This window comes from Actinoplanes sp. NPDC089786, assembly GCF_040684855.1.
In the GTDB taxonomy this organism is placed as follows: Bacteria; Actinomycetota; Actinomycetes; order Mycobacteriales; family Micromonosporaceae; genus Actinoplanes.
On sequence record NZ_JBFBGU010000010.1, the window covers coordinates 111051 to 167893 of the forward strand.

The following is a 56843-nucleotide window of genomic DNA, read 5'->3' on the forward strand; positions in this document are numbered from 1 at the left end:
CGACCTGATGATGGCGGTGCTGGAGGCCGGCGCCGAGGAGATCAACGACCTGGGCGAGTCGTTCGAGGTGGTCAGCGAGCCGACCGACCTGGTCGCGGTGCGCACGGCGCTGCAGGACGCGGGCATCGACTACGACTCGGCCGAATCCTCCCTGGTCCCGACCATGACGGTCGAGGTCGACGAGGACGCCGCCCGCAAGGTCCTCAAGCTGATCGACGTCCTGGAAGACTCCGACGACGTCCAGAACATCTACGCCAACTTCGACGTCTCCGACGAGGTCATGGCCAAGATCGACGCCTGACCGCTTTCCCGGTTCGGTCCCGCGACCCACCCACGGCGCGCGATAGTGCGTTCGTGGGCTGGTTCGCGAATCTGGGCGTCAATCTGAAGATCGTCCTGGCGGTCACCGTGGCGGTGGCCGTCACGGTCGTCGTGGGGATCGTCGGGCTGTTGCACTTGCGCGACGCCAGCCACTCGGCGCAGGTGATCTACACCAGCAACTTCGGCGGGCTCGAGAGCGTGTCCCGGGTCAAGGCGGCGATCGTGCATGCCCGGCTGGCCGCGGCGAACCAGGCGATCTCGCAGAACGATGCCGACATGCGGTCGTACGCCCAGGGCTTCGCCTCCCGTGTCGACGAGTACGAGCAGGCGCTGGCGCTGTACCGCGACAGCGAGCCGGCCGGCAACCCGGCCACCGTCGCGGCCCTGGACACCGCCTTCCGGTCCTACGTCACGATCGCCCAGAACGACCTGTTCCCGGCCGGCGCCCGCGACGACCTCGCCGCCTGGGCGAAGACCCGGGACGAGCGGGTCACGCCGCTGATGAAACAGGTCGACAGCTATCTCGAGGAATTGGATCGGTCGGAGCGCACGGTCGCGGCCGCGAACGCCGCCTCGGCCGCGAACGGCTACGACACCGGGCGGCTCACCTCGATCCTGGTCATGGTGCTCGGCTCGGTGCTGGCGCTGGTGCTCGGCCTGATGGTGGCCCGGCGGATCGTCGCGTCGCTGCGCCGGGTGCAGGGGGTCTGCGACGCGCTGGCGGCCGGCGACCTGACCCGGACCAGCGGGGTGGTCTCCCGGGACGAGCCCGGCCGGATGGCCCAGTCGCTGGACGCCGCGATCGAGAACCTGCGCGGCACGGTACGCACCATCGACGGCTCGGCCACCTCGCTGGCCGGGGCCGCCGAGGAGATGAGCAGCACCGCCGAGCAGATCGAAGCCTCCGCGCAGAACGCCTCCACCCAGGCCCGGGCCGCCTCCGCCGCGGCCGAGGAGGTGTCCCGCAGCGTCGAGACCGTCTCGGCCGGCGGCGAGGAGATGGGCGCCTCCATCCGGGAGATCTCGCAGAACGCCACCGAGGCCGCGCGGGTGGCGGCCGAGGCGGTCAGCGTCACCACCGCCACCTCGCAGACCATGAACAAGCTGGGCGAGTCGTCGGCCGAGGTCGGCAACGTGATCAAGGTGATCACCGCGATCGCCGAGCAGACCAACCTGCTGGCCCTGAACGCCACCATCGAGGCCGCCCGCGCCGGTGACGCCGGCAAGGGGTTCGCCGTGGTCGCGTCCGAGGTCAAGGACCTGGCGCAGGAGACCGCCCGGGCCACCGAGGACATCTCCCGCCGGATCGAGGCGATCCAGGCCGACACCTCCGGCGCGGTCAGCGCGATCGAGGAGATCTCGTCGGTGATCGCGCGGATCAGCGACTTCCAGACCACGATCGCCTCGGCCGTGGAGGAGCAGACCGCCACCACCAGCGAGATGAACCGCAGCGTGAGCGAGGCGGCGGCGGGCACCAACGAGATCGCCCGGAACATCATCGTGGTCGCCGACGCGACGATGGTGACCAGCCAGAGCGTGGCCGACACCCGGCAGGCGACCACCGAGCTGGCCCGGATGTCGGGCGACCTCAACGCGCTGGTGGCCGGCTTCCGCTACTAGTAGTAGTCCGGGTTGCTCGGGATCAGGCTGAGGAAGACGCCGATCGTCACCACGATGACGATGACCGTACGCACGATCTTGTGGATCTGGGCCCGGCGCCGGGCGTACGTCCACGCGATCGCGGCCTCGGCCATCGGCGCGGTCGACGAGCGGACCGTCGACGCCAGCACCTCGGCCTTACGGGCGGCGTAGCTCGCCGGGTAGTACGCCACCTGGTAAACCGGCCGCAGCACCCGCACCTCGACCTGGTAGATCTGGTCGTCCCGCCACTGCTTGCTCCGCAGCTGAAGCCGCCGGACGGTGAACGCGCGCGCCTCGTCGGCGTGGGAGAGGCGGGCGCGCAGGCCCAGCCGGCGCCAGTGCAAAGCCAAATCGCTGAGCACCAGGGCGGCGATGCCGGCGGCCTGGTCGGCCCCGTCGGTCAGACGATTCGCCTCCGCGGTCATCCACGGCAGACGGTCCGCGACGAACTCGACGAACTCCTGGGGAGGTTCGTCGGCCATCGGCGGGACGAGATACACGTCTCAGCTTGGAGGTGTGTCGCTGGTGCCGCAAGATGCGCCATCCACTACTGTCGTCGAACATACGTACAGGAGGTTGCCGCTGATGCGCGTGCTCGGCATCGACCCGGGGCTCACCCGCTGCGGCGTCGGCGTCGTCGAGGGTGTGCCGGGCCGGCAGTGCAAGCTGGTCGCCTACTACGTGGTCTACACCGAGCCCGACGACGACATCGCGCTGCGGCTGCTCCACCTCGACGAGTCGCTGGCCGAGCTGGTCACCGAACATCAGCCCGAGAGCGTGGCCGTCGAGCGGGTGTTCTCCCAGCACAACGTCCGGACGGTGATGGGCACGGCCCAGGCCAGCGCGGTCGCGATCCTGGCCGGGTCGCGCGCCCGGCTGCCCGTGCAGACCTACACGCCGAGCGAGGTCAAGGCGGCGGTCACCGGCTCCGGCACGGCGGGCAAGGCCCAGGTCACCTCGATGGTCACCCGGCTGCTCGGGCTCGACGAGCCACCCAAGCCGGCCGACGCCGCCGACGCCCTCGCCCTCGCCATCTGCCACATCTGGCGTGGCGGCACCCGGGCCCGCATCGAGGCGGCGGCGGCCAAGGCCAAGCAGATCGCGGCCGCGCAGCGTACGGCCCAGCGCCGGGTCAGGGGAGGGGTTCGATGATCGCCAGCGTACGGGGAGTGGTCGCGTCGATCGCGCCGGACAGCGCCGTGATCGAGGTCGGCGGGGTCGGGATGCAGCTGCAGTGCGCGCCCGGCACGCTGGCCGGGCTCAAGCCGGGCCATGAGACCCGGCTGGCGGCGAGCCTGGTGGTCCGGGAAGACTCGCTCACCCTCTACGGCTTCGCCGACGACGACGAGAAACAGCTCTTCGAGCTGCTCCAGACGGCGAGCGGGGTGGGACCACGTCTCGCTCAGGCGGTGCTCGCGGTCCATCACCCCGATGCCGTACGCCGGGCGATCAGCGGCGGCGACCTGACCGCGCTGACCAAGGTCCCGGGCATCGGCAAGAAGGGCGCCGAGCGGATGGTCCTCGAACTCCGCGACAAGATCGGCCCGGTCGGCGTGCTCGGCGCGGCGGCCACCGGCCCGCTCCGGCCCGGCGACTGGCAGGACCAGGTCCGGCAGGGTGTGCTCGCCCTGGGCTGGACGGCGTCGCAGGCCGACCAGGCGGTGGCCGCGGTCGCCGAGACCGTCGACGGTGAGGTGCCACCCGTGCCCGTGCTGCTCCGTCAGGCGATCCGCCTGCTCGGGCGTACCCGATGAACGACGATCTGGTCTCTCCCGAAGCCGACGAGAACGACCTCGACGCGGAAGCCAGCGTCCGGCCCCGCCGGCTCGCCGACTTCATCGCTCAACACCGGGTCCGCGACCAGCTCGACCTGCTGCTGCAGGGCGCCCTGAAACGCGGCACCCCACCCGACCACATCCTGCTCTCCGGCCCGCCCGGCCTCGGCAAGACCACCCTGGCCAACATCGTGGCGGCCGAACTGGGCAGCGGCATCCGCACCACCAGCGGCCCGGTGATCGAGCGGTCCGGCGACCTGGCCGCCATCCTGACCGGTCTGGCCGAAGGCGACGTGCTGTTCATCGACGAGATCCACCGCATCGCCAAGCCGGCCGAAGAACTGCTCTACAGCGCGATGGAAGACTTCCGGGTCGACGTGATCGTCGGCAAAGGACCGGGCGCCACCGCGATCCCGCTCGACGTGGAACCGTTCACCCTGGTCGGCGCGACCACCCGGGCCGGGCTGCTGTCCGGGCCGATGCGCGACCGGTTCGGCTTCGTCGCCCACCTCGACTTCTACTCGCCGGACGACCTCGACGCCCTGCTGCACCGCTCGGCACGGATCCTCGGCGTGCCGATCACGGCCGACGGCGCCCGCGAGATCGCCGGACGCTCCCGGGGCACGCCGCGCATCGCCAACCGGCTGCTCCGCCGGGTCCGTGACTACGCCGAGGTCCGGGGCGACGGCGTGGTCACCCACGACGCGGCGCGCGCGGCGCTCAAGGTCTACGACGTCGACGCGCTTGGGCTCGACCGGCTCGACCGGGCGGTGCTGCGGGCGCTGATCGAGTCGTTCCGGGGCGGGCCGGTGGGGCTGTCCACGCTGGCCGTGGCGGTCGGCGAGCAGTCCGACACGGTGGAAGAGGTGTGCGAGCCGTTCCTGGTGCGTGCGGGGCTGCTGGCGCGTACGCCGCGGGGCCGGGTCGCCACCGAGGCGGGCTGGCTGCACCTGGGCAAAACACCGCCGTCGGACGGGCGGGCCGTGCAGGCCGACCTCTTCGCCCGCGATGACACCCGTTAGGGGGATGGCGGAAAACCCGCTGTAATCGGACCGATACCAGTGCCGCGTAGGGACTTCCCAGCTAGAGGGATTAGACTCGCCGCCGATCGAGTGGGATGTGTATCCCCCAGGAAGGCTTTCTCGTGCCAAATTTCGCAGCGGCAGCACAGGGCGGCGGCAGCTTCATGCCGCTCGTGCTCATCGTCCTGCTCTTTGCCGTCATGTATTTCATGATGATCCGCCCGCAGCAGAAGCGGCGTCGTGAGGCCCAGGCGATGCAGTCGTCCCTCGGCCCCGGCGACGAGATCGTCACCATCGGCGGTCTGCACGCGACCGTGGTCTCGGTCGACGACGACGTGGTCACCGTGGAGATCTCGCCCGGCGTCCACGCCCGTTTCGCCCGGCCGGCCATCGCCCGTGTTCTGACCCAGAACTCGGTCGAGGAGCCCGAGCCCGAGCCCGAGCCCGAGGTTCCGGTCTCGGACGAGCCGGTCAGCCCGGTCGTCGAGACCCGCAAGAACGACTGACCCCTTCCGTCGGCTGCCCCAAGCGTGACGGGGCAGCCGACGATGTGAAAAATAGGCATAATCGTCGCGGCGCGGGCTGTCGGCGATGTCCGTCATGCCCACCCCACCTCGCCGGCCCATTCCGTACTAGGGAGATTCACAGCCGTGGCACGACCACCACAGGGGCAGCAACATCCCGGGCGGCAACTCGCCGTGCTCGGCCTGATCTTCATCATCCTCTATCTCGTGGCCTTCTTCGGCTTCGGCGCCAAGGGGCCGATCTCCGAACGCCTGCACCCCAAGCTCGGCCTCGACCTCATCGGTGGCACCCAGGCCACCTACGTGGCGTCGCTGGAATCCAACGGCCAGGCGCCCTCCCAGGCGAGCATGGAAGAGGCCCGGCGGATCATCGAGAGCCGGGTCAACGCGCTCGGCGTCTCCGAGGCCGAGGTGGTCATCGAGGGCAACCGCAACATCGTGGTGTCGCTCGCCGGTGAGGGCAACGACGAGCTGAAGAACGTGGGCCAGGCGGCGCAGATGCGCTTCCGCAAGGTCCTCCAGGCGACCGGCGACGTGGCCGCGCAGGCGATCAACCCGCCGCAGCCCAGCGCCGCGCCGTCCGCCCCGGCGCCCGGCGCCTCCGGCGGCGCGCCCAGCGCCCCCGCCCCGCCGACCCCGTCCGGTGGCAGCGGCGGCCAGGGTGGCGGCGAGCTCGAGAAGGCGCCCGCCCCCAGCACCCCGCCGAGCGCCCCCGCGTCGGCCGCGCCCGCTCCGGCGCCGTCGCCGTCCGGGTCCGCCGAGCCGGTGCCCGCCGACAAGAAGGCGCTGATCGCCCAGGTCGAGAAGAAGGTCGGCCCGGCCATCTACGCCGCCGCGGCCAAGCTCACGGCCCCGGTCGACCTGCAGACCAACCCCACCGCGGGCAAGCAGTTCGCGCCGTTCAACACGCTCAGCGGCCCCGAGGTCAACGCGCTCTCCCCGCAGATGCAGTACTTCGTCCCGACGATCAGCTGCGACCAGCTCAACGGGCGTCCCAACGGTGCCATCGACGACGCCAAGTCGCAGGTCACCACCTGCCAGAGCGGCGCCAAGATGCTGCTCGACGTGGCCAAGGTGGTCGGCACCGACATCGCCACCGCCAGCCCGCAGCTCGACCAGCAGCAGGGCCAGTGGGTCGTCTCGCTCGACTTCACCTCGGCCGGCCAGGCCAAGTGGACCGCGTTGACCCGTGAGGCGTTCACGCCGGCCAGCGGCGACACCTGCCTCACGGCCGCCCAGGCGGTCTCCTCCGGCGCGACCCACTGCCTCGTCGCCGTGGTGCTCGACAAGGAGATCATCTCGGCGCCGGAGATCCAGGGCGTCCTCTCCGGCCAGTCCCAGATCACCGGCCAGTTCACCCCGGTCTCGGCCCGCGAGCTGGCCAACCAGATCAAGTACGGCGCGCTGCCGGTCACCTTCGAACCGGCCACCGCCCAGACCGTCTCGGCCACGCTCGGCATCGAGCAGCTCGAGGCCGGCCTGCTCGCCGCCGGCATCGGCATGGCGCTGGTCGCGATCTACGCGTTCTTCTACTACCGCCTGCTCGGCACGGTGATCTTCCTCAGCCTGATCCTCTCGGGTCTGCTGACCTTCGCCGCGCTCGTCGCGCTCGGCCGCTCCACCGGGTTCACCCTGACCCTCGCCGGCATCGCCGGTTTCATCGTGTCGCTGGGTGTCGCCGCCGACTCGTTCGTCATCTACTTCGAACGACTCAAGGACGAGATCCACGAGGGTCGAAGTCCGCGAAGCGCGGTGCCCCGAGCCTGGGCCCGGGCGCGGCGTACCATCATCTCCGCGAACACCATCACGATCATGGCCGCCGTGGTGCTCTACGTCGTGTCGGTGGGCGTGGTCCAGGGCTTCGCGTTCGCGCTGGGCCTTTCCACGATCCTCGACCTCGTCGTGGTGTTCCTGTTCCGCCACCCGATCATGACGCTGTTCGCGAACACCAAGGCGTTCCTGTCGCCACGGGTCAGCGGCCTCGGCCGTGTCCTGAAAAACGCCACCACCGACGAGCCGGTCAAGGGCCGGCGCGTGAAGGAGGCCTGACATGGCCAAGCAGGGACTCGCCGATCGCCTCTACCGGGGCGAAGCGAACATCAACATCGTGGGCCGCCGCAACACCTGGTTCATCGCGGCCGCCGTCCTCGTCCTCATCGCGATCGGCAGCTTCGTGTTCCGGGGTTTCGAACTCGGCATCGAGTTCTCCGGCGGCACCCAGATCATCATGCCGGCCGACGTCGGCACCAAGGAGGAAGCGCAGACCGCCGTCGAGCGCGCCATCTCCACCGCCGGCGTCGCCGAGGAAGCCCAGGTCACCGCGGCCCAGCAGCTGGGCAACGGCCCCGACGCGACCTACTCGGTGCGCACCTCGGCCCTCACCCAGGAGGAGTCCACCGCGGTGAAGTCCGCGCTGGTCGCCGACCTGGGCGTGCCGGCCGGCGAGGTCAGCGACAACCGCGTCTCCGCGGCCTGGGGCGGCCAGGTCACCCGGCAGGCCCTCATCGGCCTCGCGGTGTTCCTGGTGCTCGTCATGGCGTACCTGGTCATCCGCTTCGAATGGCGCATGGCGGCCGCGGCCGTCTCGTCACTGCTGCTCGACCTGATCCTCACCGCCGGCGTCTACTCGCTGGTCGGCTTCGAGGTGACCCCGTCGACGGTGATCGGCTTCCTCACGATTCTGGGCTTCTCGCTCTACGACGTGGTCGTGGTGTTCGACAAGGTCCAGGAGAACACCCGGGGAATCACCGCCGGCAGCACCCGCACCTACTCCGAGGCGACCAACCTGGCGGTCAACCAGACCCTGATGCGTTCCATCAACACGGGCCTGGTCGCCCTGCTCCCGGTCGGTGGCCTCCTCTTCATCGGCGCCGGCCTGCTCGGGGCGGGCACCCTGAAAGACCTCGGCCTGGTCCTCTTCGTCGGCATGGGCCTCGGCGTCCTGTCGTCGATCATGTTCGCGGCGCCGCTGCTGACGGCCCTGAAGGACCAGGAGCCCCGCATCAAGTCCCACACGGCCCGAGTCCTGGCCCGCCGGGGATCGGCCCGCTCGGGCGACGTGGCCCCGAGGTCGGAGCGCAAGAAGAGCACCAAGTCGTCGGTCTCCGCCGCGTCCGACTCCCCGGGCGCCTCGGACTCCGCGGACGCCTCGGACGAAGAGGTGGCGCCGGTGCCGGACGACGCCCCGGTCAACTCGTCGGCCATGGCGGCTTCGGCGCCGCGGCCGGGTGCCCGTCCCACCTCGGGGCGGAACACCAACCGTGGCGGGCGTCCTGGGGCGTCCGGGAATCGGCCTGGGGGTAAGAAGCGTCGCTGACGTTTTTGGTTTCTTCGAACGGCCCGCCAGTTGGCGGGCCGTTCTGTTTGCCTGCGGTGGCGGCCTTTCGCCCGGCTCCGTTCTTTGGTCACCGTGGGGGCTGGGGCGGGGGCTTCAGGTTGCGGTTCGCCTGGCTTGAGGTGGCTGCATTTGTCGCTGAGCGTGATGTCGTGTGCGGTGCTCGCCTTGGCCTGCGTTGGCTTGGTGGTCGCGCTCTGGGAGGCCTTAGGTCGCGGCGGCCGATAGCGGTTTCCGGATGCCGTGTCAGTACTTCACGCTTCAGGTCGCCGACAGTCGTGCGCTTCCGTTGTGCCGTGGCGTTGAGCAGCGCACTCGTTGCCCTTTGCTCTGAGCGCGTATAGGCAACACGGCTCTCGCCGCCGTGCTTCTGCTCGCGTGTGTTGTCGCTAGGTCGCTTGCTGGCGCGGGTATGCGCGGCATTGCGGCGCGTTCGGTCGACCGGGGCTTCCTTGTTGCGCTCGCTGGTGCTCGTGTGAGGAGCGTTGGTTGATGTGGCGCCCGGAGCTGGGGCCTGGGCTTGTGTGAGCTAGAACTTGGCACGGCGGGGGCTGTGGATAGCGGGCGAATCGTCGTGGACGAGGCCTACGTTGAACGCCCACCCAGTGCTGGGGTGGGGGAGGCGGAGGATCGTCGATCAGCGCAACCCACCCCCCACCGAAGGGGGCGCACGGTTGGCGGTTGTGCGCGAGGAACGCTGGCGTAGTTCAGCTCGGCTTTCGCGCACTTGCGCTGGACGGACTTCTGCCTGTCGACTCTGCCTCGGCAGGCCAGTGCGGAGCCGCTCATTCCTCAGCAAGGGGGGACTCCGCTGGTCCGGCGGGGTTCCGGGGGCTCAGACGCCGCCGTCGCCTGAGGAGTATCCGCAGGCTCAAACTTCTGCTTCCCGCCTTGGCTGCTTGGTCTTGGCGCGGATGCCGGAGGATGCGCTGATCTCGAAGCTGCTCGCGGCCGGGCGTACGAGGACACCTGGATTGTCTCGTTCGTGGTGTTTTGCCGGGACGCCGCTTGCGCACTGCTCGGGCCGGGTTGGCGGTGTTGGCTTCGGCGCCTTCGCGGACGGGCTTCTGGCGCCGGGGTTGGTCGCGAGGTGCGCATCGGCCACTGACACAACGAGCCGCGCACCAGCCTGGCGTGTTCGATGAGCCATCGAGGAACGCTGGGGTGGCGGGCGCGACCCAGCTCCCACTGTTACCAGAGAACCAAAGCCGGGAGCCACCATCGTCGGTAAGCGGCACCACCGACAAACAACCCGGAAGCGGCGCACGGAGCGCGCGGGCCGCTCCACGACAGGGGCCGATAGGGTTGCCGGGTGAGTGAGACGGATCTGGCCGCCGTGGTGGCCGGCAGTGTGCTGGATGTGCCGGATTTCCCGCGGCCCGGGATCGTGTTCAAGGATCTGATGCCGTTGTTCGCCGACGCCGCGGCGTTTCGGCGGGTGGTTGACGGGATTGTTGAGTACTACGGGGCCGGGTCGTTCGATGTGGTGGCCGGGATCGAGGCTCGCGGGTTTGTTGTCGCCGCGGCCGTTGCCTATGCCTCTGGTACGGGGGTGGTGCCGGTGCGCAAGGCGGGGAAGCTGCCTCGGGCGGTGCACTCGGCTTCGTACGCGCTGGAGTATGGGGAAGCCACGCTCGAAGTGCATCAGGATGCGTTTGTGGGTGGGCAGCGGGTGCTGGTGGTGGATGATGTGTTCGCGACCGGCGGTACTGCCTCGGCGGCTCTTGATCTTGTTGAGCGGGCCGGCGGAGTGGTCGCGGGGTTCACGGTTCTGATGGAGCTGGGGTTCCTTGAGGGGCGGAAGCGGCTGGCACCGCGTGAGGTGCATGCGCTCCTGACCGTTTAGTCCGAGTATGCGCCTGTGAGGGGCACCCATTTCGGGTGTTCGTCGCTGGGTATGCGGGAAGAGCAGACGGGTAGGATGGCGTTCCCAAGCAGGTGAGCAGTGAGGTGAGGAGGCCGGTGTCCAGCGACGTCGCACCCTCGACGGAGGACACGGTGCAGCCGGGCGGCTCGAGCGCGGCGGCCGAGGCCGTGTCGCCCGCCGCGGTGGAGAAGCCGGCTGAGCCGCCCGCGACCACGCCGGCCGAGAAAGCCGAGCCCGAGGTCGCCTCGCCGATGCCTCCGGCCGAAGAGGCTGCCGCCACGTTCGGGCTGGCCAGCGCGCCGACCGGGCGCCGGGTTCGGGCCCGGCTCGCCCGGTTCAACGCGCCGTGGCAGAGCACGCAGGTCAGCGAGGTTCTCGAGCCGCTGATCGCGACCCATCGGGCCTCGCACCCGAAGGCCGACGGGCGGGCGTTGCAGCGGGCCTTCGACGTCGCCGCGCGGTGGCATTCGGGGCAGTACCGCAAGTCCGGCGACCCGTACATCACACATCCGCTGGCCGTGGCGACGATTCTGGCCAACCTCGGGATGGACACCACCACGCTGGTGGCGGCGCTGCTGCATGACACGATCGAGGACACCGACTACTCGCTCGACTCGATGAAGGAAGACTTCGGGCCCGAGGTGGCGCTGCTGGTCGACGGCGTGACGAAGCTCGACCGGGTGAAACTGGGCGACGCGGCCAAGGCCGAGACGATCCGCAAGATGGTCGTGGCGATGGCCAAGGACCCGCGGGTGCTCGTCATCAAGCTGGCCGACCGGCTGCACAACATGCGTACCCTCACCTTCCTGCCGCGGGCCAAGCAGGAGCAGAAGGCCAAGGAGACGCTGGAGATCCTCGCGCCGCTGGCCCACCGGCTCGGTATGAACACGATCAAGTGGGAGCTCGAGGACCTCGCGTTCGGCACGCTGTTCCCGAAGCGGTTCGAAGAGATCAACCGGCTCATCGGCGAGCACCAGCCGCAGCGTGAGGCGTTGTTGCGCCAGGTGACGAACCGGGTCTCGCTCGACCTCAAGTCGGCGAAGATCAAGGCCGAGACGACCGGCCGGCCCAAGCACCTGTACTCGATCTATCAGAAGATGATCGTGCGGGGCCGCGACTTCAACGACATCTACGACCTGGTCGGCGTGCGGATCCTGGTGGACACCGTGCGTGACTGCTATGCGGCGCTCGGGGTGATCCACGCGAACTGGCAGCCGGTGCCGGGCCGGTTCAAGGACTACATCGCGATGCCGAAGTTCAACATGTACCAGTCGTTGCACACGACGGTGATCGGCCCGACCGGCAAGCCGGTCGAGATGCAGATCCGTACGTTCGCGATGCACCGGACGGCGGAGTTCGGCATCGCCGCGCACTGGAAGTACAAGGAGCAGAAGGGCGCGACGATCGTCGGGCCGCCGGCGCACATCGACGAGATGACCTGGCTGCGGCAGCTTCTCGACTGGCAGCGGGAGGCGAGCGACCCGTCCGAGTTCCTGGACGCGTTGCGCTTCGACCTGTCCAGCCAGGAGGTGTACGTCTTCACGCCGAAGGGCGACGTGATCCCGCTGCCGACCGGGTCGACGCCGGTCGACTTCGCGTACGCGGTGCACACCGAGGTCGGCCACAAGTGCATCGGCGCCCGGGTGAACGGCAAGCTGGTGCCGCTGGAGTCCACGTTGTCCAACGGCGACGTGATCGAGATCTTCACGTCGAAGTCGGCGACGGCCGGCCCGACGCAGGACTGGCTCGGGTACGTGAAGAGCCCGCGGGCGCGTACGAAGATCAGGCAGTACTTCAACAAGGAACGCCGCGAGGAAGCGATCGAGATCGGCAAGGAGTCGATCGTCAAGGCGATGCGCAAGCAGGGTCTGCCCCTGCAGCGCATGATGACGAGCGAGAACCTGCAGACGATCGCCCGCGACCTGCACCTGGCCGACCTGGCGTCGCTCTACGCGGCGGTCGGTGACAGCACCGTCTCGGCCCAGTCCGTGGTGCAGAAGCTGGTGGCCGGCTTCGGTGGCGAGGAAGGCGCGGTCGAGGACATCGCCGAGACCGCCGTCGCGACCCGCCCGCCGCGCAACCGCGGCACCGCACAGGACCCGGGCGTGGTGGTCAAGGATGTCAGCGACGTCTGGGTGAAGCTGGCCCGCTGCTGCACGCCGGTGCCGGGCGACGCCGTCTTCGGCTTCGTCACCCGCTCCGGCGGCGTGAGCGTGCACCGCGAAGACTGCGCGAACGCGGAAGACCTGCGTGAGCAGAGCGAGCGTGTGGTCGAGGTGACCTGGAAGCCGACGTCGGCGTCCACGTTCCTGGTGGCGATCCAGGTCGAGGCGCTCGATCGGCACAAGTTGCTGGCCGACGTGACCCGGGTGCTGTCCGAGGAGCGGGTGAACATCCTGTCGGCCACGGTGACCACGACCCGCGATCGGGTGGCGGTCAGCCGGTTCACGTTCGAGATGGCCGACCCGAAGCACCTGGGCCACCTGGTCGCCGCGGTGCGCAAGGTGGACGGTGTGTTCGACGCATACCGCGTGACGTCCGGCGCATAAGCAAAAGCGGCTGGCCCCGGTAAGCAAAAGCGGCGGGCCCCGGTGAAGGAGCCCGCCGCGATCGAAGACGCGATCGACGAAGGTTAAGCAGACGAAGGTTAAGCAGCCGCCATCGCCAGGGACTTGATCTCGATCTCGACCTTGGGGTGCCCGTCACCGGGGCCGTTCGCATCGTCCACGCCGCCCTTGGCGACCTTCTGGATGATGTCCATGCCCTTGGTGATGCTGCCCAGCAGGGTGTAGTCGGGCGGGAGCGGCGTCTCGCCGTACACGATGAAGAACTGGCTGCCGGTCGAGCCCGGCTCCTGGGTCTTGGCCATCGCGATCGAGCCGACCGGGTACGCGCCCGCGTTGGCGCCACTGCCGTCGGCCGGCGGGGACGCGCCGCCACCGGCCGCGTTGGTCGGCAGGTTCTCCTCGGCGTACCGGAAGCTGGGGCCGCCGGTACCGTCGGTCTTGCGGTAGCCCTTGCCCTTGGCGGTCGGGTCACCACACTGGAGCACCTTGATGCCCTGGGTGGTCATCCGGTGGCACTTGGAGCCGTCCCAGAATTTCTTGCTGGCGAGGAACTCGAAGGCGGACGCGGTGCACGGCGTCTTCGACTTGTCCACAGTGGCCTCGACGACGCCCAGCGAGGTGGTCATCGTCAGGGTGTCCTTGCCGATGTTCGAGGCGCTGGCCGGCGGGGTGCCGACGTCGACCGGCTTGGCGCCGCCCTGGGCCTCGCCACCGGCCTCGGGCGTCCAGGTGCAGGCGACCGTGCCGGGCGGGGGCGCGCCGGCCTCGTTCTTCGGCTTGTCGTCGTTGCCGAGCGCGGTGACCAGCCAGATGGCTCCACCGGCGACGACCACGACGGCGATTGCCGCACCGATGATGGTCTGCCGCTGACGGCGCTTCCGGGCGGCCTCGGCGCGCTCGGCCATCTCCTTCTCGAGCCGGGCCCGCGCCGCCGCGCGCTGCCGGTCCTTTATCGACGACACGGTTGTCCTCCTGCTTTGCTGACTGACCTACTCAGGACTGGGTGCTCGCCGACGGAGCGGGCGCGGGTGCGTCGCCGGCCACGGCGTCGCCCACCGTCAGCGTCTGGATGAGAATCTTGTCCTTGGGCTTCACCTTGTCGCCCGCGGCGTTCGCCACGGTCGGCAGCTTGGCGATCTTGGTGAGCGTGTCCTGGCCACCGGTGACCTTGCCGATGATCGGGTACTGCGCCTGGTCCTTCGGCGCGTAGTCCTTGAAGAACACCAGGAACTGGCTGCCGTTGTTGCCCGGCGGGTCGCTGATCAGGGCGACGGTGCCGGCCGGGTACGCCGGCGGGGTGGCCGGCGAGGCCGGGGCCGACGGGGCGGCGGAGGGCAGGGTCGGGACGTCCTCGTTGTAGAACGTGTACGTCGGACCGCCGAGCCCGTCGCCGCCGGGGTCACCGCAGCGCAGCGCGCCGTACGCGGTGATCTCGGTGCATTCGGTGTTGTCGTAGAACTTCTTCGACGCCAGGTAGAACATGCTCTCGCCGCCGCACGGGGCGGTCGTGAGGTTCAGGTCGGCGGTGATCGGCGCGCCCTGGTTGGTGGTGATCGTCAGCGGCCGGGTGCCGGTGGTCGGGATGCCGTCGGCCGGCGGGGTGCCGACGTCCTTGAGGGAAGGAGTGTTGGCGGCGTTCTGCGGGGTCCACGCGCAGATGTCGTCGGCGGCGGGGTCGACCGGCGGTTTGCTGTCGAAGACGCCGCCCAGCCAGGCGATGCCGCCGGCGATCAGCAGGACCGCCAGGCCGGCGCCCGCACCGGCCCGCAGCCGCCGGGTGCGGCGCTGCTGGACGGCACGCTTCTCCAACTGGCGATCGAGCTTCGCCCGGGCGAGCTTGCGCTGCCGGTCCTTGCTGGGTGTCACCCGGTGTTCCCTTCCCGTTCGCACTGTGGCGGAGGCCTCACGCCACACCGCGAGAGAGTGTACGGGTATGGGCTGAGAAAGTGGTGTGCGGCTGTCCCGGATAGGCTCATAGGATTCCGACACCGGTAAAAACCGCGAGAGGAGCACCCCGCCGTGCTGGTCACCGGCTTCCCCGCGGAGGCGTTCGGCACGAACTGTTATGTCGTGGCGTCCGCGCCCGGCGAGCAGTGCCTGATCGTCGACCCGGGAATCGGGGTGCTCGACGACCTGGCCGAGGTGCTGGCCGAGCACCGGCTGCAACCGGCCGCCGTGCTGCTCACCCACGGGCACCTCGACCACACCTTCTCGGTGGCGCCGGTGTGTGGCGCCCGCGGCATCACGGCCTATCTCCACCCGGCCGACCGCGAGATGCTCGCCGACCCGCAGAAGGGTCTGAGCATGAACCTCGACCAGCTCTTCGGCGGGCGGCTGCCCTATGCCGAGCCCGACGATGTCGCCGAGCTGACCGACGGCGCCACGCTGAGCCTGGCCGGGCTCGAGGTGACCGTCGACCACGCGCCGGGCCATACCGGCGGGTCGGTGCTGTTCCGCCTGCCCGGCGCCGGCAGCCGGTGGGAGACCGAGCAGGTCTGCCTCTCCGGTGACGTGCTCTTCGCGGGTTCCATCGGACGCACCGACCTGCCGGGCGGCAGCACCGACACGATGCTGACCAGCTTGCGGGACAAGATCCTGCCGCTGTCCGACGACACCGTCGTCCTGCCCGGCCACGGCCCCGAGACGACCATCGGCCGTGAGCGCGCCAGTAACCCGTACCTCCAGGAACTGGTCGCTCGATGAAGAAAGCGAAACACCGTGCCTATTTCCGGCTTCCCTGAGTGGCTCCCGCCCCAGCGGATGATCGAGCAGTACGTCCTGGACCGCATCCGGACCACCTTCGAGCTGTACGGCTTCGCGCCCCTGGAGACGCGTGCCGTCGAGCCCGTCGACACCTTGCTGAGCAAGGGCGAGACGTCGAAGGAGGTCTACCTGCTGCGCCGGCTCCAGGAAGATCCCCGCGACCGGACCGATGACACGCTGGGCCTCCACTTCGACCTGACCGTGCCATTCGCGCGGTTCGTGGTGGAGAACGCGGGCAAGCTCAACTTCCCGTTCCGCCGCTACCAGATCCAGAAGGTGTGGCGGGGCGAGCGCCCGCAGGAGGGCCGGTACCGCGAGTTCCTCCAGGCCGACATCGACGTGGTCGACCGCGACACGCTGCCGTTCCACTACGACACCGAGATGCCGCTGGTGATCGGTGACGTGTTCGCCGGCCTGCCGATCCCGCGGGCCACGATCCTGGTCAACAACCGCAAGGTGTGCGAGGGCTTCTACCGGGGGCTCGGGCTGGCCGATACCGATCAGGTCCTGCGTACCGTGGACAAGCTGGACCGGATCGGCCCGGAGAAGGTCGCCGATCTGCTGATCGAGACCGCCGGCGCCTCGGCGAGCCAGGCCGCGGCCTGCCTCGAGCTGGCCGCGATCTCGGCCGTGGACGGCTCGTTCGCCGACGCGGTGGCCAAGCTCGGCGTCAGCGATCCGCTGCTCGACGAGGGTCTGGCCGAGCTGCTCCGGGTGGTGGAGACGGCCGGGCGGCACGCGCCGGGTCTGGTGCGGGCCGAGCTCAAGATCGCGCGCGGCCTCGACTACTACACCGGCACCGTCTACGAGACCCAGCTCGAGGGGTACGAGCGCTACGGCTCGATCTGCTCCGGCGGCCGGTACGACAACCTGGCCGCCTCGGGCAACGAGCGGTTCCCCGGCGTGGGCATCTCGATCGGGGTGTCCCGGATGCTCGGGCTGCTGTTCGGGCACGACGCGTTGTCCGTGTCCCGCAAGGTGCCGACCTGCGTGCTGGTGGCGCTGCCGGACGAGGAGCAGCGGCCCGACTGCGACCGGATCGCGGCGTCGCTGCGCGGCCGGGGGATCAGCACCGAGGTGGCGCCGGTCCCGGCGAAGTTCGGCAAGCAGATCCGGTTCGCCGAGCGGCGCGGCATTCCGTACGTGTGGTTCCCGGGCGAGACCGACGAGGTGAAGGACATCCGCTCGGGCGCGCAGGTGGCGGCGGACGCGGCGACGTGGTCGCCGCCGGCCGAAGACCTGCAGCCCGCCTTTTACTGAGAAAAGATCATGCAGGTCGAGGTGGCGTGCGCGGCGAGCCGGCCCTGGGCGTCGGTGAGCCGCGCCTCGGCCAGCGCGGTCCGGCGGCCGCGCTGGAGCACCGAGCCGGTGCAGGTCAGCCGGCCCGAGGCGATGGTGATCGGGCGCAGGAACTTCACCGTCAGGTCGAGCGAGGTGTAGCCGACCCCGGCCGGCAGCGTCGACTGCACCGAGCAGGCGGCGGCAGTGTCGAGCAGCGTGGAGATCACGCCGCCGTGCACCGAGCCGAGCGGGTTGTAGTGGAACTCCTGCGGCTCGAGGAACACGCTGACGCTGCCCTCCTCGACCGCGATCCCCTCGGCGCCGATCAGCCGCATGACCGGCGGGGCCGGCAGGTCGCCCTTGACCATGGCCTGCAGCAGCTCGAGGCCGGTCGCCCCACCCGCCAGCGTGGGGCCGTACGCGGCCGGGTCGGACCACTCGAAGGTGCGGGTGCGAGGCTGGGTCTGGGTCATGGACGCAGTTCAGCACGGCTTGCTAGGTCTGTCAACAAGACCTAGCCTGGCGGCATGCACCCGCGAGCCCTCGACTACTCGGTGGACAACTGCACCATCGGCCGCGCCATGGAGATCCTCGGCGAGAAGTGGACGATGGTCGTGATGCGCGAGGTGTTCCAGGGGATCCGGCGCTTCGACGACATGCGAGTCCGCACCGCGATCCCGCGTCAGGTGCTGTCCAACCGGCTGGCCATGCTGGTCGAGACCGGCATGCTGCGCAAGGTGCCCTATCGCGATCCCGGCTCCCGGGAGCGCCACGAGTACCGGCCGACCGACAAGGGGCTGGAGATCTATCCGGTCCTGGTCACGATCGCCGCCTGGGGTGAGCGCTACCTGGCCGGGCCCGAGGGGCCGCCGCAGATCTTCGTGCACCGCGACTGCGGGGCCGAGGTGCACGCCGAGCTGCACTGCGCGGCCGGCCATCACATCACCGGCAACCGGGACGTCGTGGGCGAGCTCGGACCCGGCGCTACGCTGCGCGGGTGAACTGGGCGCCCCTGCGGAACCGGATCTTCCTGGGCCTGTGGATCGGCGTCCTGGCCAGCAACATCGGCACCTGGATGCAGACCGTCGGCGCGCAGTGGCTGGTGGTCCACGAACCGGACGCCGCGACCTGGGTGAGCCTGGTGCAGGCGGTGACCATGCTGCCGGTTCTGCTGCTCGCGCTGCCGGCCGGCGCGGTGGCCGACGAGCTGGACCGGCGGCGGCTGCTGCTCGGCGTCCAGCTGGTCCTGCTGATCGTCGCCTCGGCGCTGGCCGCGCTGACCGCCCTCGACCTGATGTCGCCCCCGCTGCTGCTGGCCTTCACCTTCGCGCTGGGGATCGGGCAGGCCCTGACCCTGCCGACCTGGCAGGCGATCATCCCCGAGGTGGTGCCGCGGGACGAGCTCCCGGCCGCCTCCTCGCTGGGCGCGGTGAACACCAACCTGGCTCGTTCGGCCGGTCCCGCGGTCGCCGGGCTGATCGTCGCGCAGGCCGGTCCCGCGGTGGTGTTCGGGCTGAACGCGCTCTCCTTCGCGATCTTCGCGGTGGTGCTGCTGCGATGGCGGCGGCCGCTGGAGAAGAAGCACGCGGAGCGGTTCGGCCCGGCACTGCGGTCGGGGGCGCGCTATGTGGAGCACACCCCTGAGGTACGCCGGATCCTGCTGCGCGTGGCGTTGTTCGTGTTGCCCGGCAGCGTGGTGTGGAGCCTGCTGCCGCTGGTCGCGCGGGCCGGGCTGGGCCTCGGCGCGCAGGGGTACGGCATCCTGCTGGCCGCGCTCGGGATCGGCGCGATCGGCGGCGCGCTGCTGATGCCCCGGCTCCGGCGATGGACCACGCCCGACGTGCTGATCGTCGCGGCCGGTCTGGCGTACACCATCGCCCTGATCTTGATCGGTCTGGTCCGGAACCCGGTCGTCGTGGTGGCGGCGCTGGTCGTCGCGGGCCTGGCGTGGATGACGCTGGTGTCGCGGATGAACGCGGCGATGCAGCTGTTCCTGCCGAACTGGGTGCGCGCCCGGGGCTTCGCCGTCTACCAGGTGGTGTTCGCGGGCGGGCAGGCGCTGGGCGCGGTGGTGTGGGGTCAGGTGACCGGGCTGACCAACCTGACGACGGCGTTCCTGGCGGCGGCCGCGGTGATTCTGGCCGGCACGCTGACCGTGCGGTGGCTGCCGCTGCACACCCGCGAGGGCATGGACCGCGGTCCGGCCAGCTACTGGCCCGAGCCCCACCTGATGCTCCAGCCGCACCTCGACGAGGGCCCGGTGATGGTCCAGGCCGTCTGGACGGTTCCGGCGTCCGCGTCCGCGGACTTCGTCGAGGCGATGGAGGCCGTACGCCGATCCCGGCTGCAGACCGGCGCCACCCGCTGGGACCTGTTCCGGGACGGCGAGCAGCCGGCCCAGTACGTCGAGGTCTACCTGGTGCCCACCTGGGCCGAGCACCTGGCCCAGCACGAGGACCGGCTGACCGGCGCCGACGAACGCGCCGAGGAGGCCGCGGCCGCGCTGGCCTCGGGCCCGGCCCGAGGTGACCCACCTGCTGCCCGCGGACTCCACCGATTAGTCCAATGTTACGGATTTGTTCCGTTTACCCTTAAGCCCTATCCAAGCCGGGGCAACGGGGGCGGTCCGTGTGGAGATCATCAGTGTCCGTCACCTGCGCGGCCCGAACGTGCACGTCGCCCGCCCGGCCATGGTCGCCCGGCTCGGCCTGGGCGAGCTGACCGGCCGCGAGACCAGCGACGTCGAGGGCTTCCCGGAACGGCTGCTGCGGATGCTGCCCGGGCTGGCCGAGCACCACTGCGCGGCCGGCGTGCCCGGCGGGTTCGTGAGCCGGATGCGCGGCGGGACCTACTTCGGCCACGTGACCGAGCACGTCTGCCTCGAGTTGTCCCAGCGGATCGGCCGGGACGTGAGCTTCGGGCGGACCGTGTCCTCGGGCGTCCGCGGTGAGTACGACGTGATCGTCGAATGCCCGCCGGACGAGGCGCCGTTCGTGGGGGAGGCGCTGCTGGCCGCCGCGGTCGACCTGGTCCGGTCGGTCGTCGAGGGATCCGTCCCGGCCGAGCCGCCGCTGGAACGGTTGCGGGAACTGGCCGACCGCGCCGCCACCGGGCCCAGCACCTCGGCCATCGTGGCCGCCGCCCGCCGCCGCGGCATCCCGGTCGAACGCCTCACCGACCTCAGCCTGCTCCGCCTCGGCTGGGGCAACCGCCGCCGGATGGCCTGGGCGGCGATGACCGACCGGACCGGCGGCGTCGGCATCGACATCGCCGGGGACAAGCAGATCACCCGCGAGCTGCTGACCGACGCCGGCGTGCCGGTGGTGCCGGGCGGCGCGGCGGCCACCGCCGACGAGGCGGTCGCCTGGCTCTCGCGGCTGGGTGGTCCGGTCGTGGTCAAGCCCCGGTACGGCCGTCAGGGCGAGCACGTGGCGCTCGGGCTGACCACGCCGGCGCAGGTGGTCGCCGCGTTCACCGCGGCCGGCGGCGACGTGGTCGTGGAACGGCAGCTGCCCGGCCGCGACTACCGCGTGCTCGTGGTGGCCGGCGAGATCGTGGCCGTCGCCGAGCGGATCGCCGCCCACCTGGTCGGCGACGGCGAGCACACCGTCGGCGAGCTGATCGACCGGGCCAACGCCGATCCGCGCCGGGGCGAGGGCCACACCCGGGTGCTGACCCGGATGCGGGTCGACGAGGTGGCGGCCGAGGTGCTGCGCCGGCAGGGCTGCACGCTGGCCACCGTCCCGGCGGCCGGGCGCGAGGTCTGGCTGCGGGAGAACGCCAACCTGTCCACCGGGGGCACCAGCCGGGACGTCACCGACCGGCGGCACCCCGACGTGTCCCGGCTCTGCCTGCGGGTGGCCGGGCTGGTCGGGCTGGACGTGGCCGGGATCGACCTGCGGCTGCCGGACATCGGCGAGCCGGTGCCACCGTCGGCCGACCCGTCGCTCACCAGCGCCGGGATCATCGAGGTGAACGCGGTCCCGGGCCTGCGGATGCACCTCGCCCCGGTGCAGGGCAAGGCCCGCGACGCCGGGGACGCGATCGTGGCGGCGATGTTCCCGGCCGGCTCGGACGGGCGGATCCCGCTGGCCTCGGTGACCGGGACCAACGGGAAGACCAGCGTGGCGCGGCTGGCCGCGTACCTGCTCGAAGGGTCTGGTCTGAAGGTTGGTCTGACCTGCACGGACGGCGTGAGCATCGACGGCCGGACGATCTACTCCGGTGACGCCACCGGGCCGCGCTCGGCGCAGATGGTGCTCGGCGACCCGGGTGTGCAGGCGGCCGTCCTGGAGACCGCGCGCGGTGGCATCCTGCGGCGTGGCCTGGGCTACGACTGGTCCGACGTCGGGGTCGTCACCAACATCACCGGCGACCACCTGGGCCAGGACGGGCTCGAGTCGATCGAGGACGTCGCGCACGTCAAGGCCCTGGTCGCGGAGCGGGTGAAGGACGGCGGCACGCTGGTGCTCAACGCCGACGATCCGTACGTCCGCAACCTGCCGGAGCGGCCGCGGGTGCGCGCCGAGCACAAGCGGATCGTCTGGTTCGCCGAGGACGCCCGGCTTCCGGTGGTGGACGCGCACCTGGCCAAGGGCGGGATGGCGTACGTGCTCCAGGACGGCTGGCTGGTGCAGGCGGTGGGCGCCCGGCGTACGCCGCTGATCCGGATCGCCGAGCTGCGCGGGGCGTACGGCGGCGCCGCGCCCTACCAGGCGATGAACGCGCTGGCGGCGATCGCGACGGCCCGGGCCATGGGCGCCTCGCAGGACGTGGTGCTGGAACGGCTGACCACCTTCGACCCGCCGTCGCACAACCCGGGGCGCGGCACCCTGCTGCGGCGCGGCGACGTCTCGCTGTTCGTGGACTCGGCGCACAACCCGGCGGCGCTCGCGGCCGCGCTGCGTACCCTCCACAAGCTCTTCGGCGCCGACCGGTGCCTGGCCGTGGTGACGCTGCCCGGCGACCGCCGCGACGACCTGATCGCCGCCTCGGCCCAGGTGCTCGCCGACGGGGTCGCGCGGGCCGTCCTGCACGAGGACGATGACCTGCGGGGACGCACGCCGGGGGAGGTGGTCGCGCTGGTGGAGCGCGAGATGCGCGGGCGGCGGCCGGTGATGCGATCGGTACGGGCGGACGGCTACCGCGAGGCGGTCACGACGGCGCTGGGGATGGCCGATCCGGGCGACGTGATCCTGGTGCTCTACGAGAAGATGGCGCCGATGCTGGCGCTGCTCACCGAGCTCGGTGCGGTGCCGGCCGACCCGCTGGTCGTGCGAAAACGCCGTACCGCCCAGGTTGTGGCCGATTAAAGCATGATCGACGTCGAGCCATGGGCCGATCAGGCGAGGTTGCGCAGGTGAGGATGGCTGATCTCCATCGTTGGAGGGGGGCAAAAGCCACTCTCCGGATGGCGACTCTCCGTAATCATTGCCGGTGGGGCTGTCGGATATCTGGTTAAGACACCGACAAATATGCTCGGTGCGTAACCTCATGGCCACAGTTGGTATATCTATTCCAGAGTGGATTCCCCGATCGGGTGAGTAGCTCGACATCCGACGAATCCTGTCTAAATGGACGCCCCCCCTTGGTAACGAGCCGATAAACCGGCTCTGAGCTGCTGAAACGCTGATGTTTGCAGTGCTCATACCCCTTTGTTCGGCCGGGCCACACAGAGTGACGACGTGCAGGTCATCCCGCTATTCGAGCAGTCGAGATAGTGGCCGAACGTCGGCTAACATCCGTGCCGTCGATGGGGAAAGCTGACGGTCCAGGTGGCCCGGACGCGCCCCCGGCGTCGAGAAGCATGGCGGTGCATCTCGACGTTTTCTCGAACGCGCATGTGGGGGCACATGAGCACGACGGACCTGCCCGGTTCGAGTCTGCTGGCCAACCGCTATCGGTTGGTCGAGCGACTCGGCGCCGGCGGGATGTCAGTGGTGTGGCGAGGCTTCGACGAGGTCCTCGGACGCCAGGTGGCGGTCAAGGTGCTGCCGCCCTCGACGAGCTCGGACTCGTCGTTCCGGCGACGACTGCGTGCGGAAGCGCAGGCGGCCGCCCGGTTGAGCCACCCCAACATCACCAATGTGTACGACTACGGCGAGGCCGTGACGGTCGACGGCGAGCCCGTCCCGTACGTGGTCATGGAGCTGGTCGACGGCGAGTCGCTCGCCGCCGTGCTGGCCCGCTCCCGGCGGCTCCCGTGGCCCGCCGCCGTACGCATCGCCGCCGAGGTCTCCGCCGCGCTGGCCGCTGCCCACGCCCGGGGCATCGTGCACCGCGACGTCACCCCGGCCAACGTCATGCTCACCCCGACCGGGGCCAAGGTCGTCGACTTCGGCATCTCCGCGCTGATCGGCGAGAACGACATCGACCCGGACGGCAGCCTGCTCGGCACGCCGGCCTACCTCGCGCCCGAGCGGCTCGAGGGCGGCCAGGTCAGCCCGGCCACCGACGTCTACGCGGTCGGCCTGCTGATCTACCGCACCCTGATCGGGCAGCTGCCCTGGGACGTCGGCACCACGACCGCCCTGCTGCGGGCCCACCAGTACACCGAGCCCGACCCGCTGCCGCCGGTCGAGGGCCTCCCGCTCGCCGTCTCCGACCTGGTCGAGCGGTGCCTGGGCAAGCGGCCCGACGCGCGGCCGTCCAGCGCCGAGCTCGCCGAGGTCCTGGCCGGAGCGTCCGCGGGCGCCCCGGTGTCGCGCAGCTACGTCCCCGAGTGGGCGGCGGACAGCGGCGAGGACACCACGATCCTGCCCAGCGCCTACCCGTACACCGACGGTCTCGGCCGCATCCGGCCCGGCTACGCCCGCGCCGCCGACGGCCCGGTCCAGGCCGGGCGTGGGGTCGCCGCGGTGCGTGCGGCCGCCGACGGTCCGGCCGGCCTGGCCGCCGCGAGCGCGATGACCGCGGCGGCGGAAGAGAGCGCGCCGATCTCGCCGGCGCCCGGCAACCCGCCGATGCCGATCGCGGTCGCCGAGGTCGAGGCCGCCGTCGACGGGGCTCCTCCGCTGGCCCCCGGCCGCGCCCCCGGTCGCAACAATCGCTTCGGGGCCCTGCCCCTCCCCGCCCCGGTGGGCGGCGCTCCCGACAACTCGGCCACCGCCCTGCGGCCGGCCTTCGGAGCGCCCGTCGCACCGGACCAGGCCCCGGGTGGTGGCGGAACGCCGCCTCCGGGCTCGGACCGGCCGGCCGGTGCCGGTTCGAGCGCGCCCCGGCCTCGGCCGGGTCGCACGCACGGCCGCCGCGTGCTCATCGTGGCGGGAACGGTCGCGCTGCTCGGCGCGGCCACGTACGCATGGTCGCTCGCGGCCAGTGGCGGAGGTCGCACTCCCTCCGTCACGGGGCAGCCGCAGCCCAGTGTGCTGGCCGCGTCGGGCAAGTGCGTGGTGAGCTACGCGGTCTGGTCCGAGGCCGACAAGAGGTTCAAGGCGTCGGTCACGGTGGCGAACCGGGACAACCAGGCGATCAAGAACTGGAACCTCTGGTTCATCATGCCCGGCGACCAGGTGCTCAACAGCAACGGCCAGGCCGGCGTCAACCTCGACCAGCAGCAGCAGGCGGTCACCGTGAAGGGCGCGGCGACGCTCAGCCCGCAGAAGGCGATCACGCTCGACCTGACCGGGCGGTACGACATCAGCAACGCCGCGCCGATGGTGTTCCAGCTCGGCGGGCAGACCTGTGACACGTACGTCTCGCCGAAGCCCGGCGCGCCGTCGCAGCCGGTCCAGCGCCTCTCGAACGGCGACGTCCGGCTGGGCCCGCCGGTGGCGCCGAACACGGTGCCGGGCATCCGGATCGGCCCCAACGGTGTGGCGACGCCGGTCCCGGTGCCCTCCAAGAGCACCGGGCCGCCCAGGAACCCCGGCAACGGGAACGGCGATCCCACCACCCCGGTCAACACCGACAGCAAGGACCCGGACTGCACCACCGTGCCGGGCGGGTGCGATGCCGACCCCGACCCGAACAGCCCGGGCAGCGGTGTCATCAACTCCGGCTCGGCGTCCGCGTCGGCCTCGGCTTCGGCCTCGCCCTCACCCAGCAAGTCGTCACCGTCGCCGCTCAGCACCGACGACGACGAGCCGCTGCCCGAGGTCGGCGGCGGCGATGGCGGCGGGAGCAACCTGACCGCGGAGTGACCGTTTCGTTACGCATGATCGGTCGGCTGGTGATCAGCCGGCCGATCATGGCGTTATGGTGAGGTTGCGGGCGCGTTCCTCCGCTTTTTCACCCGTGTCGGCGTGCCTGCGAGTCGGCTGACAGCTTCGCGTGGATGATGGCGCTGTCAGCTAGGTCACAGAGCAATACGTCGCATACGGGGAGCTCGTAATGATCAGCATTGTTGAGGACCTGGCGGCGGAGGCACTGTTCGTCTCCGACCTGCAGCCCTCGGACTGCCCGAACCAGGGCCGGGTCCAGGACGCGGTCACCGCGATGATCCTGCGCCACGGCAGTGACGGCTGTGCCGCCGCCGTGGCCGAGGAGTTCGGTGATCACCCTGAGGTGGCCGTGCGCCGGATGAGCTGGGTTCGCCAGGAGTTGCGGCTCGTGGTGGTCGCGCCTCGGCGGCCGGTCGGCGTCCCGCGGGCCTAGCTCGGCCTCGTTCCTGAGCGCTTCGAACGCTTCCTGAGGACTTTTCGCAAAAAACACCATAAAAGCAACCGAGTTCCGCCGCGCCTGCACCTGGGGGCGGCCAACGTTCTCCTCGTCAGCCGGTTGGCGCTGGGTCTTCCCGCGTCCGCCGGAGCATCCGGCCCCCGGCCGGATCGCACTTGCGAGGAGGACCACCGTGATCGTTACGACCGATCTCCCCGCCGCCGTCGGCGCCACCCACGACGCGCCTTCCGCGCGTGACATCGAGGACCTCGTCCGCGAGCACATGCCGATGGTTGGCCACCTGGTCCGGGAACTGCTCAACCGAGTACCCGGCCATGTCCACTCCGACGACCTGTCGTCCGCGGGATTCGCCGCGCTGCTCGGCGCCGCCCGGTCGTTCGACGTCAGTCGCGGCATCCCGTTCCACCGCTTCGCCGCGGTACGCATCCGCGGGGCGCTGCTGGACGAGCTGCGGGGCCAGGACTGGGCGAGCCGCTCCGTCCGCGCCCGGGCCCGCAAGACCACGGCCGCCCGGTCCGAGCTGACCGCGGCGCTGGGGCGGACGCCCACCGACGTCGAAGTGGCCGAGATGCTCGGCATCGGCGTGGCCGAGCTGGCCGCCGTCGAGGACGACGTGCAGAAGGCCGCGCTGCTCAGCCTCCAGGGCTTCCCCACCGGGGCGGCCGAGGAGATGGTGCCCGAGCAGTCCGAAGGCCCCGAGGACCTGCTGCTCAAGCGGGAACGCCTGGGCTACCTGCACCAGGCGATCCAGGCCCTGCCCGAGCGGCTGCGCCAGGTCGTCACCGAGTCGTTCCTGCAGGAGCAGCCGCTGAGCGACGTGGCGGCCCGGCTGGGCGTGACCGAGTCGCGCATCTCCCAGCTCCGCACCGAGGCGCTGCGTCTGCTGCGGGAGGGGCTGAACAGCTCCCTGGCGCCGGAACTGCTCACCGTGGCGGCCGGCGGGCCGCGTACGCGTAAGGGGTGTCTGCAGCGCCGCCGCACGGAGTATTTCGAGCGCGTGGCCACCCAGGGCAACCTGCGGACCAGGCTGGCGCTGACCGACGCCCACGGGGTGCCGATCGCCGTCGCGGCCTGATCGCGTTCAGGCCGCCGTCGTCGCGGCCGGCTGGGGTGTGCAGAGCGGATCCAGGGCGGCGCGGACCTCGCGGATGTCGGCGCCCACCACCGTCGCCAGCACGCCCGGGCCGGCCAGGGGCATCACGGCCGCGGTCTCGGCCGGCCGGTAGGGGTCAGGCAGGTCGGTCCCGGCCAGGATGACGGAGCCGGTGGCGCGGGCCTGACCCAGCACGGCCGCCCCGGACCACCCCGGGGCGTCGGGGCCGACGGTCAGGCGGTGGCGATAGAGGGTGCGGCCGGCATAGCGGATGGTGGTGTCGGCGCGGACGGCGCCGCTCGGCTCGTGGTGGCGGCCGCAGACCAGGTCGTCGCGCCAGAGCAGGGCGCCGCCCTCGGCCACCTCGACCTCGGTGATCGCGTGGTGGTCGCAGCCGGCGGCGGCGATGGTGGGCTCGGGCAGCCAGCGGAGGCTGCCCTCGACGCTCGCCTTGATGTGCAGGCGGGACGGGGGCGCGGGGCGGCCGGGCAGGAGCAGGGTGGCGGCCACGCTGCGGATCTCCAGGTCGGCGCCGGGGCCCACCTCGATCTCCAGCCGCAGGTCGTCGCCCCGCAGGGGGCCCGCCGCCCCGCCGACCAGGTGCACGGTCACCGCGGGCCGGTGGGGGCCGGTGCGGCGCAGCAGCAGGGGGGACTCGCCGCGGAGGACGGTCAGGCGGGTGGCGCCGGAACGGTCGGCCTCGGCGACGACCCGCGCGGCCGCGCGCATCAGGCGGGGGCGGCGGCGCGGGACCTGACCAGCATGCGGATCCAGTCGGCCACGGGGGTGGCGGCGCGGTCCTCGACCAGGGACAGGAACGCGGTGGGCAGGTCGCCCCGCCGGGCCCGGGCGTCTCGGTCCATGACGCTCAGGTCGGCGCCGACGAGGGGGGCCAGGTCGGTCTTGTTGATCACCAGGAGGTCGGCCGTGGTGACGCCGGGACCGCCCTTGCGCGGGACCTTGTCGCCGCCGGCCACGTCGACCACGAAGATCTGGTGGTCGATCAGGCCCTTGCTGAACGTGGCGGTCAGGTTGTCGCCGCCGCTCTCGACCAGGACCAGGTCGAGCGGGCCCAGGGCGTCCTCCAGGTCTTCCACGGCGTCGAGGTTGGCCGAGATGTCGTCGCGGATCGCGGTGTGCGGGCAGCAGCCGGTCTCGACGGCCCGGATGCGTTCGGCCGGCAGGACGCCGTTGCGGAGCAGGAAGTCGGCGTCCTCGGTGGTGTAGATGTCGTTGGTCACCACGGCCAGGCGGAGCTCGTCGCCGAGCGCTCGGCACAGGGCCGCGACCAGGGCGGTCTTGCCGGAGCCGACCGGGCCGCCGATGCCGATGCGCAGCGCCCGCGCTCCGGCGGACAGCGGCGTGTGCGGGTCGACGCCCGGGTCGGGGTGGGTGTGCGGCACCTCGTCGGGGCCGTGCTCGTGCGGGTGATCGGTCATGGGACAAACACCTTCCTTACGATGCGAAGAGCCGCACTTCCCAGCTCGCGTGGTGCTCGGCGCCGATGTCGAGCAGGGGTGCGCCGTCCGCGGGCAGGTCGTCGACGGGTGAGTCGGCGAACGCCACCGCTTCCGCCGCGATCCGGTCGCAGTCGGGGGCCAGCGCGGCGATCAGCGCGTGCGCCGCGTAGGGGTCGAAGCCCAGCAACCGCACGGCCGCGCCGGCCGGCCCGGTCACCGTGCCGTGGGCGGCCGCGGTCGCCGCCTCGAGCGGGCCGAGCCCGGCCGCCGCGGCGACCACGCCGAGCGCGATGGGGTGATGAGGCTCGCGCAGGTCGCGCGAGACCGGCCACATCGCCCGGCCGGCCCGGAGCAGAGCACGACCCTGCGCGCGCGAGGCCTTCCGCAGCGCGGGCGACGGAGTCCGGGCGTCCAGCCCCTCGTCGAGAGAACCGAGCCGCGCGGAGGAAAAGCAGGCGGCGGCCGCGAAGGCCGCCGCCACCAGGCCGGAGGTGTGCAGGCGGCCGCGCAGGAAGCCGTCCAGCCCGGCCAGGTCGCGCACCCGCCCGGCCGACACGGCCGCCTCGAAGCCGCCGGAATGCGCGTGCCCGCCCGCGGGCAGCCGCCCGTCGGCGAGCACGAGCAGGGTGGCCAGCGACATCAGAACAGGAAGTAGCGCTGGGCCATCGGCAGCTCGGTGACCGGATCGGGCTCGACCACCTCACCGTCGACGCGGACGGTGAACGTGTCCGGCTCGACCTCGATGCGGGGCAGGGCGTCGTTCAGCGGCATGTCCGCCTTGCCGACCCGGCGGGTGTCGGCCACCGGCGCGAACGGCCGCTTGCAGCCGACCCGGTCGCCGACCAGGGCGTCGAGCGCGGCCTGGGCGACGAACGCCACCGAGGTCTGCGCGGGCACCGAACCGTACGCGCCGAACATCGGCCGGGGCAGCATCGGCTGCGGGGTGGGTATCGAGGCGTTGGCGTCGCCCATCTGGGCGTACGCGATCATGCCGCCCTTGATGACCAGCGCCGGGCGCACGCCGAAGAAGGCGGGGTCCCAGAGCACCAGGTCGGCCAGCTTCCCGGGCTCGACCGAGCCGACCAGGTCGGCCATCCCGTGCGCGACCGCGGGGCAGATCGTGTACTTCGCGACGTAGCGGCGGGCGCGCAGGTTGTCGGCGCCGTTGTCGCCGGGCAGCGAGCCGCGGCGCGCCTTCATCACGTGGGCGGTCTGCCAGGTTCGCAGGATGACCTCGCCGACCCGGCCCATGGCCTGCGAGTCGGAGCCGATCATCGAGATCGCGCCGAGGTCGTGCAGCAGGTCTTCGGCGGCCATCGTGGACGGCCGGATCCGGCTCTCGGCGAACGCCAGGTCTTCCGGCACCGACGCGTTCAGGTGGTGGCAGACCATCAGCATGTCGAGGTGTTCGCTGAGGGTGTTCCGCGTGTACGGCCGGGTCGGGTTGGTCGACGACGGCAGCACGTTGGGGTGGGAGGCGACGGTGATGATGTCCGGCGCGTGCCCGCCGCCGGCGCCCTCGGTGTGGTACGCGTGGATCGACCGCCCGCCGATGGCCCGCAGCGTCTCCTCGACGAACCCGGCCTCGTTCAGCGTGTCGGTGTGGATGGCCACCTGCACGCCGGACGCGTCGGCCACCTCGAGCGCGGCGTTGATCACGGCCGGGGTGGTGCCCCAGTCTTCGTGGAGCTTGAAGCCGCCCGCCCCGCCGCGCAGCTGTTCCCACATCGACTCGGCCGACATCGTGTTGCCCTTGCCGAGCAGCAGCACGTTGATCGGCCAGGCGTCGATCGCCTCGAGCATGCGGGCCAGGTGCCAGGCGTTGGGTGTGACCGTGGTGGCCTTGGTGCCCTCGGCCGGCCCGGTGCCGCCGCCGATGATCGTGGTGATGCCGGAGGCCAGCGCGGTGTCCAGGATGGTGGGGCTGATCAGGTGGACGTGACTGTCGATGGCCCCGGCGGTGAGGATCTTGCCGTTGCCGGCGATCACCTCGGTGCCGCCGCCGATGACCAGGTCGGGGTGTACGCCGTCCATGATGTCGGGGTTGCCGGCCTTGCCGAGCGCCACGATCCGGCCGTCGCGGATGCCGACGTCGGCCTTGACGATGCCCCAGTGGTCGAGCACCACGGCGCCGGTGATGATCGTGTCGGGGGTGCCCTCGGCGCGGGTGGCGCGGGACTGGCCCATCGACTCGCGGATCACCTTGCCGCCGCCGAAGACCACCTCGTCGCCGGCCGTGCGGCCGCCGCTGCGGTCCTCCTCGATCTCGATCAGCAGGTTGGTGTCGGCGAGCCGGATGCGGTCGCCGGCGGTGGGTCCGTAGAGGGCGGCGTACCGGCCCCGATCGAGCGTGCTCACAGCGGCCCACCGGCCAGTCCGCGCAGGCCGGGCACGATGCGGCGGCCGGACAGCGGCACCAGGACGATGTCTCGGGGCATGCCCGGTTCGAAGCGCACCGAGGTGCCCGCCGGGACCGCGAGCCGGTGACCCCAGGCGGCGTCCCGGTCGAACGCCAGCGCCTCGTTGGACTCGGCGAAGTGGAAGTGGGAGCCGACCTGCACGGGGCGGTCGCCGGTGTTGCGTACGGTCAGGGCCAGCTCGGGCCGGCCGATGTTGATCTCCACCTCACCGGCGCCGTGGATCACCTCGCCCGGGATCATGTGATCGGCCCGTGCACGGTGACCAGCTTGGTGCCGTCCGGGAAGGTCGCTTCCACCTGCACCTCCGGCAGCATCTCGGGCACACCCTCGAGCACGTCATCGCGGGTGAGCACGCGACGACCGGCGTCCATCAGGTCGGCCACCGTGCGGCCGTCACGCGCGCCCTCGAGCAGGAACGCGGTGATGATCGCGGTGGCCTCGGGGTAGTTGAGCCTGAGCCCACGCTCCCGCCGCCGGGTCGCGACGTCGGCCGCGACGTGGATGAGCAGCCGTTCCTGCTCGTGCTGGCTGAGGAACAACGGACCTCCCTGGTGTCGCCCAGCGCATGTTTGCAGCCTGGTGTTGCCGGCGTGTTACGCGATCTTCGCACTCCGTCACCGCGCGGACGGCCGCCGAAACGCCGGTCAGCCCAGGTAGAGAATCGCGTCGACCTCGATCTCCATGCCGCGCAGGTCGACCGGGATGGTCGTGCGGACCGGCGGGTGCTCGCCGCCGAAGTATTCGCCGTACACCTCGTTCATCGCCGCGAAGTTGTCGAAGTCGCGCAGGTAGACGCCGACCCGGACGGCCTGGTCGAGGCTGGCGCTGGCGGCCTCGGCGACGGCGGCGAGGTTGCGGAAGGCGGCATGGGCCTGGTCGGCGAACGAGCCGGTCACCCGGGTGCCGTCGGGCAACGCGGGCACCGCCCCGGCCAGGTAGACGGTGTCGCCGGCGACGATCGCCTGCGAGTACGGGCCGCCGGCGGGCGCGGCCTTGTCGGTGCTGACGGAACGCTTGGGCATCAGGACTCCTCGATATCGCGGGGAAACTGCTCGGCCAGCCCGTCCACGCCCACGAGCGGCGTGGACAGGAGATCGCGGAAGGCATTCTCGCGCTCCCGCAGAGCGGTCGTCTGCCCCTCGGTGAGCGGGACCCAGGGCGGCGGGGGAGCGGCGAACTGGGCCGGCAGGCAGCGGCCGCCCACGAACGTATGCCGGTTGACCAGCCGGAACGGGACCGTGCGGGTCTGCCGGTGCGCGTCCGTCAACTCCTGTGGCTGATCGATCCGGGTGAACACCGCCACATCGGCGGGCGAGCCGGGCGCGAGGGAGCCGGCCTGCAGACCCAGGGCCGTCGCCGGACGGATGGTGACGCTCGCCACCACCTCGTCGAGCGGCAGCCCGGCGGCGATCAGCTTGGCCATCGTGGTCGGCAGGTCGAACACCGGCCCGTAGACCGAGCGCGCGTGCAGGTCGGTGGAGATCGTGTGCGGCGGCATTCCGCTCGCCAGCTGCGCCTCGGCCACGTCGAACGCGAACGCGCCGGACCCGTGCCCGATGTCGAAGAGCACGCCACGCGCGTACGCCTCGCGGGCCGCCGGGCCGGTCGGCCGGCCCAGCCCGCTCGCGCAATGGGTGAGAATGTCGCCCGGCCGCAGCAGCTCGAGCACGTCGGCCAGGGCCGGCGGCGTCGTTCCGATGTGGACCATCACCGGCACGCCACACTCGCGCGCCGCGATCAGCCCCCGCCGCAACGGCTCCACACCGTTGTCACCGACGGTCTCCCGATCGATCCGCACCTTCACGCCACACAGGAGGTCGCGATGCTCCCGGATCGCCCGGGCCGCGAGATCAGGGTCACAATTCGCAAGATCAACACCTTCGCCGGTACGGGCGGAGAGGCCCTGACCGGCGATGTTGAGCAACGCGCGTACGCGGACCCGCCGGCTCGCCGCGAACTCCCGCAGCCCGGCCACCGAGTAGGCGCCCGCCGACCCCGCGTCGACCCAGGTGGTCACCCCGGTGTGCCAGGCGATCGGGTCGGGGTCGAGGCCCCAGTAACCGGCGCCCGGATAGACATGCGTGTGCAGGTCGACCAGGCCGGGCAGGACCAGGTCACCGGTCACGTCCACGGTCGCGTGGGCGTCGCCGGGCAGGCCCGCGCCCACGTCGGCGATCAGGCCACCGCGGATGGCCACGTCCAGCCGGCCACGCTGCCCGCCGCCCGGATCGAGCACCTCGCCCCCGGTCAGCAGCAGGTCGTACGGCTCGGGCATGCGCTCTCCGGAAAATGTCGGTGGTGATTGCTAGGTTTTGAGGGCTCTTCGCGACCTACCTCAACATCAAACCTTGCGTAACCTTCGCATTGGATCTCCACCGTCGCGAAGAGACCTCGAACTGACTCCATCGTTTCAGCGATCACTGGTCAAGGGAGGCAGGATGCTCGACATCCCCGACGAGCCGATCGACTGGCGGGCCAAGGGTTTCTGGTCGCCCTCCGGCGGCGGGCCGGCGCGCGGGTCGAGCATCTTCGACGGCGGGTTCACCTGGCCGCTGCTCACCATCCGGGAATCGGCCGTGCGGGCCAACATCGCGACGATGGCCGCGTACGCCGCTCGGCATGGTCTTGATTTCGCTCCGCACGCCAAGACGACGATGGCGCCGCGGCTGCTCGACCTGCAGCTCGAGGCGGGCGCGTGGGGGCTGACGGTGGCCACGCCCAACCAGGCGCTCGTGCTGCGCCGGCTGGGCGTACCCCGAGTCCTGATCGCCAACGAAGTGCTCGAACCCGCCGCCCTCCGCTGGCTCGCCACCGAGGTCGCGGCCGGGTGGGCGGTCTGGTTCCAGGTCGATTCGGTCGCCGGGGTCACGGCCGCCGCCGAGGCCGCCTCCGCCGCCGGGGGCCACCTGCGGGTGCTGGTCGAGCTCGGACACGCGGGGGGCCGCACGGGCGTGCGCGATCTCGGGGAGATGGAAGCGGTGGCGCGCGCGGTCTCCGCTTCGCCGGCGCTTTCGCTGTCGGGCGTGACCGGGTACGAAGGGCAGCTGTCCGACGAGCCCTCGGTCGACGCCTTCCTCGACCAGCTCGCGGCCGGTGTGCGCCGCCTGGGCGAGGCCGGGCTGCTGCCTCCGACGCCGATGGTGTCGGCCGGCGGCAGCGCGTGGTTCGACCGGGTCACCGCGCGGCTGGCCGGGGCCGGGCTGGGGCAGCTGATCCTGCGCAGCGGCGCGTCGGTCACCCACGACGACGGCTTCTACCGCGAGAAAACCCCGTTCAACCGGGTGCCCGCCGAGGGCCCGTTGACCGCCGCGATGGAGATGTGGGCCCAGATCATCTCGGTGCCCGAGCCCGGGCTGGCCCTGGCCGGCCTGGGCAAACGTGACGCGCCGTTCGACGAGGGCCTGCCGATCGTGCTCGAGCCGGCCACCGGCCTGACCGTGACCAAGCTCAACGACCACCATTGCTACCTGCGCGTCGCCCCCGACATGCCGGTGCGCCCCGGCGACCTGATCCGCTTCGGCCTCTCCCACCCGTGCACGGCGTTCGACAAGTGGCGCGACATCCCGCTCGTCGACGACGAGCGCCGCCTGGTCGACGTCCTGCACACCTATCTCTGATGGGCTCCCGATCCGTGCCGGCCACCCCGGCCGCCGTGCCCGGCGTTGTCCCCGCGCCTGCTTCCTGCGTTGTTCCTGCGTCCGCTTCCGGCGTGGTGTCGGCCGAGCGCACCCGCGACCTGACCGACCTGCCGCTGTCCTACCCGCCGGCGCTCTCCGGGGTGGCGACCTGGCTGCGCGGCGTCCTCCAGCCGGTCGGCGTGGCCCTGCCCGACGGCCCCGCCGGGCTTCCCGCGCCGGTGGCTCTTGACGCCGCGCTGCCCGCCTTCACTCCGTCTCCTGGGCTCGCCGCCGCCTCCTCCTCCGCCACCTCCTCCTCCGCCTCTACCACCGCCCCCGCCTCCGCCGACTCCGCCGGCGGCGCTGCTCGGGTCGGTGGGGTTGGCATCGTGCTCGCGCTCGACGAGTCCCGGCCGGCTGAGGGATATCGGCTGGTCGTCTCCGGCGCCGAGGTGTCGGTGACCGGGGGCTCGGCCGCCGGCGTGTTCTACGGGCTCCAGACGTTGCGTCAGTTGCTGCCACCGGCCTTCCTGCGGCGGGCGCTGCCGGCGCCCGCCGCGCCGATCGTTCCCCAGGTCGAGATCGACGACGCGCCGCGGTTCCGGTGGCGCGGCGTGATGCTCGACGTGGCGCGCCACTTCATGCCGGTGGCCGACGTGCTGCGGTTCATCGACCTGGTCGCGTTCCACAAGCTCAACGTGCTGCACCTGCACCTGACCGACGACCAGGGCTGGCGGCTCGAAGTGCCCGGCTGGCCGCGGCTGACCGAGGTCGGGGCGTGGCGGCCGCGCAGCATGCTGGGCTCGTCGTCACACGGGCGCTACGACGACCGCCCGCACGGCGGCTTCTACCTGGCCGACGACCTGCGCGAGATCGTGGCCTACGCCGCCGCGCGCCAGGTCACGGTGGTCCCCGAGATCGACCTGCCCGGGCACATGCAGGCGGCGATCGCGGCCTACCCCGAACTGGGCAACGGCGCGACCCCCTCCGTACGCACCGCCTGGGGCATCTCCACCCACCTGCTGAACGTCTCCGACACGGCCGTGGGTTTCGTCCGCGACGTGCTCACCCAGGTCTGCGAGCTCTTCCCGGCCGAGACCATCGGCATCGGCGGCGACGAATGCCCGCCCGGGGAGTGGGCCGAGTCGCCGGCGGTGGTCCAGTTCCGGCGCGACCACGACCTCGCCGACGAACGCGCCGTGCACGCCTGGTGGATCGCCCAGGCCGCCGGGCATCTGCGCTCGCTGGGCCGCCGCGCCTACGGCTGGGACGAGATCCTCGACGGCGGCGCGCCCGACGGCGCCCTGGTCGCGGCCTGGCGTGGCCCGGCCCGAACTGCCCGCGCGGCCCGGGCCGGCCACGAGGTCGTCGCCTGCCCCGACACCGCGGTCTACCTCGACTACCGCCAGTCCGAACTCCCCGGCGAGCCCACCCCCGTCGGCACCCTGCTGCCGCTCGACGACCTGCTGACCTTCGACCCGGTCCCACCCGGCCTGACCGAGGCCGAGGCGTCCCGGGTGATCGGCGCCCAGGCCAACCTGTGGACCGAACACATGGAATCCGCGCGCCGCGTCGACTACATGGCGTTCCCGCGGCTGGCCGCCTTCGCCGAGGCCGTCTGGCACCCGGCGGCCGACTTCCCGGCGCGGCTGCCCGCCCACCTCGACCGGCTGGCCGCGCTGGGCGTCAACTACCGCCCGCCGTCCGGCCCCCGCCCGTGGGACGCCCGCCCCGACGCGCCCGGCCGCCCCCGCACCCGACAGGACCGCGACGACGAACTCTCCGCCATGACCGCCGAGCCCTGACCCGGCCCTTGATGGTGGTCGGCTTCGCGCCGGAGACCATGTCGGCCACGGATTCTGAACTCCTGGGCCGTTGCCCTCAGCGACTCAGGTCGCCGCGACGGCGGTCTGGGCGCCGTCGTCGCTTGATGGCGGCCGGGGCTGGACCGGGGGTCAGTCGTGGACGTCGGACTCGGGGTCAGCGGTGGGGTCGGGCTCGATGAGGAGGCGGGCGTAGTTGGCCATCGAACGCTGGTAGCGGGGGAGGTGGGCGGCCAGCGCGCCGACGGCCACGGCGACGGCCTCGCGTTCGCGGCCCACGTCGGTCAGGGCCAGGGCCAGGACGGCTCGGGCCGCGTCGTCGAGGTGGTCGGACGGTTGTTTCAGCTCGTCCTCGAGCAGGGCGACGCTCTCCTGGGAACGGCCCAGGTTGCGCAGGGAGCTGGCCATCTGGATCACCGAGCGGCGGCGGCGCTCGCCGGTCACGCCCGCGTCCAGGGCCTGGCGGTAGAGGGGGACGGCCAGATCGGAGTGTCCGGTCGAGTCGAGAGCGCAGGCGCGTTCGAAGAAACCCTCGGGCGCGGCCGGCGGGAGTTCCTCGACCAGCTTCTCGATGAGCGTCAGGAACTCCGGCTCGTCGTAGTCGTCCATCGTGGCCCACAGGGCGGCCACGCGCTGCTCCCAATCCCCCGTCTGCATCCCGACAGCGTCTCATATCGGTCCGGCTTGACCGGGCTCGTCGGGTTTGGTCGACTCGGGGGCGCGATGACATCTGAACGGATCGACGCTCTCGGGCTCCAGCTGATCGAAACCCACTCCCACCTGCGCGACGCGCTCGACCGGCTGCGCTCGGGGACGCTGCCGCCCGACGAACTGGCCCTCCACTGCGTGGCGTTCTGCGCGGCGGTCAGCGCCCATCACGGCGGGGAGGACGTGACCGTCTTCCCGGCGCTGGAGTCGCGGCATCCGGAGCTGCGGGAAGTGCTGGCCGGGCTGCGGCATGACCACGAGATGGTCGCTGAGCTGCTCCGGAAGGCGGCTGCCCTGGCCGGCGATCTGGACGCGCCGGGGACGCTGGCTGAACTGGACGGACTCGCGGCGATCCTCTCCTCGCACTTCGCCTGGGAGGAGAGGCGGCTCGTTGCCGCCCTCAACGCCATCGAGTCTCCCGAGGTCGCGGCGGCGGTCGCTCTCCCCGAGTGAAGCTCGCGCGGCTGGGCGCCATGGGGTTGGACGATGAGTTGCTCTGGTCGGTGGTAGGTCGGGACGGTGTTTTGGCTGTGGATGGCGCGCTTGCCTACCACTGGCGGGGCGGAAGCGCGGAGCGCTGAGCATGGGGTTCCGCGCAGCGGCGGCTTGAGTGGGCACGGGGTGGGAGGGAGCGGGAGCGGACCGACCCTCGGCGGGAGCTGCGGTCTGTACCACCCACCTGGATGCGACATCCGGCTCTTGACCTTGATCTGAGGTGAAGGGTGGGAGGCCGGGGCGGAAGGAGTGGGGCGGGCTGACAGAATGTCGGGTGCTATCGACCTGTGAGGAGACGTTTCCGTGATCCGTACCCATGACGCCGGCTCTCTGCGTGCGAGCGACGCCGGAACTACGGTGACGCTGGCCGGCTGGGTGGCTCGCCGGCGTGACCACGGCGGGGTCGTGTTCGTGGATCTTCGGGACGGCTCGGGTGTGGTGCAGGTGGTCTTCCGGGAGGAAGACGCCCATGCGCTGCGCAACGAGTTCTGCATCTCGGTGACCGGCGTGGTGGCGGAGCGGCCCGAGGGGAACGAGAACCCGGAGCTGCCCACCGGCGCGATCGAGGTGCCGGTCGACACGCTGACCGTGCTGTCCGAGGCGGCGCCGCTGCCGTTGCCGGTCGACGACGCGGTCACTGCCAGTGACGATCTGCGGCTCAAGTACCGCTACCTCGACCTGCGGCGCAGCGGGCCGGCCAAGGCGCTCAAGCTGCGCTCCCGGGCCAACCAGATCGCCCGCGAGGTGCTGCACGCCCGTGACTTCAACGAGATCGAGACGCCGACGCTGACCCGGTCGACGCCGGAGGGCGCGCGCGACTTCCTGGTGCCGGTGCGCCTCCAGCCGGGCACCTGGTACGCCCTGCCGCAGTCGCCGCAGCTGTTCAAGCAGCTGCTCATGGTCGCCGGCCTGGAGCGGTACTACCAGATCGCCCGCTGCTACCGCGACGAGGACTTCCGGGCCGACCGGCAGCCCGAGTTCACCCAGCTCGACATCGAGATGTCCTTCGTCACCCAGGACGACATCATCGCGCTCGGCGAGGAGCTCGTCGTCAAGCTGTGGGGCGAGCTGGCCGGCTACCAGGTGCAGACGCCGATCCCGCGGATCACCTGGCACGACGCGATGGCGCGCTACGGGTCGGACAAGCCCGATCTCCGGTACGGGGTGGAGCTCACCGAGCTGACCTCCTACCTGTCGGGTACGTCGTTCCGGGTGTTCGCCGGCGCGATCGACGCGGGCGGTTACGTCGGCGCGGTGGTCATGCCGGGCGGGGCGTCGCAGACCCGCAAGGAACTGGACGGCTGGCAGGACTGGGCCAAGGCGCGGGGCGCGCGTGGTCTGGCCTACGTGCTGCTCGACGCTGACACCGGCGAGGCTCGTGGGCCGGTCGCCAAGAATCTGTCCGCCGAGCACCTCGGCGGGCTCGCGGACGCGGTCGGCGCCAAGCCTGGTGACGCGGTGTTCTTCGCGGCGGCGGCCGAGCGGCGCGAGGCTCAGGAACTGCTGGGCGCGGCACGCATCGAGATCGCCAAGCGGTCCGGGCTGATCGACGAGTCGGCGTGGGCGTTCTGCTGGGTGGTCGACGCGCCCATGTTCGAGAAGACGGACGAGGGCGGCTGGACCGCGGTGCACCACCCGTTCACGTCGCCGAACGCGGAGTGGATGGACCGGTTCGAGGAGGCGCCGGACGAGGCGCTGGCCTACGCGTACGACATCGTCTGCAACGGCAACGAGATCGGGGGCGGCAGCGTCCGTATCCACCGCGGCGACGTGCAGAGCCGGGTCTTCGACCTGCTCGGCATCTCGACCGAGGAGGCGCAGGACAAGTTCGGCTTCCTGCTCGAGGCGTTCAAGTACGGCCCGCCGCCGCACGCCGGCATCGCCATCGGCTGGGACCGCACCTGCATGCTGCTCTCCGGCAACGACTCGATCCGCGAGGTCATCGCCTTCCCGAAGACGCGCGGCGGCTACGACCCGCTGACCACGGCGCCGACCCCGATCACGGCGCAGCAGCGCCTCGAGGCCGGCATCGACGCCAAGCCGAAGCCGGCGGCCGGCGCCCCGGGCACCGACGGCGTCGCAGTACCGGTGGAGAAGTCCAACTAGGACGACCAAGCAGTACGCACGCGGCGCCGGATGACACATCCGGCGCCGCGAACGCGTTCTGGGCCGGCGGAGGGCTAGGCCAGTTTGAAGTACAGGTGGGTTTCCCACTTGTGCATGTCGGGCTCCTCGGCCGGGTTGGTGAACATCTGCTCGAGGCGGCACTCCCAGACCTCGCCGGAAGGGGTTTGGCGCATGTCGAAGGTGTGGCCCTGGTGGTGGGCCCAGTCGAGGAGTTTGGCGGTCACCGCGATCAGTTCGTCGGGGTGGCCGATGTGGCGGATCGTCGCGTAGCGGCCGGCCGGGAGGCAGTCGACGAACGTGGGGTCGGCCAGGGTCGCGGGGGCGTCGGTGACCGGGATACCGGCCTCGACGAGCAGGTCGGCGGCCATGTCGATGACGCGGTAGCGGAAGAACGGCGGGCCGGCGATCTCGACGCCCTCGGTGGTGAGGTCGTCGAACATGCGGGGCAGGTGGTCGGCGATGCGGGCGAACTCGGTCATCGTGATCGACTCGCGGCGGCCGATGTAGGGCTGTTCGGCGCGTTCGACAATCGTCGGGTCCATCACGACATCATCGCTGAGAAACGCGCCGCAGGCTGGGGTGGCTGGTGGGTTCGAAGCCGAGGTCGCGGTAGAGCGGCTCGCCCTGCTCGGACGCGCGCAGGTCGACCGTGGTGACGCCGGCCTCCTCGAACCAGGTGAGCAACGCCCGCATGCAGGCTCGCGAATAGCCGCGCCGGCGGTGGCCGGGCCGGGTCGCCACGTTGTAGACGTAGCCGCGCCGGCCGGTGGGGTCGCCGGGGCCGGGCAGCCGCTGGTCGATCTGGCCGACCGCGCAGGCGGCGAGGCCGGGCGCGTCGTCGCGGTCGACGACGAAGGCCGCCAGCTCGGCGCCCAGGCATTGGCGCAGCAACCGCGCGCCGGTCGCCATCCACTCGCCGGGCTGGGCGTCACCCCGGCCCCAGAGCGCGCTGGTCATCACGCCGCGCAGCACCATCAACTCGTCGGCGTCGTCGGGGCCGGCCTGCCGTACATCGATCATGGTCTCGATCCTAGGACTTGCACAATCTCTTTGCACACTTATTGTGGATGGTGTGACCGACGACCTGAGCCACGTGCGTCTCAACTCCCGGCAGATCAGGACGCTGGCCCATCCGCTGCGCTCGCGGCTGGTGGGCGAGCTGCGGCTGAACGGGCCGGCCACCGCCACCCGGCTGGCCGAGCGGTTCGCGACCAACACCGGCGCCACCAGCTATCACCTGCGGCAGCTCGCCGAGGTCGGGCTGGTCGAAGAGACGGACGAGGGAACGCGCGGCCGGGAGCGCTGGTGGCGCGCCGCGCATGACGTGACGAGCTGGGAACGGGACGACTTCGCCGGCGACCCGGACGCGCTGGCCGCCGCCGACTGGCTGGTCAGCTCGTACGCGCGGAATGTGGCCGACCGGATCGACACCTGGACCCGCGGCGTGGACGGCGAGCCGGTCGAGTGGCGGGAGGCCGCCCAGTTCAACGACTACATCCTGCGGCTCGACCCGGACGACCTGACCGCGATGCTCGGCGAGCTGGACGAGGTCATCGCGAAATATCAGAAGCGGCGGGGTACGCGGAACGTGCTGCTCTACTGCTACCCGGTGCCGCTGTGAGGCGCTTCCTGTTCCTGCTCGGGCTGCGCTGGCTGCCCGTCGGCCTGATGATCCCGGTCCTGGTGCTGCTGCCGATGGAGCGCGGGCTGAGCATCGCCCAGATCGGCGTGGCCGCGTCCATGCAGGGCATCGTCGTGCTGCTGCTCGAACTGCCCACCGGCGGGCTGTCCGACGCGATCGGCCGCCGCCCGGTCCTGCTGCTGGCCGGCCTGCTCAACCTGGGTTCGCTGGCGGTGCTGACGGTCGCCGACACGGTGCCCCTGCTGATGCTGGTCTACCTGCTGCAGGGCGTGTTCCGGGCGCTGGACAGCGGACCGCTCGAGGCCTGGTACGTGGACCGCGCCCTGGCCGACGACCCCGACGCCGACATCGAGACCGGACTGAGCCGCAGCGGCGTGGTGCTCGGCGTCGCGATCAGCGGTGGCGCCCTGCTCGGCGGGGCGGTGGTCGCGGTCAGCTCGCTGCTGGCGCCGGTGCTGCTGGCGATCGGGTTCGGCGTGGCCAACCTGGTCGCGATCATGGTGCTGCTGACCGAGGAGCGGTCCGCCCGCGGGATGGCCGCGCTGATCGCCTCGGCCAAGGGTGTGCCCGCGGCGATCGGTGGCGCGCTGCGGCTGGCCCGGCGCAACCGGGTGCTCGCCGCGCTGATCGCGGTCGAGTTGTTCTGGGGCTTCGGCATGCCCACCTTCGAGACGCTGATGCCGGTCCGGCTCTCCGGCGTGCTGGCCGGCCCCGACGCGGCGGCCGCCCTGATGGGGCCGGTGGGCGCGGGCGGCTGGGCGGCCTCGGCGGTCGGCGCCGCGCTCGTACCCCTGCTCATCAAGAAGATCGGCACCCGCTGGACCGGCTTCGCCCTGCGCATCGCGCAAGGGCTGACCATCGTCGGCATGGCCGTGCTGGCCGGGCCGGCCGGGATCATCGCGGCCTACCTGTTCTGCTACGCGATGCACGGCGCGGCGAACCCGGTGCACGCCGCGCTGCTGCACCGCCAGGTCGACGGGCCGCACCGGGCCGGCGTGCTGTCGCTGAACTCGATGATGTCCCAGCCTGGCTTCGCCATCGGCATCGTCACGCTGACCGCGATCGCGGCCGGCGCCGGCACCGCGGCCGCGATGGCCGTCGGCGCCGTGGTGCTCGCTCTGGCGGCGCCGCTGTATCTCGTCCACGGTGGAGTTTCAGCAGGTGGGGGGAATGGGTATGACGCCCGTCGAAGTGCTCTCACCCCCGGAGGACAGACATGCTAGCCATTGCCGCAGCCGCAGTTTTCGGCATCTACCTTCTGCTCGACCTGCTCGACGTGGTCCCCAAGGGCGACCTGTTCAACTTCAACACGTTCGTCATGCTCGGTCTCCTGCTGCTGTCGCTCTACCTGGCCGGCATCGGCAGCGGTCCGCGCAACAGCTCGGGCTCGGGCAGCGGCCGCCGCTTCTACGGCCGTCGTCCCGGCCGCGGCTGACACATAGACCACGGCGCCGGCCGTCCTCCGTGCGTTTCGGGCATGGCGGGACGGCCGGTACTCTCTGCTGCTGATGGAACCCGACGGGCTGTTCTCGCTCAAGGCACCCGCTCACTCCGCGGCGCCTGGCTTCACGCCGCCCGCCGCGGATGCGCCGCTGCCCGTCCGGATGCGCCCGGCCACCCTCGATGAGCTGGTCGGACAGCAGCATCTGCTGGCGCCCGGCGCGCCGCTGCGTCAGCTGGTGACCGGCGCGTCGCCGATGTCGGTGATCCTCTGGGGTCCGCCCGGCACCGGCAAGACCACGATCGCCCATCTGGTGGCGGCGGCTACCGACCGTAAGTTCGTGGCCATGTCCGCGCTCACCGCGGGCGTCAAGGACGTGCGTACGGTGATCGAGACCGCGCGCCGCGAACGCCGGGCCGGCGGACTGCCCACCGTGCTCTTCATCGACGAGGTGCACCGGTTCAGCAAGACCCAGCAGGACTCGCTGCTCGCCGCCGTCGAGGACCGCACGGTCACGTTGCTCGCGGCGACCACCGAGAACCCGTACTTCTCGGTCATCTCACCCCTGCTCTCCCGCTGTGTGCTGCTCACGCTGCACCCGCTCGACGACGACGCGGTGCGCTCGCTGGTCCGGCGCGCGGTCACCGACGAGCGCGGGCTGGACGGTGCGGTCACGCTCACTTCCGAGGCCGAAGATCATCTGGTACGCCTGGCCGGCGGCGATGTCCGCAAGGCGCTGACCGCCCTGGAGGCGGCCGCCGGATCCGCCGAGGCCCAGGGCGCCCAGGAGATCGACCTCGCCACCGCGGAGAAGGCGGTGGACGTGGCGGCCGTCCGCTACGACCGCGACGGCGACGCGCACTACGACGTGACCAGCGCGTTCATCAAGAGCATGCGCGGCTCCGACCCGGACGCCGCCCTGCACTGGCTGGCCCGGATGCTGGTGGCCGGGGAGGACCCGCGGTTCATCGCCCGGCGCATCGTGATCTTCGCCAGTGAGGACGTCGGGATGGCCGACCCGCAGGCGCTGCTGGTGGCCACGGCGGCGGCTCAGGCCGTACAGAATGTGGGTCTGCCGGAGGCCGGTCTCAACCTGGCGCAGGCGGTGGTGCATCTGGCCACCGCGCCCAAGTCGAACAGCGTGACGACCGCGCTCGGCGCCGCGATGGCCGACGTCAGGTCGGGACGGGGCGGTGCCGTCCCGGCACATCTGCGTGACGCGCACTACCCCGGATCGCGTGGTCTTGGTCACGGTCGCGGCTACCGATATCCGCACGATGACCCACGTGGTGTGGTTAAGCAGCAGTATGTCCCGGATGACCTGGTCGGGTCGGATTACTACACTCCGACCGAGCACGGCGCCGAACGCGCGGTGGCCGAGCGTCTTCCGAGGCTGCGGCGCATCGTCCGGGGTACGCCGGGGCCGCCCGCCGCCGCCCGCCCGGCCGCCGAGACGTCCCGGGCTTCTCGGGCCAAGGACGGCGTTGGGGGCGCGGTAGGACATTCGGACGACGGCGCGGCACAGGATTCGACCGTAGGCTCGTCGGCTGGCGACCATATCGACGCCCGCCAGGACGACAGCGGCCCAGCCGCCGGAAAGGAACAGCCGTGAGCCCGCGCGGTGCCGAACGGCCCGACGACGCTGACCCGCGCAACAACGACCAGACCGGCCGTAGCCGCCGGCTGTTCGGGCGCGGCCGTGCGCCGGAGCCCGACGTGCCCGAGGACCTCGGCCAGGAAGAGACCGGCTGGCTCGACGACCTGCGCACGGCCAAGCAGGAACGCGGCGCGATCGGGCCCGGCAAGGCGAACGACGGACGGGCCAGCAAGAAGGGCGCGGTGGCGCCGGGGCCGGACGACGACGACGGTCCGGCCGCGCCGGCTCCGCCCGCGCCGGCTCCCTCGGCGGCGCCGGTCAGTCCCGCGCGGGCGCGGTTCGACAACTCGTGGCAGACCCAGTCCGGGACCTGGCAGACGACCTCGGGGTCGTGGCAGGCGCCCTCGGGGCAGCAGCCGCAGGTTTCCGGTGAGGCCGGGCCCGGGCGTGGGCGGCGGCAGATCGATCCGGGTACGGCGCCGGCGCCTGCGCCGGCGAGCCCGGCCCGTGGGTACGGCGGGGCGGCGCCTGGCCCGGGTGAGGTTCCGGCCAGCGGGAACGCGCCTTCGGTGCCGCCGGCGGGCGCGACGCCGCCGGGTGGGACACCGCCGGGCGCGGTGCCTCCGCGGGCGGTGCCTCCTCGTGCGGTACCTCCTCGTGCGGTGCCGCCGGGTGCGATGCCCGGTGGGGTGCCGCCGGGTGCCGGGGCGCCGACCGGTGCGGTTTCGCCGGCGGGGCAGCCGCCGGGTGGGCCGCGTGGGACCGGGCGGGTGCCGGGTCCGGGGCCGGCGCCGGCCGGGCGTGCGGCGCCGGGGCAGTTCCCTGATCGCGATGAGCCCTCGGGGCCGATTCCGCGTGGCGAGCCGTCCGGTGTGGTCCGGCGTGGGCCGGGTGAAGGGCCGTCGGGGCGGGTCGGGCGGCCGCAGAGTCTTCAGGACGATCCCTCGGGGCCGATTCGGCGTGGGCCGCGAGATGAGACGTCCGGTGTTCCGCGTGGGGCGCAGCCGCCTCCGGGTGGGGCGCAGCCGCCTCCGCCTGGGCGCGCCGGTCGCGCTGCGCCGGGTGGACGTGGGCCGGACGGGATGCCGCCCGCAGGACCGCCGCCGGTCGGTGGGCCTCCGCAGGGCGCGCCTCCGCGGGGCGGGCCTTCTCACGGCGGGCCTTCACATGCCGCGCCTCCGCAGGGCGGCGGGCCTTCACACGCCGCGCCTCCGCAAGGCGGGCCCTCTCACGGTGGGGCGCCGCAGGGCGGTGCGCCGGGTGGGCGGCATGCGAGTGGTGAGTTTGCCCAGGTGGGGCCGCGTGGGCGCGGGCCGGCCGGGCCTGATGACGAAGGTACGGGGCGGCATGGGCTGCCCGAGCCCGGTGGGCGCACCGGGCCGATTCCACGTGGGCAGCGAGGGGCGCCGCCGCGGCCCGGTGGTGGCCGGACCGGCGCCGTTCCGAACCGGGCGACCGGAACCATCCAGGGCGTAGGGCCGACCGGCCAACCGGTGCGGGCCAGTGCCAGCATCGTGCCGCCGGTGGTGCCGGGGCGGGAGGGTGCTCGGGCGCCGGCGATCCCCGGTCGTGCGGGCGCGATGGCGGACAGTCCTTCGGGGCCGATCCGGCGCCCGGGTGACCAGACCGGCCGTGGCACCGGGCGGATCCCCCGCCCGGCGCAGCCCGGCCAGGACCGCCGGGGCCAGCCGGGTGACCAGGGCGCCAACGGCCCGAACGCCCTTCATGGACCCAACGGACCCCAGGCGCCGAACGCCCCGCAGGCCGACCCGCGTGGCCGTGACCAGGCCCAGGGTCAGCCAGGCCAGCGAACGGGCCGCCGCGCCGCGCCCGAGGGCCCGACCCGGGCCGGGCGCGCGGCGCCGCCGCCTCCGCCGCCGGGCGAGATCAGCCAGGCGTTGCCGGGCCGCGCCGGACTGCCGCCCGGCATCGACGACAGCCAGGGTTTCCCGGGTCGTCACCAGCCGGGTGTCGAGGACAGCCAGGGTCTGCCCGGGCGGAGGCAGCCGGGCGTCGAGGACAGCCAGGGTCTGCCTGGGCGGAGGCAGCCGGGCGTCGACGACAGCCAGGGCATGCCGCTCCGCCCCGGCCGTCAGCCGGGCATTGAGGACAGTCAGGGACTTCCCGGGCGTCGGGGACGTCAGCCCGGTGAGGGGCGTCAGCCCGGTGGTGAGGACGGCCAGGGGCCGGCGGTTCGGTCCGCGGCTCCGGGGCGGGCCAGCGTGCCTGCTCCCGAGGCGGGAACCCCGACACCGGGCCGGGCGTCCGTGCCTCCGCCGCCGGGCGGGCGTGCCGAGCCGGGGACGGCCCGGGGTGAGCAGACCGGGCCGCGGGCGCGGTTCGCGACCGGGGAGTTCAGCCGGGCCTCGCTGACCGGGCCGGCTGACGCCGGCGCCGGGGTGCGTCCGGTCTCGCCGGCCGATGACCCGTCGGCGCGGCCGGGGATGCGGCGCGGCGGCCGGCACAGTGGCGAGTTCAGTCAGGTCCAGCCGCGTGAGGGTGGTGGCCGGCACAGCGGTGAGTTCACCGAGGTGCCGGGCCGGCACAGCGGCGGCGAACCGGGACGGGCGAGTGTGCCGCCGCCCGGTGAGCCGCCGGCCGGGCGGCACAGTGGTGAGTTCACCCAGGTCCAGCCCCGTGCGTCGGCGCCCGGCCGTGCCTCGGTGGCCGTTCCGGGCGAGGTCAGCCAGGCCATCCCGCGGCACGGCGTTCCCGAGCCGACCGGCCGGGCCACGGTGACGCCTCCGGGCGACGGCCGGGCCACGGTCACCCCGCCGGGTGACGTGAGCCAGGCGATGCCGGGCCGGGCATCCGTGGCCGCGCCGGCCGAGGCCGGTCCGGGCCGGGCGTCGGTCGCGAGGCCGGGCGACCTGGGTCAGGCCAAGCCGGGCCGGGCCTCGGTGTCCGTGCCGGGCGACGTCAGCCAGGCGATGCCAGGCCGGGCCACGCCGCCGGGTGACGTCAGTCAGGCGATGCCGGGCCGGGCCACCCCGCCGGGCGAGGCCGGTCAGGCCCTGCCGGGGCGGGCCTCCGTCGCGGTGCCGAGCGACGTCGGCCAGGCTCTGCCGGGGCGTGCTCCGGCCGTACCCCAGGAGGAGCCGGACCCGGACGACCTGGCCGAGGGGACTCTTCTCGAGAAGCTGCGGTCGCAGCGGCGTCTGCGGGTGGGCGCGCTGATCGCCGCGAGCATCGTCGCGCTGATCCTGCTGCCGGCGCTGGTGGTGTTCCGGTCGATCAGCACCGACCCGGTCTACGCGTCGCTCGACTCGCTGGACCTGCCGTCGTGGGCGACCACCCGGGTCGACGACCGCAGCACCGGCAGCCGCTGGTGCCTCGAGGAATGCAAGTTCCGGGAGCGGACCGTGCAGTCGGCGCAGGAGACCGACCCGACGGCCAAGGCGTACACCGCGGCGCTGACCAGTGCCGGCTGGCAGCCGTGGAAGGTCGAGTCCTGCCCGGACCAGCCGATCTCGGACGGCAAGTACTCGTGCTGGCGCCGCGACGAGTTCACTCTGGACCTCTGGGTGCGCCGGCCGGACTGTGCCGTCGACGCCGCCGCCGCGCAGGACCCGGACGCGCCGCCGTCGCTCGGGCCGGACGGCGTGGTGCCGACCGGGCCGCCGAAGGGCTGCAAGGGGTCGACGGTCAGCATCAAGGTGCAGGCCGCGATCGCCGACGGGCGGGGCAAGCCGCAGCCCGCGGTCGACCCGTCGCTGGTCGGCGAGACACCCGACCCGCAGCTGCCCAGCGATCCTCTGGAGCCGACACCCACACAGTCGTGAGGTGTCGCGAAGCGGCCACTCGTCACGGACGGTAGGGTCTGCACGTTGTCCTGCCGCTGTCGATCGGTTGTAAAGAGGAGAGGCTTCATGGACGCCGGAGAAATCGCAGGTCTCATCGCGGCGGGCGCCTTCCTGATGCTCGTGCTGTTCCTGGCCGTGCCCATTCTCAAGCTGGGCCGCACGGTGGATGCCGCGACCCGGGCGATCAATGAGGTGACCGAGCGGACCGGGCCGTTGCTCGGCAACGTGAACGAGACCGTCGAGGGCGTGAACACCGCCCTGGGTCAGGTGCAGGTCTCGCTCGACGGGGTGAACGTGCAGCTGGCCAAGGTCGACACGATGACCAGCCACGCCCAGAACGTGACCGCCAGCGTGGCCAACCTGGCCACCGTGGTGTCGGCCGCCGCCGCCAACCCGTTGATCAAGGTCGCTTCCTTCGGGTACGGCCTGCGCAAGGCCGCCTCCGCCCGCCGGCACGCCGAGGACGAGCGTGAGGTCCGCGCCACGCTCAAGCAGCGCCGCAAGGCCGCTCGGTCGCGCTGATCAGTCTCGCTCTGGGAAGGGAATACCGCACATGAAGCGCCTGCTCTGGCTGGGGGCCGGCCTGGCCGTCGGCGCCCTGGTGGTCCGTCAGCTCACCAAGAAGGCCAACCAGTACTCCCCGTCCGGCATCGCGACGTCGCTGTCGGAATCCGCTGGCGGTCTCGTCGAGTCGGTCCGTAACTTCGTGGATGACGTACGCGAGGGAATGGCCGAACGGGAGAACGAGATCCAGGAGGCCTTCGCCGCGGGCGAGCTGTACAAGGACGAGTTCGCCGAGCTGCGTGACGACCCGCAGGACGGCACGGTGGGGCGGCACGCCCAGGAGGGTCAGCGATGAGGACCGCGGAGATCAAGCGGCGCTTTCTGGCGCATTTCGAGGCCAACGGGCACACGGTCGTGCCGAGCGCCCCGCTGCCCGCCATCGACGACCCCAACCTGCTGTTCATCAACGCCGGCATGGTGCAGTTCGTGCCCTTCTTCCTGGGCCAGCGGGCGACGCCGTACCCGCGCGCGGTCAGCGTGCAGAAGTGCATCCGTACGCCCGACATCGACGAGGTCGGCAAGACGTCGAGGCACGGCACGTTCTTCCAGATGAACGGCAACTTCTCGTTCGGCGACTACTTCAAGGCGGGCGCGATCCCGCTGGCCTGGGAGCTGTCCACCAAGCCGGTCGCGGACGGCGGCTTCGGCCTCGACCCGGAGAAGATCTGGGCGACGGTCTACCTCGACGACGACGAGGCGATCGAGATCTGGAAGCAGCAGCCGGGCATGTCGCCCGACCGGATCGTGCGCCGCGGCAAGAAGGACAACTTCTGGTCGATGGGCATCCCCGGCCCGGCCGGCCCCTGCTCCGAGCTCTACTACGACCGCGGCCCGGCGTACGGCCCGGACGGCGGCCCCGAGGTCGACGAGGACCGGTTCCTGGAGTACTGGAACCTGGTCTTCATGCAGCACGAGATCACCGACGTCAAGTCCAAGGAAGACTTCACGATCGTCGGTGACCTGCCGAAACAGAACATCGACACCGGCATGGGCCTGGAGCGCATCGCGTCGATCCTGCAGGGCGTCGACAACCTGTACGAGATCGACGAGGTCCGGCCGATCCTGGCCCGCGCGGCCGAACTGACCGGGACGACGTACGGCCGTAACTCCGGCCACGCGGCGTCCGAGAGCCACCCCGACGACGTCCGGCTGCGGGTGATCGCCGACCACGTCCGCACCTCGCTGATGCTGATCGGCGACGGCGTGACCCCGTCCAACGAGGGCCGCGGCTACGTGCTGCGCCGGATCATGCGCCGCGCGATCCGGTCGATGCGCCTGCTCGGCTGGCAAGGACAGTCGTTCCCCGAGCTGCTGCCGGTGGCGCGCGACTGCATGGCGCCGTCCTACCCGGAGCTGGCCGAGGAGTTCGGCCGGATCTCGACCTACGCGTACGCGGAGGAGGACGCGTTCCTCTCCACCCTGCGCGCGGGCACGACGATCCTGGACACCGCGATCACCGAGACCAAGGCGGCGAGCCAGCCGCGGCTCTCCGGGGACAAGGCGTTCCAGCTGCACGACACCTACGGCTTCCCGATCGACCTGACCCTGGAGATCGCGCAGGAGCAGGGCCTGGAGGTCGACCAGGAGGGCTTCCGCCGGCTGATGGCCGACCAGCGGGCCCGGGCCAAGGCGGACGCGGCGGCGCGCAAGACCGGCCACGTCGACCTGTCGGCGTACCGGACCATGCTCGACCAGGGCGGCCCGGTCGAGTTCACCGGTTACGCCGAGGTCAGCCGGGAGTCCCGGGTGCGTGCGCTGCTCGGTGGCGACGGCACGGCGCTGCAGGCGGCGGGCGAGGGTGACTACGTCGAGCTGGTGCTCGACCACACGCCGTTCTACGCCGAGGGCGGTGGCCAGCAGGCCGACACCGGCATCATCAACGTGGGCGGCGGCCGGCTCGAGGTGGTCGACGTGCAGACGCCGGTGCCCGGGCTGATCGTGCACAAGGCGCGCGTGCTGCGTGGCGAGGTGCGCGCCGGCGAGGCGGGTTTCGCCGAGATCGACGTGACCCGGCGCAAGGCGATCTCCCGCTCGCACACCGCGACCCACCTGATCCACCAGACCATGCGGGCGTTCCTCGGCGAGTCGGCGACGCAGGCGGGCTCACTGAACGCCCCGGGCCGGCTCCGGTTCGACTTCAACACTCCGGGCGCGGTCTCGCCGGCCGTGCTGTTCGACGTGGAGCAGCAGGTCAACGAGGTGCTGCTGCGCGACCTCGAGGTGCACGCGTTCATCACCTCCCAGGAGGAAGCGCGCCGGCTGGGTGCGATGGCGCTGTTCGGGGAGAAGTACGGCGACGAGGTCCGCGTGGTTGAGGTCGGTGACTACGCGCGTGAGCTGTGTGGTGGAACACACGTCGCGCGGTCCGGTCAGCTCGGCCTGGTGAAGATCCTCTCCGAGGCGTCGATCGGTTCCGGCGTACGCCGGGTCGAGGCGCTGGTCGGCATCGACGCGTTCGGCTTCCTGGCCAAGGAGCACCTGCTGGTGTCCCGGCTGGCCGAGATGTTCCGGGTGCCCGGCGACCAGGTCGCCGAGCGGGTGGAACAGACGGTGACCGCGTTGCGTGACGCGGAGAAGGAGCTCGAGAAGCTTCGGGCGCAGATGGTGCTGGGTGGGGCCGGTGCGCTCGCCCAGCAGGCCCGTGACCTGGGTGGCGTCGCGTTCGTCGGCACCGAGGCTCCGGAGGGCGCGGCCGGCAACGACGTGCGTACGCTGGCTCAGGAGATCCGCGGCAAGATCGACCAGAGCCGTCCCGCGGTGGTCGCCGTGGCGGCCCGGGCGAACGGCAAGGCGTCGCTCATCGTGGCGGTCAACGCGACGGCGAAGTCGCGCGGTCTCTCCGCGAGCGACCTGGTCAAGGGCGCGCTGTCCGGCCGGGGTGGCGGCAACGCCGACCTTGCGCAGGGTGGTGGCGTGCCCGCCGACCAGGTTCCGTCCCTGCTCGCGGCGGTGGAGAAGGCGGTCGTCGAGGCCGCCTGACTACAGGGGGTGGCGATGACGGCACTGTCGCGGGGTAGGCGGCTGGGCGTCGATGTCGGTAAGGTCCGTGTCGGGGTCGCGATCTGCGACCCTGACGGGATCCTGGCGACCCCCTTGGCCACGGTTTCTCGTGACATGGGTGCGGCCGCCGATTCCGTACCCGCTGACATAGCTGAGCTCGGCCGTCTCGTGGGGGAACACGAGGTGGTGCAGATCGTGGTGGGTCTCCCCGTCCGTCTCAACGGCGACGAGGGGACCGCCGCCATTGACATTCGTGCGTACGCTGATCGACTGGTGAGCGCGGTGCAACCCGTTCCCGTCGTCTTTGCGGACGAGAGGATGTCGACCGTGGTGGCGACCCGTAGGCTGGCCGAACGTGGCGTCCGCGGGAAGCGGCAGCGGGCGGTGGTCGACCAGGCCGCCGCGGTGGAGATCCTGCAGAGCTGGCTGGACGCGCAGCGGAGGCAGACAAGATGATCGACGAGCTGGACCTGGCGTTCGAGGAGCACGCCGACCGCAGTGGTAAACCGAAGCACCGGCGAGGCGCCCGGGGCAAGGGTGGCAAGGGTGGCGGCGGACGCTCCGCGATCGCCTTCCTGATGGCGTTCGTGCTGCTGGCGGTTCTGGGCGGCGGCGTCTACCTGGGCTACAGCAAGATCCGTGACTTCTTCACCGCGGCCGACTACGACGGCGCGGGCACCGGCACGATCCAGGTGCAGATCAAGGCGAACTCCTCGCTGACCGACATGGGTAACACGCTGGTCGGGGCCGATGTGGTGAAGAGCACCAAGGCCTTCACCCAGGCGGCCGAGAAGAACCCGCGCGGCAAGAACATCCAGTCGGGCACCTTCAATCTCAAGAAGCAGATGTCCGGCGACGCGGCCGTGGCGGCGCTGCTCGATCCGAAGTCCCGGGTCAGCAACGGCATCACCATCCCCGAGGGCAAGACCGCGTTCGAGGTGTACGCGATCCTGTCCCAGAAGACCGGCATCCCGGTGAAGGACTTCAAGGCCGCCGCGAAGGATCCCGAGGCCCTGGGCGTGCCCGGCTTCTGGTTCAACCGGACGGACAAGCAGAAGGCCACCAAGTCGATCGAGGGCTTCCTGTTCCCCGACACGTACGAGTTCGAGCCCAAGGCGACGGCCGAGCAGATGCTCACCGAGATGGTGACGCACTTCCTGACCGTGGCCGAGAGCCTCGACTTCGTGAACAAGGTGCAGGCCGAGCGGAAGATCAGCCCCTATGAGGCGCTGACCGTGGCGTCGCTGGCCGAGGCCGAGGCCGGCAACCGGGACGACCTCGGCAAGGTGGCCCGGGTCGCCTACAACCGCGTCTACAGCGACACGTTCCCGTGCAAGTGCCTGCAGTTCGACGTCGGGATCAACTACTACTACCAGTTGACCGGCCGGGCCAAGAAGGCGTCGAAGAACATGACGGCGACCGAGCTGAACGACCCGAAGAACCCGTACCGGACGCACAACAAGCCGGGCCTGACGCCGACGCCGATCAACAACCCGGGCGAGAACGCGCTGAAGGCCGCGATGAGCCCGCCGGCCGGTCCGTGGCTGTACTTCGTGGCGATCGACAAGCAGGGCCACTCGGCGTTCGCGGCGACGGTGGAACAGCACGAGAAGAACATCCAGACGGCCCGCAAGAACGGCGTCCTGTGACCGGTGGCCGCCGGGCCGCCGTCTGCGGCAAGCCGATCGCGCATTCGCTGTCGCCGGTCATCCACGCCGCCGGGTTCGCCGCGGCCGGGCTGCTGACCTGGTCGTACACGGCCATCGAGTGCGCGGCGGCCGAGCTGCCCGACCTGGTGGCCGGCCTCGGTCCGGAGTGGGCCGGGCTGTCGCTGACCATGCCGCTGAAGGAGGTCGCGCTCACACTGGGCGCGACCTCGACGCCGGAGGCGGCGGCGGTCGGTGCGGCCAACACTCTGGTACGCCGGGCCGACGGCACGTGGCACGCCGACAACACCGACATTCCGGGCATGGTGCGTGTGCTGCGCGACGCCGGGGTGATCGCCGTCCCGACGGTCACCGTGCTGGGTGGCGGCGGCACGGCCCGCGCGGCGCTGGCGGCGGCCTCGTTGCTGGGCGCGCCGCGGGTGACGCTGGTGACCCGCCGGCCCGCGGCCGCCGAAGAGCTGGCGCCGGTGGCGGCCACGCTCGGCGTCGACCTGGAGCCGCTCGACTGGGCCAAGGCGCCGGACGCGTTCGACGCCGACGCGGTGATCTCCACGGTGCCCAAGGGCGCCGCCGACGACCTGGCCCTGGCTGTGCACTGGCGGCCGGGCACGGTCCTGTTCGACGCGATCTACGACCCGTGGCCGACGCCGCTGGCCGCGTCCGCGACCGCTTCCGGCCTGCGGGTGGCGTCCGGCCTCGACCTGCTGCTGGCCCAGGCGCTGGGGCAGTTCGAGCAGTTCACCGGGGTACGCCCGGCGCCCGAGTCAGCCATGCGCGACGCCCTCGCCGCGGCCGCCGCCCTGCGCTGACCCCCCTGAACAGTGGTAGCGCAGGGCGCTGTCCGCGGCCCGGATGCCGCCTTCGGCTACCACTGTCACAGGCAGTGGTAGGTGGATGCGCTATCCGCGGCCCGGATGCCGCTCCGGGCTACCACCGGTCTGGGTCAGCACGGCCAGCAGGGCGATCGCCGACGCGCCCAGGATGATCGCGGCCATCGGGACGCCGGTTCCCGGGTCGCCGAACGCGCCGACCAGCGGCGTGATCAGAGCCGCGATCGTCATCTGGAGGCCGCCGAGCAGGGCCGCCGCGGTGCCGGCCCGTTCCGGGCGCCGGTCCAGGGCCAGGGCGGTGGCGTTCGGGGTGACCATGCCGATCGTCGACACGAGCAGGAAGAACCCGGCCGCGAGCAGCGGCAGTGCGCCCGTCACGGCGCCGGCCACGGCGATGGCGCCGGCCGCGACCTGCGCGACCATCGTCGCCACGAGCAGGCGCCGCGGCGGGAAACGGTCGAGCAGCCACGCGTTGAGCTGGCTGAGCGCGAGCAGGCCGCACGCGTTCAGCCCGAGCAGCAGGCTGAAGGCGGTCGGCGTCAGGCCGTACCCGTCCTGTAGAACGAACGACGACCCGGCGATGTAGGCGAACAGCGCGGCCAGCGACATGCCCTGGGCGACGGCGTAGCCGAGGAAGACCCGGTCGGCGAGCAGCGTCCGGGCGGTCGCGCGCAGGTCGGCCGGCCCGCCGGTGCTGCGCCGCCCGGCCGGGAGCGTCTCCCGCAGCCGGATCATGACGAAGCCGGCGAGCAGAGCGCCGATCCCTCCGAGCGTCACGAAGATCCCGTGCCAGCTGGTCAGGGTCAGCACCGCGCTGCCCAGCGCGGGCGCGGCGATCGGCGCGAGCCCGAGGATCAGCGTCAGCCGCGAGAAGAACTTGGCCGCGGCGACCCCTTCGTGCAGGTCACGCACGATCGCCCGGGCCACCACCACGCCGATGCCGCCCGCCGTCCCCTGCAGGAACCGCAACCCGATCAGGAGTGGCGCCGACGGCGCGAGGGCGATGGCCAGCGACGCCACCGCGTAGGCGCTCATCCCCAGGATCGCGGCCGGCCGCCGGCCCCATCGGTCGCTGAGCGGCCCGAAGATCAGCTGACCGGCCGCGAGACCCAGCAGACAGGTGGTCAGCGACAGCTGGATCTGGGTCGGCGGCACCCCCAGGTCGTCGGCGATCTCCGGGAAGGCCGGCAGGTACATGTCCAGGGACAGCGGCAGGAGCGCGGTCATCAACCCGAGCAGGACCACCAGCGTGACGCCGCCGAGTTTCGAGGATCGCATCCCCGCCAGGCTATCCACGCGCCGCCTTTTGCTCTGAGCGCGTATAGGCACCACTTCCGTGGTGGCGGTGCCGGGTGTTGCCCATACGCGCTCAGAGCAAAGGGGGCGCGGGTGACCGCCTGGCGGGACGGGGGCGGGGTGTGCCGGGACGCAGCGACGCGGCGTGACAGACTGGCTGCCGTGTTGCGCTGGTTGACCGCAGGTGAATCCCATGGCCCCGCGCTCGTCGCGCTCCTCGAGGGCGTGCCCGCCGGGGTGCGGGTGACGAGTGACGACATCGGGCGTGATCTGGCGCGCCGCCGGCTCGGTTACGGCCGGGGGGCGCGCATGTCCTTCGAGCGTGACGAGCTCGAGCTGATCGGCGGCATCCGTCACGGGGTGACGCAGGGCAGCCCGGTCGCGATCCGGATCGGCAACTCCGAGTGGCCCAAGTGGCAGACCGTGATGGCCGCCGACCCGGTCGACGCCGACGAGCTGGCGGCCCAGGCCCGCAACGCGCCGCTGACCCGGCCCCGGCCCGGTCACGCCGACCTGGCCGGCATGCAGAAGTACGGTCACGCCGACGCCCGCCCGATCCTGGAACGCGCCAGCGCCCGGGAGACCGCAGCCCGGGTCGCCGTCGGCGTGGTGGCCAAGGCGATCGTGAAGCAGACGCTCGGCATCGACATCGTGTCGCACGTGATCGAGCTGGGCTCGGTGGCGGCCAAGGCCGGTCTGATCCCGGCGCCCGAGGACGCCGACCGGATCGACGCCGACCCGTTGCGCTGCCTCGACCCGGAGGCCAGCGCCCGGATGGTGGCCGAGGTGGACGCGGCCAAGAAGGACGCGGACACCCTGGGCGGCATTGTCGAGGTGCTCGCTTACGGCGTACCCCCGGGCCTGGGTTCTCATGTGCAATGGGACCGCAAGCTGGACGCCCGCCTGGCCACCGCGCTGATGTCGATCCAGGCGGTCAAGGGTGTGGAGATCGGCGACGGCTTCACGCAGGCCCGGTCCCGCGGCTCGGTCGCGCACGACGAGATCATCCCCACCGAGGACGGCGTGCGGCGGGTCACCGATCGCGCGGGCGGCCTGGAGGGCGGCATCACCAACGGCGAGAATCTGCGGGTACGCGCGGCGCTCAAGCCGATCTCCTCGCTGAACCGGGCCCTGCAGACCGTCGACGTGCTCACCGGTGAGGCCGCGACGGCGATCAACCAGCGGTCCGACGTGTGCGCGGTCCCGGCCGGCGCCGTGGTGGCCGAGGCCATGGTGGCGCTGGTGCTGGCCGAGGCGGCGACCGAGAAGTTCGGTGGCGACTCGGCCGACGAGATGCGCCGCAACCTGGCCGGTTACCTGGCCGGCCTGGTGATCCGCTGATGGCGCCGGTGGTGGTCGTGGTCGGCGCGCCAGGCGCGGGCAAGACCACCGTGGGCTCGGCGCTGGCCGCACGGCTGGGTGTCGAGTTCGCCGACGCCGACACGCTGATCGAGGTCGCGGCGGGCAAGCCGATCCCGGAGATCTTCTTCGACGAGGGCGAGGACGAGTTCCGCCGGCTCGAGGTCGAGACGATCGCCGGGGCGCT

50 protein-coding genes and 1 pseudogene (2 of these 51 cut by a window edge) are annotated in these 56843 nt (G+C 71.8%); 35 read left to right on the forward strand and 16 right to left on the reverse strand.

Annotated elements, in window-relative coordinates; genetic code table 11:
• Positions 1-301: the end of a YebC/PmpR family DNA-binding transcriptional regulator gene (locus AB0O15_RS26710; RefSeq protein ID WP_364323493.1), read on the forward strand. 452 nt of this gene lie to the left of the window's left edge; 301 of the gene's 753 nt are visible here — the last part of the coding sequence; its start codon lies off the left edge, out of view; its stop codon occupies positions 299-301.
• A 53-nt stretch (positions 302-354) separates the two neighbouring features.
• On the forward strand, positions 355-1941 hold the full coding sequence (locus tag AB0O15_RS26715) for a methyl-accepting chemotaxis protein (protein ID WP_364323495.1): 1587 nt from the start codon (positions 355-357) through the stop codon (positions 1939-1941).
• Here AB0O15_RS26715 and AB0O15_RS26720 read toward each other — a convergent pair.
• A complete protein-coding gene (locus tag AB0O15_RS26720; protein ID WP_364323497.1) occupies positions 1938-2444 on the reverse strand; it encodes a hypothetical protein in 507 nt (168 codons plus the stop codon). The two genes, AB0O15_RS26715 and AB0O15_RS26720, sit on opposite strands and share 4 nt — an antisense overlap.
• Before the next feature lie 103 nt (positions 2445-2547).
• On the opposite strand from AB0O15_RS26720, the gene ruvC reads away from it, so the two are divergent.
• The 8 genes from ruvC (at position 2548) to AB0O15_RS26760 (ending at position 13033) form a co-directional block, all read left to right on the forward strand.
• The gene (ruvC, locus tag AB0O15_RS26725) at positions 2548-3114 is read left to right on the forward strand and encodes a crossover junction endodeoxyribonuclease RuvC (RefSeq protein WP_364323499.1); all 567 of its coding nucleotides are present in this window, start codon (positions 2548-2550) and stop codon (positions 3112-3114) included.
• A complete protein-coding gene (ruvA, locus tag AB0O15_RS26730; RefSeq protein ID WP_364323501.1) occupies positions 3111-3716 on the forward strand; it encodes a Holliday junction branch migration protein RuvA in 606 nt (201 codons plus the stop codon). The genes ruvC and ruvA overlap by 4 nt, the downstream gene beginning before the upstream one ends.
• Entirely contained in the window at positions 3713-4759 is a 1047-nt protein-coding gene (gene ruvB / locus AB0O15_RS26735; RefSeq protein WP_364323503.1) for a Holliday junction branch migration DNA helicase RuvB, read from the forward strand. The genes ruvA and ruvB overlap by 4 nt, the downstream gene beginning before the upstream one ends.
• A 164-nt stretch (positions 4760-4923) precedes the next feature.
• Entirely contained in the window at positions 4924-5265 is a 342-nt protein-coding gene (gene yajC / locus AB0O15_RS26740; protein WP_364323810.1) for a preprotein translocase subunit YajC, read from the forward strand.
• A gap of 144 nt (positions 5266-5409) precedes the next feature.
• A complete protein-coding gene (secD, locus tag AB0O15_RS26745) occupies positions 5410-7332 on the forward strand; it encodes a protein translocase subunit SecD (protein WP_364323505.1) in 1923 nt (640 codons plus the stop codon).
• A gap of 1 nt (position 7333) precedes the next feature.
• The gene (gene secF, locus AB0O15_RS26750) at positions 7334-8599 is read left to right on the forward strand and encodes a protein translocase subunit SecF (RefSeq protein ID WP_364323507.1); all 1266 of its coding nucleotides are present in this window, start codon (positions 7334-7336) and stop codon (positions 8597-8599) included.
• Positions 8600-9929: 1330 nt separating this feature from the next.
• A complete protein-coding gene (locus AB0O15_RS26755; RefSeq protein WP_364323509.1) occupies positions 9930-10463 on the forward strand; it encodes an adenine phosphoribosyltransferase in 534 nt (177 codons plus the stop codon).
• Positions 10464-10579: 116 nt separating this feature from the next.
• Complete coding sequence (locus AB0O15_RS26760) at positions 10580-13033, forward strand: bifunctional (p)ppGpp synthetase/guanosine-3',5'-bis(diphosphate) 3'-pyrophosphohydrolase (RefSeq protein ID WP_364323511.1); 2454 nt, start codon at positions 10580-10582, stop codon at positions 13031-13033.
• A 98-nt stretch (positions 13034-13131) separates the two neighbouring features.
• Here the strand turns inward: AB0O15_RS26760 and AB0O15_RS26765 are convergent, their stop codons facing one another.
• A complete protein-coding gene (locus tag AB0O15_RS26765; RefSeq protein WP_364323513.1) occupies positions 13132-14013 on the reverse strand; it encodes a peptidylprolyl isomerase in 882 nt (293 codons plus the stop codon).
• 31 nt (positions 14014-14044) lie between these two features.
• Positions 14045-14917 (reverse strand): peptidylprolyl isomerase, encoded by an 873-nt coding sequence (locus tag AB0O15_RS26770; RefSeq protein ID WP_364323515.1) that lies wholly within the window; start codon positions 14915-14917, stop codon positions 14045-14047.
• Between the two features lie 153 nt (positions 14918-15070).
• Here AB0O15_RS26770 and AB0O15_RS26775 point away from each other — a divergent pair, with 153 nt between their 5' ends.
• Positions 15071-15754 (forward strand): MBL fold metallo-hydrolase, encoded by a 684-nt coding sequence (locus AB0O15_RS26775; protein ID WP_364323517.1) that lies wholly within the window; start codon positions 15071-15073, stop codon positions 15752-15754.
• A 15-nt stretch (positions 15755-15769) separates the two neighbouring features.
• Entirely contained in the window at positions 15770-17074 is a 1305-nt protein-coding gene (gene hisS / locus AB0O15_RS26780) for a histidine--tRNA ligase (RefSeq protein WP_364323519.1), read from the forward strand.
• Here the strand turns inward: hisS and AB0O15_RS26785 are convergent.
• Entirely contained in the window at positions 17068-17568 is a 501-nt protein-coding gene (locus AB0O15_RS26785; RefSeq protein WP_364323523.1) for a PaaI family thioesterase, read from the reverse strand. The two genes, hisS and AB0O15_RS26785, sit on opposite strands and share 7 nt — an antisense overlap.
• Before the next feature lie 54 nt (positions 17569-17622).
• Here AB0O15_RS26785 and AB0O15_RS26790 point away from each other — a divergent pair, with 54 nt between their 5' ends.
• From AB0O15_RS26790 to AB0O15_RS26815, 6 genes and pseudogenes are all read left to right on the forward strand, one after another.
• Positions 17623-18096, forward strand: coding sequence for a helix-turn-helix domain-containing protein (locus AB0O15_RS26790; protein ID WP_364323526.1), 474 nt, complete (start codon positions 17623-17625; stop codon positions 18094-18096).
• Positions 18093-19556 (forward strand): annotated as a pseudogene (locus AB0O15_RS26795) (MFS transporter); the annotation flags it as partial. The gene AB0O15_RS26790 and the pseudogene AB0O15_RS26795, both read left to right, overlap by 4 nt.
• A gap of 169 nt (positions 19557-19725) precedes the next feature.
• Positions 19726-22407 (forward strand): cyanophycin synthetase, encoded by a 2682-nt coding sequence (gene cphA / locus AB0O15_RS26800; RefSeq protein ID WP_364323528.1) that lies wholly within the window; start codon positions 19726-19728, stop codon positions 22405-22407.
• A 540-nt stretch (positions 22408-22947) separates the two neighbouring features.
• Complete coding sequence (locus AB0O15_RS26805; RefSeq protein ID WP_364323530.1) at positions 22948-25236, forward strand: protein kinase; 2289 nt, start codon at positions 22948-22950, stop codon at positions 25234-25236.
• A gap of 190 nt (positions 25237-25426) precedes the next feature.
• Positions 25427-25690 carry a hypothetical protein gene (locus AB0O15_RS26810; RefSeq protein WP_364323532.1) on the forward strand — a complete coding sequence of 88 codons (264 nt, stop codon included), beginning with the start codon at positions 25427-25429 and terminating at the stop codon, positions 25688-25690.
• 196 nt (positions 25691-25886) lie between these two features.
• Positions 25887-26789: a sigma-70 family RNA polymerase sigma factor gene (locus AB0O15_RS26815; RefSeq protein ID WP_364323535.1), complete on the forward strand. Its 903-nt coding sequence runs from the start codon at positions 25887-25889 to the stop codon at positions 26787-26789.
• A gap of 6 nt (positions 26790-26795) precedes the next feature.
• Here the strand turns inward: AB0O15_RS26815 and AB0O15_RS26820 are convergent, their stop codons facing one another.
• From AB0O15_RS26820 to AB0O15_RS26855, 8 genes are all read right to left on the reverse strand, one after another.
• Positions 26796-27536 (reverse strand): urease accessory protein UreD, encoded by a 741-nt coding sequence (locus AB0O15_RS26820; protein WP_364323537.1) that lies wholly within the window; start codon positions 27534-27536, stop codon positions 26796-26798.
• Entirely contained in the window at positions 27536-28246 is a 711-nt protein-coding gene (ureG, locus tag AB0O15_RS26825; protein WP_364323539.1) for an urease accessory protein UreG, read from the reverse strand. Before ureG ends, AB0O15_RS26820 begins: the two co-directional genes overlap by 1 nt.
• 16 nt (positions 28247-28262) lie before the next feature.
• Positions 28263-28907: an urease accessory UreF family protein gene (locus tag AB0O15_RS26830; protein ID WP_364323541.1), complete on the reverse strand. Its 645-nt coding sequence runs from the start codon at positions 28905-28907 to the stop codon at positions 28263-28265.
• Positions 28907-30625 carry an urease subunit alpha gene (locus tag AB0O15_RS26835; RefSeq protein WP_364323543.1) on the reverse strand — a complete coding sequence of 573 codons (1719 nt, stop codon included), beginning with the start codon at positions 30623-30625 and terminating at the stop codon, positions 28907-28909. The genes AB0O15_RS26830 and AB0O15_RS26835 overlap by 1 nt, the downstream gene beginning before the upstream one ends.
• On the reverse strand, positions 30622-30927 hold the full coding sequence (locus tag AB0O15_RS26840) for an urease subunit beta (protein ID WP_364323545.1): 306 nt from the start codon (positions 30925-30927) through the stop codon (positions 30622-30624). Before AB0O15_RS26840 ends, AB0O15_RS26835 begins: the two co-directional genes overlap by 4 nt.
• A complete protein-coding gene (locus AB0O15_RS26845; protein WP_364323548.1) occupies positions 30924-31226 on the reverse strand; it encodes an urease subunit gamma in 303 nt (100 codons plus the stop codon). The genes AB0O15_RS26840 and AB0O15_RS26845 overlap by 4 nt, the downstream gene beginning before the upstream one ends.
• Positions 31227-31331: 105 nt before the next feature.
• Positions 31332-31709, reverse strand: a complete 378-nt coding sequence (locus AB0O15_RS26850) for a Rid family hydrolase (protein WP_364323550.1) — start codon at positions 31707-31709, stop codon at positions 31332-31334.
• Positions 31709-32962 carry an amidohydrolase/deacetylase family metallohydrolase gene (locus tag AB0O15_RS26855; RefSeq protein WP_364323553.1) on the reverse strand — a complete coding sequence of 418 codons (1254 nt, stop codon included), beginning with the start codon at positions 32960-32962 and terminating at the stop codon, positions 31709-31711. Before AB0O15_RS26855 ends, AB0O15_RS26850 begins: the two co-directional genes overlap by 1 nt.
• Before the next feature lie 163 nt (positions 32963-33125).
• On the opposite strand from AB0O15_RS26855, the gene AB0O15_RS26860 reads away from it, so the two are divergent.
• The gene (locus tag AB0O15_RS26860) at positions 33126-34304 is read left to right on the forward strand and encodes an alanine racemase (protein ID WP_364323555.1); all 1179 of its coding nucleotides are present in this window, start codon (positions 33126-33128) and stop codon (positions 34302-34304) included.
• Complete coding sequence (locus AB0O15_RS26865; protein ID WP_364323559.1) at positions 34304-36109, forward strand: beta-N-acetylhexosaminidase; 1806 nt, start codon at positions 34304-34306, stop codon at positions 36107-36109. The genes AB0O15_RS26860 and AB0O15_RS26865 overlap by 1 nt, the downstream gene beginning before the upstream one ends.
• A 150-nt stretch (positions 36110-36259) precedes the next feature.
• On the opposite strand, the gene AB0O15_RS26870 is transcribed toward AB0O15_RS26865, so the two are convergent.
• Entirely contained in the window at positions 36260-36784 is a 525-nt protein-coding gene (locus tag AB0O15_RS26870; protein ID WP_364323561.1) for a tetratricopeptide repeat protein, read from the reverse strand.
• Between the two features lie 66 nt (positions 36785-36850).
• On the opposite strand from AB0O15_RS26870, the gene AB0O15_RS26875 reads away from it, so the two are divergent.
• Complete coding sequence (locus AB0O15_RS26875; protein ID WP_364323563.1) at positions 36851-37288, forward strand: hemerythrin domain-containing protein; 438 nt, start codon at positions 36851-36853, stop codon at positions 37286-37288.
• Positions 37289-37633: 345 nt separating this feature from the next.
• Positions 37634-39436 (forward strand): aspartate--tRNA ligase, encoded by a 1803-nt coding sequence (aspS, locus tag AB0O15_RS26880; protein WP_364323565.1) that lies wholly within the window; start codon positions 37634-37636, stop codon positions 39434-39436.
• A gap of 74 nt (positions 39437-39510) precedes the next feature.
• Here aspS and AB0O15_RS26885 read toward each other — a convergent pair whose 3' ends face one another.
• Together AB0O15_RS26885 and AB0O15_RS26890 are read right to left on the reverse strand one after the other, a co-directional pair.
• Positions 39511-39999: a GyrI-like domain-containing protein gene (locus AB0O15_RS26885; protein ID WP_364323567.1), complete on the reverse strand. Its 489-nt coding sequence runs from the start codon at positions 39997-39999 to the stop codon at positions 39511-39513.
• 7 nt (positions 40000-40006) lie between these two features.
• Entirely contained in the window at positions 40007-40477 is a 471-nt protein-coding gene (locus AB0O15_RS26890) for a GNAT family N-acetyltransferase (RefSeq protein WP_364323569.1), read from the reverse strand.
• Between the two features lie 52 nt (positions 40478-40529).
• On the opposite strand from AB0O15_RS26890, the gene AB0O15_RS26895 reads away from it, so the two are divergent.
• The 11 genes from AB0O15_RS26895 (at position 40530) to AB0O15_RS26945 (ending at position 53980) form a co-directional block, all read left to right on the forward strand.
• Positions 40530-41078, forward strand: coding sequence for a helix-turn-helix domain-containing protein (locus AB0O15_RS26895; RefSeq protein ID WP_364323572.1), 549 nt, complete (start codon positions 40530-40532; stop codon positions 41076-41078).
• On the forward strand, positions 41075-42322 hold the full coding sequence (locus tag AB0O15_RS26900) for an MFS transporter (RefSeq protein WP_364323574.1): 1248 nt from the start codon (positions 41075-41077) through the stop codon (positions 42320-42322). The genes AB0O15_RS26895 and AB0O15_RS26900 overlap by 4 nt, the downstream gene beginning before the upstream one ends.
• On the forward strand, positions 42316-42534 hold the full coding sequence (locus AB0O15_RS26905) for a hypothetical protein (protein ID WP_364323576.1): 219 nt from the start codon (positions 42316-42318) through the stop codon (positions 42532-42534). Before AB0O15_RS26900 ends, AB0O15_RS26905 begins: the two co-directional genes overlap by 7 nt.
• A 73-nt stretch (positions 42535-42607) precedes the next feature.
• Positions 42608-44152, forward strand: coding sequence for a replication-associated recombination protein A (locus AB0O15_RS26910; protein WP_364323578.1), 1545 nt, complete (start codon positions 42608-42610; stop codon positions 44150-44152).
• 1478 nt (positions 44153-45630) lie between these two features.
• On the forward strand, positions 45631-47919 hold the full coding sequence (locus AB0O15_RS26915) for a hypothetical protein (RefSeq protein WP_364323581.1): 2289 nt from the start codon (positions 45631-45633) through the stop codon (positions 47917-47919).
• Positions 47920-48006: 87 nt separating this feature from the next.
• On the forward strand, positions 48007-48462 hold the full coding sequence (locus AB0O15_RS26920) for a DUF948 domain-containing protein (protein ID WP_364323583.1): 456 nt from the start codon (positions 48007-48009) through the stop codon (positions 48460-48462).
• 31 nt (positions 48463-48493) lie between these two features.
• A complete protein-coding gene (locus AB0O15_RS26925) occupies positions 48494-48799 on the forward strand; it encodes a hypothetical protein (RefSeq protein WP_364323585.1) in 306 nt (101 codons plus the stop codon).
• On the forward strand, positions 48796-51483 hold the full coding sequence (gene alaS, locus AB0O15_RS26930) for an alanine--tRNA ligase (RefSeq protein WP_364323587.1): 2688 nt from the start codon (positions 48796-48798) through the stop codon (positions 51481-51483). The genes AB0O15_RS26925 and alaS overlap by 4 nt, the downstream gene beginning before the upstream one ends.
• Before the next feature lie 15 nt (positions 51484-51498).
• Positions 51499-51960, forward strand: coding sequence for a Holliday junction resolvase RuvX (ruvX, locus tag AB0O15_RS26935; protein ID WP_364323589.1), 462 nt, complete (start codon positions 51499-51501; stop codon positions 51958-51960).
• Positions 51957-53153 (forward strand): endolytic transglycosylase MltG, encoded by a 1197-nt coding sequence (gene mltG / locus AB0O15_RS26940; RefSeq protein WP_364323591.1) that lies wholly within the window; start codon positions 51957-51959, stop codon positions 53151-53153. The genes ruvX and mltG overlap by 4 nt, the downstream gene beginning before the upstream one ends.
• A complete protein-coding gene (locus AB0O15_RS26945) occupies positions 53150-53980 on the forward strand; it encodes a shikimate dehydrogenase (protein ID WP_364323593.1) in 831 nt (276 codons plus the stop codon). The genes mltG and AB0O15_RS26945 overlap by 4 nt, the downstream gene beginning before the upstream one ends.
• Positions 53981-54070: 90 nt before the next feature.
• On the opposite strand, the gene AB0O15_RS26950 is transcribed toward AB0O15_RS26945, so the two are convergent.
• Entirely contained in the window at positions 54071-55279 is a 1209-nt protein-coding gene (locus tag AB0O15_RS26950) for a multidrug effflux MFS transporter (RefSeq protein WP_364323595.1), read from the reverse strand.
• Between the two features lie 180 nt (positions 55280-55459).
• Between AB0O15_RS26950 and aroC the strand changes: the two genes are divergently transcribed.
• Together aroC and AB0O15_RS26960 are read left to right on the forward strand one after the other, a co-directional pair.
• Positions 55460-56638 carry a chorismate synthase gene (gene aroC / locus AB0O15_RS26955; protein ID WP_364323597.1) on the forward strand — a complete coding sequence of 393 codons (1179 nt, stop codon included), beginning with the start codon at positions 55460-55462 and terminating at the stop codon, positions 56636-56638.
• Positions 56638-56843 carry the 5' portion of a shikimate kinase gene (locus AB0O15_RS26960; RefSeq protein ID WP_364323599.1) on the forward strand. The gene runs 301 nt beyond the window's last position, so only the first 206 of its 507 coding nucleotides appear in the window; the start codon lies at positions 56638-56640; its stop codon lies off the right edge, out of view. Before aroC ends, AB0O15_RS26960 begins: the two co-directional genes overlap by 1 nt.

Bases quoted from the DNA above. Each gene is read 5' to 3' on its own strand.
- AB0O15_RS26875 (WP_364323563.1), top strand. From the start codon at position 36,851: ATGACATCTGAACGGATCGACGCTCTCGGGCTCCAGCTGATCGAAACC.
- AB0O15_RS26790 (WP_364323526.1), top strand. From the start codon at position 17,623: ATGCACCCGCGAGCCCTCGACTACTCGGTGGACAACTGCACCATCGGC.
- AB0O15_RS26785 (WP_364323523.1), bottom strand. From the start codon at position 17,568: ATGACCCAGACCCAGCCTCGCACCCGCACCTTCGAGTGGTCCGACCCG.
- AB0O15_RS26910 (WP_364323578.1), top strand. From the start codon at position 42,608: ATGGAACCCGACGGGCTGTTCTCGCTCAAGGCACCCGCTCACTCCGCG.
- AB0O15_RS26820 (WP_364323537.1), bottom strand. From the start codon at position 27,536: ATGCGCGCGGCCGCGCGGGTCGTCGCCGAGGCCGACCGTTCCGGCGCC.
- AB0O15_RS26890 (WP_364323569.1), bottom strand. From the start codon at position 40,477: ATGATCGATGTACGGCAGGCCGGCCCCGACGACGCCGACGAGTTGATG.
- yajC (WP_364323810.1), top strand. From the start codon at position 4,924: ATGCCGCTCGTGCTCATCGTCCTGCTCTTTGCCGTCATGTATTTCATG.
- ruvB (WP_364323503.1), top strand. From the start codon at position 3,713: ATGAACGACGATCTGGTCTCTCCCGAAGCCGACGAGAACGACCTCGAC.
- AB0O15_RS26850 (WP_364323550.1), bottom strand. From the start codon at position 31,709: ATGCCCAAGCGTTCCGTCAGCACCGACAAGGCCGCGCCCGCCGGCGGC.
- ruvC (WP_364323499.1), top strand. From the start codon at position 2,548: ATGCGCGTGCTCGGCATCGACCCGGGGCTCACCCGCTGCGGCGTCGGC.
- AB0O15_RS26925 (WP_364323585.1), top strand. From the start codon at position 48,494: ATGAAGCGCCTGCTCTGGCTGGGGGCCGGCCTGGCCGTCGGCGCCCTG.
- AB0O15_RS26855 (WP_364323553.1), bottom strand. From the start codon at position 32,962: ATGCCCGAGCCGTACGACCTGCTGCTGACCGGGGGCGAGGTGCTCGAT.
- AB0O15_RS26720 (WP_364323497.1), bottom strand. From the start codon at position 2,444: ATGGCCGACGAACCTCCCCAGGAGTTCGTCGAGTTCGTCGCGGACCGT.
- ureG (WP_364323539.1), bottom strand. From the start codon at position 28,246: ATGACCGATCACCCGCACGAGCACGGCCCCGACGAGGTGCCGCACACC.
- AB0O15_RS26885 (WP_364323567.1), bottom strand. From the start codon at position 39,999: ATGGACCCGACGATTGTCGAACGCGCCGAACAGCCCTACATCGGCCGC.
- AB0O15_RS26805 (WP_364323530.1), top strand. From the start codon at position 22,948: ATGAGCACGACGGACCTGCCCGGTTCGAGTCTGCTGGCCAACCGCTAT.
- AB0O15_RS26840 (WP_364323545.1), bottom strand. From the start codon at position 30,927: ATGATCCCGGGCGAGGTGATCCACGGCGCCGGTGAGGTGGAGATCAAC.
- ruvX (WP_364323589.1), top strand. From the start codon at position 51,499: ATGACGGCACTGTCGCGGGGTAGGCGGCTGGGCGTCGATGTCGGTAAG.
- secF (WP_364323507.1), top strand. From the start codon at position 7,334: ATGGCCAAGCAGGGACTCGCCGATCGCCTCTACCGGGGCGAAGCGAAC.
- AB0O15_RS26860 (WP_364323555.1), top strand. From the start codon at position 33,126: ATGCTCGACATCCCCGACGAGCCGATCGACTGGCGGGCCAAGGGTTTC.
- AB0O15_RS26920 (WP_364323583.1), top strand. From the start codon at position 48,007: ATGGACGCCGGAGAAATCGCAGGTCTCATCGCGGCGGGCGCCTTCCTG.
- ruvA (WP_364323501.1), top strand. From the start codon at position 3,111: ATGATCGCCAGCGTACGGGGAGTGGTCGCGTCGATCGCGCCGGACAGC.
- AB0O15_RS26810 (WP_364323532.1), top strand. From the start codon at position 25,427: ATGATCAGCATTGTTGAGGACCTGGCGGCGGAGGCACTGTTCGTCTCC.
- AB0O15_RS26905 (WP_364323576.1), top strand. From the start codon at position 42,316: ATGCTAGCCATTGCCGCAGCCGCAGTTTTCGGCATCTACCTTCTGCTC.
- AB0O15_RS26865 (WP_364323559.1), top strand. From the start codon at position 34,304: ATGGGCTCCCGATCCGTGCCGGCCACCCCGGCCGCCGTGCCCGGCGTT.
- AB0O15_RS26950 (WP_364323595.1), bottom strand. From the start codon at position 55,279: ATGCGATCCTCGAAACTCGGCGGCGTCACGCTGGTGGTCCTGCTCGGG.
- alaS (WP_364323587.1), top strand. From the start codon at position 48,796: ATGAGGACCGCGGAGATCAAGCGGCGCTTTCTGGCGCATTTCGAGGCC.
- AB0O15_RS26830 (WP_364323541.1), bottom strand. From the start codon at position 28,907: ATGTCGCTGGCCACCCTGCTCGTGCTCGCCGACGGGCGGCTGCCCGCG.
- mltG (WP_364323591.1), top strand. From the start codon at position 51,957: ATGATCGACGAGCTGGACCTGGCGTTCGAGGAGCACGCCGACCGCAGT.
- AB0O15_RS26870 (WP_364323561.1), bottom strand. From the start codon at position 36,784: ATGCAGACGGGGGATTGGGAGCAGCGCGTGGCCGCCCTGTGGGCCACG.